Source organism: Pararhizobium polonicum (assembly GCF_001687365.1).
GTDB classification, from domain to species: Bacteria; Pseudomonadota; Alphaproteobacteria; order Rhizobiales; family Rhizobiaceae; genus Pararhizobium; species Pararhizobium polonicum.
The window spans coordinates 341,275-397,059 of sequence record NZ_LGLV01000004.1 but is presented as its reverse complement, the minus strand read 5'-3'; the positions used below and the strand labels follow the sequence as shown (position 1 = coordinate 397,059).

The following is a 55,785-nucleotide window of genomic DNA, read 5'->3' as shown; positions in this document are numbered from 1 at the left end:
ATGGCGTTCCAGCCTTCGAGCGGAAACTTGGCGTCGATCACCAGCACCGGCTGGCCGTTCGGCATGCGGACGGTGCAGTCCGGCCGCGATCCGTTCGAAAGCGTCGTCTGAAAGGCATAGGCCCCCATCGGCAGACCGTCGGCGATGATCGTTTCCATGCGCGACTGGCCGAAGGCGCCGCGCGTCTGCTTGTTGGAGAGGATGCTCTGCAGCCCCGCCATGTCTTTCGCCAGCGACTGGATATTGGTCTGCGCGGTGTCGATCACCGCCAGCCGTTCCTGCAGCCGCCGCAGGTTTTCATGCGTCGCCTTCGTCTGCTCGGTGATCGAGGTGCCGAGCCGGTGCGTCATGCCGTCGATCCGCTGGCTGATCGACTGGTTGAGCTCGGACTGGCGCGCGCCAAAAACGTCCGCCATCGCCGCGATGCGGCCCTGCATTTCGGTCTGGGCCGCCAGCAGTGCCGTCATGCGGCGCTCGGCTTCCTGTGCCGACTGCCGGTCCCGCCGCCGTCCGAGCACGGCCGGAATGCCCGCAAACAGCAGGATCGCGACCGTGATGAACAGGCACATTCCGAGCGTGACCGGATAGGCGCCGAGAATGAAGATGGGGCGATCGAGCGTGAGAATTGCTGGTTCCATCGGCGCAGCCTAAGCGGATTCGCGGTTTGTGGCCAGATCAAAACGGGAACATTGGTAAATCGAATGATACAAATGGCTGCATTGGCTGCAAAAATCTTGAAAACGAGAATTCCATCGGCGCGAAAGATCGGTTATGGGAGCCAGATGACCATCAAGCCGCTCATCATTCTTCCCGATCCCGTGCTGCGCCAGCTTTCCAAGCCGGTCGAGACGGTCGATGCCGATATCCGTCGTCTGGCGGACGATATGCTGGACACCATGTATGACGCGCCGGGCATCGGCCTGGCCGCCATCCAGATCGGCGTGCCGCGCCAGATGCTGGTGATCGACGTGTCGAAGGAGGGCGAAGACAAGCAGCCGCAGGTCTTCATCAACCCACAGATTCTCAGGTCGTCGGATGAGCGCTCGGTCTACGAAGAGGGCTGTCTGTCCATCCCGGACTATTACGCCGAGGTCGAACGCCCGGCGACGATCACCATCCAGTATGTCGACCGCGACGGCAAGCAGCAGACCGTGGAGGCCGATGGCCTGCTGGCAACCTGCCTGCAGCACGAGATCGATCACCTGAACGGCGTGCTGTTCATTGATCATATCTCCAAGCTCAAGCGCGAAATGGTGATCCGCAAATTCACCAAGGCCGCCAAGACCCGCGGTGCCAAGGCGATCTGACGCTTCCATTGAAAATCGGAGCCCCTGCGACTATGATATCACTGATATCATAGTGGAGGTTGCGTATGGGCGATCTGCTGATCAGAAATATTTCCGACGCCTTGAAGCGCGACATCGCAGCGGCGGCCGACCGCACCGGGCGCAGTCTTTCCGATGAAGCCAAGGAGCTTTTGCGCAAAGGGTTGATCGCCGAGAGTGATATCAAGCCTGTGGAAGAGCAGTCGGCTTATGATGTCTTGCGTGCTGTTTTTGGTGCCGGCGATGGTTCGGGCGACGATTTTGCCGCTATCTTGGACGAGGTGGAAGCGGAGCGGAAAAGAGACTTCGGCCGCCCACCGGTGGAATTTGGATGATTGTCCTCGATACGAACATCATTTCGGAACTCGTAAAATCATCCCCGGATCGAAATGTCAGAGCATGGTTTCGCCGTGAGGCTGAATCGAATCTGTATCTGAATTCCATTGTTGTGATGGAGCAATCGTTCGGAGCGGAGCGGTTTTATCTGCGCACGGGTTCGGACCGGTATATTCGGTCACTGGAAAATCTGTTGACCACCCAGTTTCGCGGCCGTGTTCTGGAGTTTACGGAATTGACACCTGTGCTGACCGGCCGCCTGCGTGCCAAGCGTGAAAGCGTTGGCCGTCCGATCTCCGTTCAGGACGCCATGATCGCCGCGATTTGCCTTTCCCACGATGCGACGCTGGCGACGCGCAACACAAAAGACTTCGAGGGGCTTGATTTGAAGCTCGTAAACCCGTTTGAAGAGGCCTGATTCAGAAACGGGAGTCCGCGCACCGTGCCGCTTCGCATCATTTTCATGGGAACACCCGAGTTTTCGGTTCCGACGCTGGCCGCATTGGCGCAGGCCGGGCATACGATCGCTGCGGTCTATACCCAGCCGCCGCGTCCGGGCGGACGCCGTGGTCTCGATCTGCAGAAGTCGCCGGTGCATCAGGCGGCCGAACTGCTCGGCATTCCGGTCCTGACCCCGGTCAATTTCAAGGATGCCGCCGATCGCCAGGTGTTTCGGGATTTCGACGCCGATGTCGCGGTGGTGGTGGCCTATGGTCTGTTGCTGCCGGAGGAGATCCTCAGCGGCACCCGGCTCGGCTGCTACAACGGCCACGCCTCGCTTTTGCCGCGCTGGCGGGGGGCGGCACCCATCCAGCGGGCGATCATGGCGGGCGATCATGAGACCGGCATGATGGTGATGAAGATGGACAAGGGGCTCGACACCGGCGATGTGGCGCTGACCAAGGTCGTCGCGATCGGCAGCGAGACGACGGCGGGCGAGCTGCATGACACGCTGATGCTGGCGGGTGCGGGCCTGATGAAGGACGCCATGGACAAGCTTGATGGTGGTGACCTGCCGTTGACGCCGCAGGCCGGGCACGGGGTGCTTTATGCGGCCAAGATCAGCAAGGCCGAGACGCGCATCGATTTTGGCAAGACCGCCACCGAGGTCCACAATCACATTCGCGGGCTTTCGCCGTTTCCCGGCGCCTGGTTCGAGCTGGAGATCGGCGGCAAGCCGGAGCGGATCAAGGTGCTGTCATCTGTGGTCGAAACCGCCGGCGGCGAAACGGGCACAGCCCTGTTCGACGATCTGACGATTGCCTGCGGCGATGGTTCGGTGCGGCTGACCCGGCTGCAGAAGGCGGGCGGCAAGGCGCTTAATGCCGAGGATTTCCGGCGCGGCACGCCCATTGCCGCCGGCACAAGGCTTGCCTGATGCCGCGGTTCCGCATGACGATCGAATATGACGGCTCCAACTATGTCGGCTGGCAGCGGCAGGACAACGGCCCCTCCGTGCAGGGCGCGGTCGAGAAGGCGATCCTGGCGCTGACCCGAGAGGTCGTGCTGATCCGGGGCGCGGGGCGCACCGATTCCGGCGTGCATGCCAGGGGGCAGGTGGCGCATGCGGATCTGTCCCGGGCCTGGAAGCCGGAGACGCTGCGCAATGCGCTGAACGCCTATCTCGGGCAGGCCGGCGAGCAGGTGTCGATCATCGAGACGGCTGAAGTGCCCGACGATTTCGACGCGCGGTTTTCGGCGCTGAGACGGCATTATCTCTATCGCATCATTTCGCGGCCTTCGCCTTTGGCGCTGGAGGCGAAGCGGGCGTGGTGGGTCTCGAAGAGGATCGACCACGAGGCGATGCACGTGGCGGCGCAGACGCTGGTCGGCTATCACGACTTCACCACCTTCCGCTCCACCCATTGCCAGGCAAACAGCCCATGGCGCACGCTCGACCGGCTCGATGTGACGCGGGACGGAGAGGTGATCGAAATCCGGGCCACGGCGCAGAGCTTCCTGCACAACCAGATCCGTTCCTTTGCCGGCACGCTGAAGATGGTGGGCGACGGCCGCTGGACGCCGGATGACGTGCGCGTGGCGCTGGAGGCGAGAGACCGCAAGGCCTGCGGTCCCGTTGCGCCGCCCGATGGGCTCTATTTCATGCAGGTCGATTACTGAGCGGCGGCGTAGACCGGCACCAGGCCGAACAGCTCCGGCACGACATCGCTCAGCATCAGCGGCAGCAGGATCAAGAGAGCCGATATCGCCGAGGCGAGCAGCAGCTGGCCGTTGGCAATGGTCTTCACCAGCCGGAAGATCGCCGTGAAATTGACGACCAGGAAAATGAAGGAGAGCAGCGAGGACAGCCCCTCGCTGCCGGGCAACACCAGCCGCAGCGCCAGCGGGAAGGCCATGGCATAGCTCATCGGCACGGAGAGCCAGTTTGTCGTGATGACAAGCGGCGCCAGCATTTCCTCATAGCCGAGCGGCTTGGCCAGAACGGCGATGAGGATCAGCGGCAGGACCCAAATCACCACATCGACAAGGAACAGCTTGAGGATGAAGAGGAGACCCGCCTCGGTGCCGCTCGGCATCTGTGCGAGGTAGAACAGCCGCCAGGCACCCCACCCGACGGCCATGGCCGGCAGGCACCACAGGAAGGCGGCAAAGGAGCGCCAGACCCCGGCGGCCGAAATGTCGAGCCAGCCGAAGCCGCTTCTGTCGCCGATGATCAGCAGCCACAGGCCCTTGATGTAGATACCGATTTCCTCAATCTGCGGCATGGCCAAACCAGCGGCTGATGAAGGTTTCATAGATTCCGGTCAGCGTTTCGAGATCGGCGACGGCGACCCGCTCGTCGACCATGTGCATGGTCTGGCCGACAAGGCCGAATTCGACCACCGGGCAATAATCCTTGATGAAGCGCGCATCCGATGTTCCGCCTGTCGTCGACAGCTTCGGCTCGCGGCCGGTGACGGCCTCGACGGCGCCCGACAGCGAGGCGATCAGGGCGTTGTTGCGGGTGAGGAACACGTGGCTCGGGCGCTCGCTCCAGGCGATGTCATATTTGACCGGCTGGCGCCCTGGACGCAGCACGCCATCGGCGGCAGCGCGGTCGAGCCTCGCGATGATCTCCGCCTTCAGGCTGTCGGCGTCCCAGGTGTCGTTGAAGCGGATGTTGAAGCTCGCGGTCGCCTTGGCCGGAATGACGTTGACCGCCTTGTTGCCGACATCGATCGTCGTCACTTCCAGATTGGACGGCTGGAAAGTGTCGGTGCCTGCGTCGAAGGGCGGATCCATCAGCGCCTGCGTCAGGGCGAGAATGCCGCGCACCGGGCTGTCGGCCAGATGCGGATAGGCGGCGTGGCCCTGCACGCCGTGCACGGTGATCGTGCCCGACAGCGAGCCGCGCCGGCCGATCTTGATCATGTCGCCGAGCTGGTCCGGATTGGTCGGCTCGCCGACGAGGCACGCGTCCCAGCGCTCGCCCTTTGCCGCTGCCCATTCCAGCAGCTTGGTGGTGCCGTTGATCGCGGGGCCTTCCTCGTCGCCGGTGATGAGGAACGAGATCGAGCCCTTGGGCGGGCCGTTGTTTTCGATATGGCGGGCGACGGCGGCGACAAAGCATGCAATGCCGCCCTTCATGTCGACGGCGCCGCGGCCGTACATCTGGCCATCGGCGATATCGGCCGAAAAGGGTCCGTGCGTCCAGGCGGCCTCGTCGCCGACCGGCACCACGTCGGTATGGCCGGCAAACATCAGATGCGGGCCGCCGGTGCCGAGCCGGGCATAGAGGTTTTCGATATCCGGCGTGCCGTCCTCGCGCGCCGTCACCCGGTCGACCGAAAAGCCGAGTGGCTTCAACATGGTTTCAAGCGCCGCCAAGGCGCCGCCTTCGGCGGGCGTCACGGAAGGGCAGCGGATCAGGGTGGAGAGATTGGCGACGGGATCGATAGCGGTCATCAAGGAATGCCTGTTGTTTTTCCGGCTTGGTTTAGCCGATCCATGCCGGGCTGTCACGGGGTTAGCCGGCCTTTGCGGAGGGCGCCGGAGACAGCACATCTTCACCCTCCTCTTGAGGGGGATGGTCGGAGCGAAGCTCCGGGGTGGGGTGATCTGCGGCATATGCAATTGCCTCTTGTGTTCGCGGTGGTCACCCCCACCCGCCGCGTTGCGGCGACCTCCCCCCTCGAGGGCGAGGTGGGAGATCCCTCAACGCCTTCAGCCACGCCCGGAAGATCCGCCGTGGTTTTGCCTGATGTTTACTTGGCCGGGGCGCTGGAAAGTGCCGATGACTAAGTAATTTATATGACGCCTTCCAGCGCCCCGTTCAGTGTTGGTCGACGGGCAACTCCGGTTTCTCTGCGGGGATGGCGGCACCTTTTTCCGGTACAGGGTGACGCTCGACGGTTGCCGGATTGCTCCGGCTGCCGCGGCGCCACGAAAGGAATCGCTGTTGCAATCCCTGTCGCCGCTCCTCATGTGTGCCTCACAGGCACGCCCCGCCCTGTTTCAGACGAGAGGGAAACCACTTTCTGCCAATCCACCGGATGAAGGCTTACGTCTGTCCCCCATCCGGCACCGGCCCCGCCTCACTGCCACGCCTGGCAGCGTATCCATTGGCGGAACGAGATCAGGATGACACAGGTTTCAAAGGCGGGGATTTGCGGGGAAGAATTTTTGTGTCGAAAGGACTTTCTTTTGCGCTCGGACTTGCCGGTTGTGGCATCTCAGCCAATGTGCGCCCTATTGACTTCGCGTGATGAAGCGAGCGTGTTCGTCTCTTGTCCTCGTCTGCATGCATCTGGCAAACGTGTCGGCAATCGACCCCAGGCGCCCGCAAGAGCGCACCGCATTGAGACGGAGTTCAAGATTGAGCGTAGCCTTCACCAAGGAAGAAAGTTCCGAAACGGCCGCGGAAATCCTGCTGCCCGACCGCCCGATTTCACCGCACCCGAACCGTGTGACACAAGCCGGATTGAAGGCTCTGGAATTGCAGCTCCAGCAGGCACGCGCGGCCTATGACGCAACGAACGCTATTGAAGATGTCAACGAACGCCGTCGGCAGGCGGCAGCCCCCTTGCGCGATACGCGCTATTTCGCGGCAAGAGTTCATACGGCCGAGCTTGTCCCGGACCCGGTTTCGACCGACCGTGTCGCCTTCGGCAGCACGGTGACCTTCAGCCGCAACGACGGGCGCGTGCAGACCTATCGCATCGTCGGAGAGGACGAGGCGGATCCCAAGGCCGGATCGATTTCCTTCGTCTCGCCGGTGGCACGGCTTCTGATGGGCAAGGCCGCCGGAGATGTCGTGGGCACGGACAGCCAGGAACTCGAGATCATCGCCATCGCATAGATGGCCATATGGCCACCATACGGATGCCTCGGGCATGCGATCGTTTTCCTGCGGGAGACGAGGGACTGCTCCTGCCGCCCGGCGGTCCATCTCTCCTTCCGTGACCTTTCCTACCGCGTGCCAACGATGACGGTCGCGGTCGAGCGAAGCCGGACCTGGCCGTCCTGCATGGACTGTCGCGCCAAGGCCAGAACCTCGGCGCGGATGTGTGCTCGTGCCGTGCTGTCGGCCTTCGCAAGCCCTGCGACCACGGGGGCTGCGATATCGGTCATGAAGTCCCAGTATCGCTCGGGCGATTGGTGGATCATGACGGATGACACCTCCTCCTCGCTGATCTCCGTCAGCCCGGCGTCTTCGAAGGCGGCGCGCATCAATCCGGACGGCGCGCAGCGAAAGAGCCCCGGCGATCCGGGCGGCGGCGCGGGCATTTCCCCATGACGGGCGATCGCCGACATGATCGTCGTTGCCCACGGGTTCTTGTCCGGTCCGCTCCAGACGGCCGCGCAGATCCGCGCGCCGGGCTTCGCCACCCGTGCAAATTCGCCGGCGGCAAGTGCGATATCGGGAAAGAACATGAAGCCGAAGCGGCACAAAACGCTGTCGAAGCGTGCGTCGGGGAAGGGGAGGGCTCCCGCGTCGCATGCCTTGGTTTCGAAATTCGACAGGCCGCGGCGGGCTGCATTCTCAGCCGCGACCGCCAGCATGCGCCCGGAGAGATCGGTGACGGTCACCCGTCCGTGCGGCACCAGTGCCGCTGCGGTAAGGCCGGGTTCGCCGGTGCCGGCGGCAACGTCAAGGACATGCGCGTGCTCACGCAAGCGCGCCCGCTGCAACATTGCATCACCAAACGGAGCCAGCCAGCCGAGAACCAGCTCGTCCCATTTCTGCCAGCCGGTGGAAAAACGGTCCCACGTGTCGCGCTGCTGATCGCGGATCTCATCGAAGTTTCCAGGCATGCCCGTTGTCCTTCCATGAAAGGCCTCCCCGGCCGGCGAGGCCGCACCATTATGGACCGTCTGGAGCGGGGTGCAATCAAATACGAGGGGGCGTCCGGTGTAGCCCCTATCGCTTTAAGCCGCGTCGCGCGCCTTGAGCCAAAGGCCGAATTCCTGAACGACGGCAACTACCTTGTCCAGCCGGCGTCCGTCGCCGGTCAGGGCATATTCGACCTTGACGGGCACGGTTGGATACACCGTTCTCGTCACGAGATTGGCTTCCTCCAGCGCGCGAAGATCGAGCGTCAGCATTCGCTGCGAGATGCCGGGCATCAGGCGGCGCAGTTCGTTGAAGCGTTTGGGGCCATCGACAAGATAGGAAACGATCAGCAGGCGCCAGCGTCCGCCAAGCAGATGCATGGCCTCTTCGACGGAGCAGCCTGTCACTGTCTTTTTCATTCCGGGGTCTTTTTCATTCCGTGTGCCTCATGGAGAGGGGGTATAATTTATGTACCTAGATGTCAAACTTTTGCGTTCTTACGTTTTTATACCGCCTCGACTACATGCGGTGGACGCCGGCTTTCGCGCTGAAGGACGGTCCTGAAATCCACCATGGAGACCGCAGATGAAACTCTATTATATGCCGGCAGCCTGCTCGCTTTCCCCCCACATCGTCATCAACGAACTCGGCCTTGATGTCGAATTGGTGGAGGTCGATCACAGCAAGCACACGACGGAGGCCGGAGAGAGTTACACGGGTGTCAATCCGCACGGCTATGTTCCGGCCCTCGAGCTGGACGACGGAAGCATATTGCGTGAGGGGCCGGTCATTGTGCAATACTTGGCGGACCGGAGGCCGGAGCTGGGTCTGGCGGCTGCAAACGGTACCTTCGAGCGCTACAAGCTCCAGGAAATGCTCAGTTTCCTCTCAACCGAAATCCACAAGGGTTTCATTCCGCTTCTCTATGCGCGGCTGGCTGGACGTTACCTCGAGACCGCCAAGCCGAAACTTGAAAAACGCTATGCGTGGATCAACGCGCATCTTGGCGACAAAGAGTTTCTGATGGGAGACAGGTTCACCGTTGCCGATGCCTACCTGTTTGCTCTCACGAGCTGGGGCCAGGCGCCATGGCTAAAGTCCTATTACATGACCGACATTCATTTCGACGATTTGCTTAATCTCAAGGCCTGGTACGAACGCATGCGGGAACGCGATGCGGTCAAGACGTCCATCGCGCAAGAAGGGTTGGCATTTCACTGACCCGGACCGGGAAGCCCCGCCCGTCGAACCGGCGGGGCTATCTTCGACGCTGAAGCTGTTTGCGGACAGGGGCAATGCAAGGCATCGCCCGTCAGCGGTTCACCACCCGCGCCAGCCGGTCGAGGCCACGCATTCGTTGCGGATGAAGGCGACATCGTCGGAGGCGAGCACCGTACCGGCGCCGGTGAGCCGGCCGCGGCGCAGCGGGGTGAGGCCCGCAGAGCGCCGTGCCGTCTTTTCGCGAACATCCGGTTCGGCAAGGTCTTGCGCGTCGAAATCGGCCGTATCGATCGAGACGACGCGGATGCCGCGTCCGGCGAATTCGCGGGCAAGCCCGAGCGTGAGCAGATCGATGGCGCCTTTGATGGCACTATAAGCGTCCGCGTCCGGTGCCGCCCCCCGGTTTTCCATCGCGCTCATATTGACGATAATGCCACCGTTGTCGCCGAACTGCCGGGCGGCTTCCTGGCACATCAGGAACGTGCCGAAGACATTGACGGCAAAGGCCCGGTGCGCGCTGGCATGCGTTTCCGTTTCCGCCGGTTCGACCCGGAAGATGCCGGCATTGTTGAAGACGATATCCGGACGGCCGAAAATCTCGACGGTGGTGCGGAAGATGCGCTTGACGTCCTGCGGTCTCGAAACGTCGCCCCGGACGGCGACAGCCCGGCCGCCGCGCCGGACGATGTCGGCCGCGATGCGCGAAGCACCCTCGCCATCGGCGGCGTCGTTGATCACCACGGCCGCACCTTCGGCCGCAAGCCGGCTGGCAATGCCCGCCCCCATTCCCCTGGAGGAGCCGGAAACAATCGCGATTTTCCCGTTCAATCTGGTCATGGGCATTCTTCCCTGATTCGCCGGACCTCGTTCGTCCGATGAACCCATCATGCAACGGACAAGTGGCGGAGTGTTACAGCGATCCTCCGAGATTTATATGTGATCCTGCAAATCTCGGTACCGGCGCATTCCCTGGACGGCGATTTGGGGATAGCGTCGAACCCGTCGGAAACCGGAAAGCCCTATCGTTCCATGCACAATCCAGCAGAGAGTTACGCAGAAATTGCTTCTATCATTTCGCGGCACGTGCCGGGAACGGGAATGGTCGAAACGGCCATCGAAAACCTGTTCCTCGGGCGCCAGACCGCGCCGACCAATCCGGTCCATCTGGCCCATCGCCCGGCTTTCGCGCTGATCGCCCAGGGCGAAAAAAGCGTGACGCTCGGGCAGGATGTCTATCATTACGGGGTTGGCGATTGCGTGGTGGTGTCGCTCGATCTGCCGGTGATCTCCCGGGTCAGCGTTGCCAGTCCGCAGGAACCGCATCTGGGGCTTGGTATGGTGATCAATCCCGACCGGCTGCGCGAGGTGTTGCAGCGGATCGCCGTTCCCGCCGTCGCCGCAACGGCCGACGGCATGCGCGGTCTTGCCGTTCACAAGGCTTCGCCAGCTCTTGTGGATGCGACACTGCGCTATCTGAAGCTCCTTGATACTCCGAACGATATTGCCGGGGTAGCGCCGCTCGTCGAGCAGGAAATCCTCTATCGTCTTTTGACCGGGCCCTATGGGCCGCGCCTGATCCAGATCGCCACGGCCGACAGCCCGGGAAACCGGGTCGCCAAGGCGATCGCCTGGCTGCGGGAAAACTATATCAGGCCGCTGCGCATCGAGGACCTGGCCGAGCATGTCGGCATGAGCGTGTCGTCGCTGCACCATCATTTCAAGGCCGTCGCCGCCATGACGCCGATGCAGTATCAGAAGCAGCTGAGGCTCAACGAGGCCAGGCGCCTGATGCTGGTCGACAACATGGACGCGGGAACGGCCGGACACCGGGTCGGCTACCAGAGCCCGTCCCAGTTCGGGCTGGAATATACCCGCCTTTATGGCCAGTCGCCGCTGCGCGACATTGCCACGCTGAGGGTACAGCAGGCGGCCGAATAACGCAGCCGGCCTTGCTGTTCCAATCGGCCCGGTCTGCAAAAAAATAGCCGGCCGACCGCTGGCAAAGCCTGTCGTGCATCTTACATCTGTTCAAGATTCCCGCCCGCACTGCCGGGCGTCCCGCCTTTGACGACCATCGAAAACACGGAGTGATACCCATGCGTTACAATCAGCTTGGCAATACCGGTTTGTTCGTTTCTGAAATCTGCCTGGGAACCATGACCTTCGGCGCGGCAGGGGGCGGGATCTGGGGCGGCATCGCCGATGTCGATCAGGACGCGGCCGACCGCATCGTCGAGCGGTCGCTGGCCGCCGGCGTCAATTTCATCGACACGGCCGATGTCTATTCCTTCGGGGATTCCGAGCGGCTGCTCGGCCAGTCGCTGCACAATCTCGGCATTGCCCGCAAGGACGTGGTGATCGCCACCAAGGTCTATGGCCAGATGGGCGAGGGGCCGAACGACCGCGGCGCCTCGCGCGGGCACATCATGGATTCCGTCGAGGCCAGCCTCGACCGGCTGCAGGTGGACCATATCGATCTCTACCAGATCCACGCGACCGATACGGTCACGCCGATTGACGAGACGCTCAGGGCATTGGACGATCTCGTCTCCGGCGGGCTCGTCCGCTACGTCGGCGTCTCCAACTGGCAGGCTTGGAAGATCGCCAAGGCGCTCGGCGTGTCCGAGCGCAAGGGGTTTGCCCGCTTCGAGACGCTGCAGGCCTATTATTCGATCGCCGGGCGCGATCTGGAGCGCGAGATCGTGCCTCTGCTCAATGAGGAGAAAATGGGGCTGATGGTCTGGTCGCCGCTGGCCGGCGGACTGCTGTCGGGCAAATACGGGCCGGGAGCGCCGGGCAACGGCGAAGGCCGCCGGGCCAATTTCGATTTTCCGCCGGTCGACAAGGACCGGGCCTGGGCGTGCGTCGCCGCCATGCGCGAGGTGGCCGAAAAACACGGTGCCAGCGTCGCCGAAGTGGCGCTTGCCTTCATCCTGTCCAAGCCCTTCGTGACCAGCGTCATCATCGGCGCCAAGCGGGTGGAGCAGCTGGAGGAAAATCTGAAGGCCGTGCAACTCAGGCTGGATGCCGGCGATCTGGAAAAGCTCGATGCCGTCAGCGCGCTGCCGCCGGAATATCCGGGCTGGATGGTCGGCCGGCAAGCCGCAGGCAGACGCCCGCCGCCGTTCGAAGCGAAGGCCTGACACCAGGTAAGTACCCGTTTTGCGTGTATCGCTCGGCGGGCGACTTGCATTTGAAGCCTATTCCGCCGAAAAAGGATACTCTGTTCGCGTCTCTGTAACCTGGAAGCATCGCATTGAACGACAATCCTGCCGCCGCCGTTGACGCCATCGCGCAGATCAGCGCCGTGCCGACCATCCTCGATGTGGTCTGCAGAATGACCGGCATGCGCTTTGCGGCGGTGGCGCGGGTGACGGCGGATCGCTGGATTGCCTGCAGCGTGCGCGACGAGATCGCCTTCGGCCTGCAGCCGGGCGGTGAACTGAAGGTTGAAACGACGATCTGCAACGAGATCCGTGAACACCGCCACGCTGTCATCATCGACAATGTTGCCGAGGATCCGGTCTATGCCAGCCATCATACGCCGGCGTTCTATGGCCTGCAGAGCTATATTTCCGTGCCGATCATGCTGGCCGACGGGTCCTTTTTCGGCACGCTCTGCGCCATCGACACGGTGCCGCGAACATTGAACACGCCGGAAATCGCCGGTGCGTTCCAGCTCTTTGCCAACCTGATCGCCTTCCATCTCGATGCCCAGCAGCGGATCGACCAGGAGCGGCAGGGCAGCGAGCTGCGCGAGCAGTTCATCGCCGTGCTCGGCCACGACCTGCGCAACCCGCTGGCATCGCTCGATGCCGGAACGCGCATGCTGCAGCGCACGGTCGAGGATGAGAAGGGCAAGGTCGTGCTTGCGCTGATGCGCAGCAGCATTTCGCGCATGTCCGGGTTGATCGACAATGTGCTCGATTTCGCGCGCGGCCGGCTCGGCGGCGGCATTGCCGTGGAGCAGGCGGACCGGGTGCCGCTCAAACCGGTGATGGAGCAGGTGATCGCGGAACTGACGATGGCCAATCCGGGACGGCGGATCGAGGCGGAGCTGACCGAGGCGATGGTGCGCTGCGACGAGGGCCGCATCGGGCAGCTGCTGTCCAATCTTTTGGCCAATGCGCTGATGCATGGCGATCCCGAAGCGCCGATCCGGGTGCGCTCGTCAATCGCGGGCGGGCGCTTCGAGCTTTCGGTGACCAATGCGGGCGAGCCGATTCCGCAAGCTGTGATCAAGGACCTGTTCAAGCCCTTCGTGCGCGCCTCGGCCAAGGCAAACCTGCAGGGCCTCGGTCTCGGGCTCTACATCGCCTCGGAAATCGCCAAGGCGCACAAGGGCAGGCTGCTGGTCACCTCGACGCCGGAAGAAACCTGCTTCACCTTCCATATGCCGCAGCAATAGAACCGGCGCGGTATTCTATCCGGCCAGCTTGCCATCGATGCGGCCGGAGGGGCTGAAGAACAGCCTGAGCATGCTCTCCTGTCCCTCCATGAGCGCGATGTCGATCAGTCCCGCAGCAGTTCGTTGATACCGGTCTTCGAGCGGGTCTTCTCGTCGACGCGCTTGACGATGACGGCGCAATAGAGGTTCGGCGCGGGCAGGCCATTCGGCATGACGGCGCCCGAGCCCATCGAGCCGGCAACGACGACGGAATAGGGCGGTACTTCGCCATAGGTGACTTCGCCGGTGGCGCGGTCGACGATCTTGGTCGACTTGCCGATGAACACGCCCATGCCGAGCACGGAACCCTCACGCACGATGCAGCCTTCGACCACTTCCGAGCGGGCGCCGATGAAGCAATTGTCCTCGATGATGGTCGGGCCGGCCTGCATCGGCTCCAGTACGCCGCCGATGCCGACGCCGCCGGACAGGTGCACATGCTTGCCGATCTGGGCGCAGGAGCCGACTGTTGCCCAGGTGTCGACCATCGTGCCCTCGCCGACATAGGCGCCGAGATTGACGAAGGACGGCATCAGGATGGCATTCGGGGCGATATAGGCCGAGCGGCGCACGACAGCGTTGGGCACGGCGCGGAAGCCGGCGTCGCGGAACTGGTTTTCGCCCCAGCCTTCGAACTTGGAGGGAACCTTGTCCCACCAGGTCGACTGGCCGGGACCGCCCTTGACGACCTCCATGTCGTTCAGCCGGAAGGACAGCAGAACGGCCTTTTTCAGCCACTGGTTGACGGTCCAGGTGCCATCTTCGCCGCGCTCGGCCACGCGCACCTTGCCACCGTCGAGCAGATCGAGCGCGGTATCGACCGCATCGCGAATCTCGCCTTTGGTGTTGATGGTCACGGTATCGCGGTTGTCGAAAGCGGTGTCGATGGTCTTCGACAGGGAGGCAAGATCAGGGGCTGTCATCGGAATTCCTTAAACTTCGGCATCTATCGTAACTTGCTCTAGTGCATGATCCCGAAAAATTGAAGTGGTTTTCGGTTGCGGTCGGCGCTGGATGAAGGTGTATGTGGCGCCATGGCGGCGGGTGATTTGATCCGTAGCGCGCGATAGCATGGGAAGGAGCATCCGGCAGCGATGAATGGCTGCCGGTTTGCGGCGGGAAAGTCTGACATGGCAAGAGTGAAGAAATGGCAAGAGTGAAGAAGAAGAATTTGCGGCGCAAGGATGGGGTCTGGGACCCGCTGGTCGACAGCGAGCAGACCCGCCACCGGGCAGAGGGCGTGCCGCAGACGCCGCAATCGATGTCCCCCTCCTACAGGCTTGCCTATACGGACGACGACTTCATGGCGCGCGAGGAGCTGCGCCCGATGCGGCTGCAGCTCGAACTGCTGAAGCCGGAGATGATTCTCAGCGAACGCGGCATCAACTCGACGGTGGTGATGTTCGGTGGCGCCCGCATTCCCGAACCCGGCGGCGATGCCTGGGCGGCGAAGAACGAGATACAGCGCAAGAACCTGACGGCGGCCTCGGTCTATTACGAGGAGGCGCGGAAATTCTCCCGGCTGTGCTCGCTGCATTCGGCCCAGTCCGGCTACACGGAATATGTCGTGACCACCGGCGGCGGACCGGGCGTGATGGAAGCCGGCAATCGCGGTGCTGACGAAATCGGCGCACCCTCGATCGGGCTCAATATCGTGCTGCCGCACGAACAGGCGCCGAACCGCTACGTGACGCCGGAGCTGTCCTTCAACTTCCACTATTTTGCCATCCGCAAGATGCATTTTCTGCTGCGCGCCAAGGCCGTCGTGGTGTTTCCGGGTGGCTTCGGCACGCTGGACGAGCTGTTCGAGACGATCACGCTGATGCAGACCGGCCGCATGGCGCTGGTGCCGCTGATCCTGTTCGGCGAAAAGTTCTGGCGCACGATCATCGATTTCGAGGCGCTGGCCGAATTCGGCACGATCGCCCCGAACGATATCGACCTGCTCCAGTTCGTCGAAACGGCGGATGAAGCCTGGGAGATCATCGCGAAATTCTACGAGACGGTCGATCCGGCCGAGGTGCCGATGGCATCGGGCGCCCGGTAAGAGACGACCGGCCTGCCCGGGCGGCGGAAATTCCGCGCAACCGGCGTTGTGTCGCAGTGACAGGGCGTCGCGGCTGTGGCAATGAGCCGCCATGAAAACCCTGCGGCTTGTCCTGAGAGATAGAGTGTCGGCCGGCGCCATCGCGGTGCTGGTCGGTGCCATGCTTTTCATGCAGGGGCTTTTGGGCGGCGTCGCCCAGGGGACGATGGCAAGCGCTGCCGCCGATCCGTTCAATATCCTGTGCGTGTCGCATGATGGCAGCCTTGAACAGCGGCTGCCCGGCGATGCTCCGGGCACTGCCCATCACGATCTGTGCGCCACGCTCTGTCAGCTGGCGGCAGGCGCCACGCCCGCTTTGCCCGGCGGCTCCGCCGAAATCGCCTATGCGGCCGCAAGCGACACCGCCGAGGCTTATTTCGCCGCGAAAAGGGTTCCCCGCGCCGTTCTGCGCAGCTTCTTTGCCGAAGCCCGAGCCCCGCCATTGTTCTCCGCGTGACCGTGTAAATCAGGCCGTTCGCCCACGCGACGGCCAATATTGCATTCATCTGGAGAACCCCCATGTCCGATTTCACCATCGGACGCGCGAACGCTGCCGTTGCCGTGCGTTCCCCGTCCGACCTTTACCGCGCCGTCTGGCGCTGGCATTTCTATGCGGGCCTGCTTGTCCTGCCCTTTCTGGTCACATTGGCGATAACCGGCGCCCTCTACCTGTTCAGGGACGAGATCGACGGTCTCGTTCACGCCGATCTCAAGCGCGTGGAGATCACGGAGAATGGCGCAAAGGCCACCCCTTCGGCGATGGTCGCGGCGGCACTCGCCGCCTATCCCGGCACGGCCGTCAAATTCACCGATCCGGCATCCTCGGATACCTCCGCCGAGATCACCGTCAACACGCCGGCATCCGGCAAGCTGGCCGTCTATGTAAACCCCTATGACGGCAAGGTGCTGGGATCGCTTCCCGATCGCGGTACCATCATGTGGACCATCCGCACCCTGCACAGTCTGAAATATTTCGGTTCTTTCGCGCGCTCGCTGATCGAGATCGCGGCCGGCTGGTCGATCCTGCTGGTCGCAACCGGCATCTATCTCTGGTGGCCGCGCCGTCAGACCGGCGGTGTGCTGAGCATTCGCGGCACGCCGAAGCGGCGGGTGTTCTGGCGTGACACCCATGCCGTCAGCGGCATCTTCGTCGGTTTCTTCATCGTCTTTCTGGCGGTGACCGGCATGCCCTGGTCCGGTGTCTGGGGCGGCAAGGTCAACGAATGGGCCAATGGCAGCAATTTCGGCTATCCCGCCGGCGTGCGCACCGCCGTGCCGATGTCCGACGAGCATCTCGACCATATTGCCAAGACGTCGTGGTCGCTCGAACAGGCAAGGGTGCCGCAGTCGTCGTCGGGCGATGGCGCAGCGGCGATCGGGCTTGATGGGGCTGTTGCCGTCTTCGACCGGCTCGGCCTGCACCGCGGCTATGCCGTCAACATCCCGGCGACGGCCGATGGGGTCTATACCGGCTCCGTCTATCCGGACGATCTTGCGCAACAGCGGGTGGTGCATCTGGATCAGTACAGCGGCAAGCCGCTGATCGACATGAGCTATGCGGACTACGGTCCGCTCGGCAAGGCGTTGGAATGGGGGATCAACGTCCATCTGGGCCAGCAGTTCGGCCTCGCCAACCAGCTTGTCCTGCTGGCTGCCTGTATTGCCATCGTGCTGCTGGCGGTTTCGGCCGGTATCATGTGGTGGAAACGCCGCCCGAAAGGTTCGCTCGGCGTGCCGCCGATGCCGGTGGACAGACGGGTGTTTCGCGGCCTGATCGCGCTTCTGGCGATCGGCGGAATTCTCTTTCCGCTTGTCGGGGTTTCGCTTGCCGTGATGCTGGCGCTGGACTGGACCTATCCGCGCTTCCGGCAGGCGATCCGCTTTGCGCCACCGGCGGCAGACGTGTGAGGCAAGGACCCGTCGCCTCCCTCGATCCGAGGGAGGCGACCTGGAGGCCTTCTGAGTCCGGGCATCAGGAACTCAGCGGCCGGCCCGGTTCCAGTTCATGTCACCGGCCATGATCGAGCCGAGGGGCATGATGCGCTCGGAGATGTGGGCCAGCTTGTGCTTTTCAATCTGGCTCGCGACCTGCTCGGCATTCTTGTAGGCGCTCGGTAGCTCGGAGATGTCGGGCTTGCCGGTAAAGAACCGGATATCCAGCCCCTTCGTCTCGCGAGCCACGATCTCGGCAATATTGTTTGGGCTGAGCCCGCGAGCATCGGCCTTGAACTCTTCCATCAGCCGCCGCAGATGGGCGGTGCGGGAGAGGTTGCGCCCGGCACCATGCGGGGCGAAACCAAGAGCGTCGGCGCGGTCGGCATGGGATGCAATCAGGATCGGTTGGGCCATGTTCAGCGGGATCAGGGTCAGGCCCGTGTCATCCGGCGAGAAGCCGTTGAAAGACGGTGTCGCTCCCTTGCCGTGATAGAACAGGCCATCGCGAAGGAACACGAAATTGTGCTCGTTCCAGAACTGCCCGGTGATGGCATTGCCAAGCCGCAGTGCGATCTTGCGGTGGATCGCAAAGTGGTTCAGCTTTGTCCATTCGCGGACCAGTTGCAGCGCTTCCCAATATTGTGCACCCACATCGCTGTTGGCGTCGATCCACGAATTGTGCATCGGCACTTTGGGAGCGTGAATGGCGGTGTGCTTCTGAGCGGCGGCGAGCCCGCGCTTGTAGACCTGCGCACCGAGGCCGCGCGAGCCGTGGTGCGTGACGAGGGCGCGTCGGTGATCTGATTCGGTTTCTCCGATATAGAGAAAATGGTTGCCGTCGCCCTGCGTCATGAAATGCTGCTCGGCATGTGCCTCGAGACCTTTTAGAAAAAAGTTCTTCTCGAATTTGCCGATCAACTGCGCGAGCTCTTTATTCTTCCCCACTTCGCTGCCCGACCGTTTGCCGGGGCCGAAATGCGTCGACGCAACCGAGGCATCGAGCATGTCGGCAACCGCGTCGTTGCGCTTGAAGAAGGTTACGGCCATGGAGCAGCAGATGTCGGCCGAGTGAAAACCGGGATGAATCGCATCCTTGGCGGCGACGACACCGCCAACAGGAATGGTGCCCGGGGTGGAGCCGGATGGGCAGGCATCAGGCATGACCGCGGCCTTGCTGATGGTCGGCACACGCAGCAGTACGTCCATGTGCTGGATCACCGCATGGACGTTGATGATTTCGTCGTCGGTTTCCGGCTCGATGAATTGGCCGAACGGCAGGGTATTGGTGCGGAGCGGGGGCCGATCGGTGGCTTGCGGGGCAAACTTGCTGGTGCTCGGATGGCTCATGTCGGGTTCCTGTTCTGGCAAGAGGTCCCGATATTGCCATTACAGGCATGGTCGCGGATGATGTCCTCGTGGTTGCGATAGATGAACACAATACACCACAATACACAAAGACTGGTCAAGTTCACCTCCGGACCCTCATGCCGGTCTTGCCAGGGACTTTGAAGCCACCGGCCTGTCAGAGGGCGCATGATGGGGGAGGTCGAATGGTTCGCAAACCATAGACGGTTTCCGAGAGTCTGGAGCCCCGGCCATTGACGGTCGGGGCGTGACTTGGAGTCAGATCTTCTTGGTGAAATCGGCGGCGTCGATGAAGCCGTCGCCATTGGTATCGCGGCGTTTGAAGATCTTGGCCGCCTGTTCGTTGACTTCGGCAAGGCTGAGCGAACCGTTCTTGTCGGTATCGGCCTGCTTGAAGGCCTTGGGCCGCATGCCGGGCAGCATGGGCGGGCGTATTGCCCCGATCTTCTCCATCACCGCCGTCTTGTCTTCGCCGTTCTTTTTCCCGGCTGTGCGGATCTCCTTGCGGGCCTGGCGGAAGGCCTGGCGCTTGGCTTCGATCTCGCTGCGCGTCACCTGGCCATCGCCGTCGGTATCATAGGCCTTGAAGGCGTCGGCCGCGCCGGCCTGGAATTCGGCCAGCGATACCCTGTTGTCGCCATCCGTGTCGAAGCGCTTGATCATCTGCTCGGTGCGCTGCTCCGGCGCCGCCTTCTGCCGGGCGGCGAATGTGGGGGCCGCAAGGCCGGTCAGAGCGAGGCTGGTGGCGACGACGCCGAGAATGAGGGTGTTCTTCCGCATGTCAAAATCCTTTCAGCGATCCTTGTCCCTGAAAGGAAGATAGACGGGTCCGGCAGGATGACCAGTTAAACTTTGGTAATTTAAGTCTTTGACAGGAAAGAGGTTTTTCCGTGTCGGAACTGTGTTTGATACGCGCCGTCAACGCTCCGATACAAGCCGTGTCAGGAAGCCGGTGAGGTCTTCGGTCACGTAGTCGGCCTGCGCGTCGCCGTCGCCGGTCTTCTCCCAGGCTTCGGCAAATTCGTATTCGAAATTGCGCGGCACCAAAAGCACCGTCTTCATGCCGAGCGCCTTCGGCACCACCAGGTTGCGCGGCAGATCCTCGAACATGGCGGCGCGTCTGGTATCGACCCGGTGCAGGCTCATGAACTTGTCATAGGTGTCGCCGGCCGGTTTGGGCACATAATCGGCCGCGACGATATCGAAGATATCGTCGAAATGATCGAGGATGCCGAGCGCCCGCGCCGTCATCTCGGCATGCTTGACGCTGCCATTGGTAAAGATGAACTTACGCCCCGGCAGCGCGCGGATGGCATCGCCCAGCGCCGGATCGGCAGGCACGACGGAATAGTCGATCGCATGCGCCTTTTCGAGGAAATCGTTGGGGTCGATGCCATGATGGATCATCAGGCCCTGCAGCGTCGTGCCGTGATCGCGATAATATTCCTTCTGCAGCGTCTTGGCCGCTGCCGGATCCAGCGTCAGCAAGGCAGCGACATAGGCCGTCATGTTGCGGTCGATCTGCGAGAACAGATTGACGTGATGCGGATAGAGCGTGTTGTCGAGATCGAACACCCAATCGGTGACATGGGCGAAATCGGCTTTGGTCGGCAGGCGGTCGAGCTGGGTCATGGAGGCCTTATGCCATGGCGGATGTGGCGAGGAAATGGGCTTTGTGAGCGCCGCGCGCATTTCCACCTTGAATTGCCGAGCCGATGTGTCACGGTTCGTGCCGGAGCGGTTTGGCGCAGGGGCTGCGGGTGCCGATGTCGGATGAATTCTTCTATCTGCTGTTTCTGTGCGGCTTCTATGCCGCGTCAGTCGTCACCTACTTCGCCTTCGGTTTTGCCATAACCTGGATGAACGACCGCAATCCCGAGCGGAGGATACAGAAGGGGCGCGGCTCGGGCAAACGCCGCAACGCGGAAATCCGGCAGAGTCTGGCTTCGATGTTCAGCGCCTGCCTGCCGCTGACGATCGGCCTCTACCTCCAGCAAAAGGGCTGGGCGCCAACGCCCTGGGCCTTCAACTGGTGGACGGCCGTGCCGCTCTTCCTTCTCGTCCTGTTCCTGTACGACACCTGGTTCTATTTCATGCACCGGCTGCTGCACACGAAATGGCTCTACCCGCTGCATGCGCTTCACCACAAGAGCGTCGCGCCGACGGTCTGGAGCACCTATTCCGAGGATGTCCTCGACAATTTCCTGCTGCAGGGTTTTTCGGCGGTCATTGTCCTGGTCGTCCCGTTTCCGCCGGCCATTCTGATCGGACAGCGCGTGTTCGAACATTTCAATGGCATGTTCGGCCATTGCGGGTTCGAGTATTTCGCGTCCTCGACTGCGCGTTATCCCTCCCCGATTCTGTGCACGACATTTCACGACCAGCACCACTCCGGGTTTCGCTACAACTACGGCAATTATTTTTCCTTCTGGGACCGTGTTCTCGGCACCGTCTCGCCGGACTACGATCAGCGCGTCAAGAAGACGGAAGAGAACGCGCCGCCGCTGACATTCCGCCAGGCCGCGGCTGTGCCCGATGCTCGGGAAGATTCGGTCTGAAACGTCCTGCGGCCGCTCTGGGGCGCTGACCGAAAGAGGGGCCGGTGCACCGATCGCGCGGCCCTGACGATGAACATTGTTCCGGCGGAAACATCGGCGGCGTTGCGACCGAAAGGCGACAAATCTCTGCCGTCGCGCATACAGATGTGGATTCTGCCGTTGCGCCATGTTAGCGGGCAGGAATGGAAGCTTGGATCGCCATCACCATTACCGCCGCCTTTTTGCAGAACCTGCGTTCCGCGCTGCAAAAGCATCTGCAGGGCTCGCTCGGCACGACAGGCGCGAGCTTCGTTCGCTTCGGCTTCGGCTTTCCGCTGGCGATCGCCTATGTGCTGGGGCTTCACTCTTTCGCGGGCTATGCCTTTCCGGCGCTGAACGGCGCCTTTGCGTTCTGGGCCGTGCTCGGGGGGCTGGCGCAGATCTTTGCGACCATTCTGCTGGTCTATCTCTTCTCGCTACGCAACTTCGCCGTCGGCACCGCCTATTCGAAGACCGAGCCGGTGCAGGCGGCGATCTTCGGGCTGATCCTTCTGGGCGAGCGGCTGACGCCGGGTGCCGTCGCGGCGATCATCGTCGGCGTCATCGGCGTGATGATGATTTCCGTGGCGCGGATGCCGCTGTCCTGGCGCAACCTGATGGTGGCGTTGACCGGGCGCACGGCGCTGATCGGCATCGCCTCGGGGGCGGTGTTCGGCATTTCGGCGGTGGCCTATCGCTCGGCGTCGCTATCGCTCGACGGGCCGAATGCGGTGATGCAGGCGGCGGTGACGCTTGCCTGTGTAACGACGTTCCAGACGGTGTTCATGCTGATCTGGATGATCATCAAGGACAAAAGCGAAATCGGCCGGGTGGCGCGCGCCTGGCGGTCGTCGGCGCTTGTCGGGCTGGCCGGCGTGACGGGATCGGCCTGCTGGTTCACGGCGATGACGTTGCAGCAGGTCGCCTATGTGCGGGCGCTCGGCCAGATCGAACTGGTCTTCACCTTCATGGCCTCGATCTTCCTGTTCCGCGAGCGGATCAACCGCATGGAAACGGCAGGATGCCTGTTGATCGTGACGGGTATCCTGCTGCTGCTGATGTGGACGTAAGCGGATCGCCAGCTCTGGCGCCGGCTGTCCCTGTTGTGGCATGACAGGGGAAGACGTTTTCGGAGGAAAAGCGATGAACCAGACGGACAAGGCAAAGGCGTTCACGGAACTGCACCGCAAGGGCGATCCGCTGGTGCTCTACAACATCTGGGACGCAGGCAGCGCAAGGGCCGTGGCTGAATCCGGCGCCAGGGCGCTGGCGACCGGAAGCTGGTCTGTCGCCGCTGCCAAGGGCTATGGCGACGGTCAGGACATTCCGCTGCTGCAACTCGTCGATATCGCCCGCGCCATCGTGGCGGCGACCGATCTGCCGGTGTCGATCGATTTCGAGGGCGGTTATGCCGAAGATGCGGAAGGCGCGGCGCTGAATGCCGGGCGGCTGATCGACGTAGGCGCTGTCGGCATCAATTTCGAGGACCAGGTGGTCGGCGGCAGCGGGCTGCATACGCTCGAGGCGCAGGCGGCGCGGATCAAGGCGATCCGAGCGACGGCCGACGAGAAGGATATCCCGTTCTTCATCAACGCCCGCACCGACCTGTTCCTGAAGGTCTCCGACCCGGTGCGCCATGCGCCGCTGGTGGACGAGGCGATCGAGCGGGCAGCGGCCTATGCCGAGGCTGGCGCCAGCGGTTTCTTCGTGCCGGGCTTGTCGAATCCGGATTTGATCGCAAGGGTCTGCGAATCCGTCGCGCTGCCGGTCAACATCATGATGCGGCAGGGTGTGCCGGATGTGAAGGTGCTTGCCGGACTTGGCGTCGGGCGCGTCAGCTACGGGCCGGGGCCGTACCGGGCGATGATCGAGTGGCTGAAGGGGCAGGCGAGCGGGGTTTATCAGCGCGGTTGATGAGCTTGCGAGGGGTGCAGGCGCCTTGCTGAATTGGTTGCAGGAGCGGCGAACCTCACTCTCCCGTCATCCTCTCCTCGGGTTTAACCCGAGGAGAGGATGACGGGAGAGTGAGGTCGGTGATGCGTCATTTCGACAGCACCTGCCGAACTATCTGCCATCCCTCACGGAACGATCAGCGTTCCCGCACCATGCTCCGTGAAGATCTCCAGCAGCACCGAATGGGCCGTCTTGCCGTTGAGGATGACGACGCCTTCGACGCCGCGGGCGAGTGCCTCGATGCAGGTTTCGACCTTGGGGATCATGCCGCCGGAAATCGTGCCGTCCTTGATCAGCGCATGCGCCTCGGCGACCGAAAGTTCCTTGATCAGTTCGCCCTTCTTGTCGAGTACGCCGGGAACGTCGGTGAGGAACAGCAGGCGGGTGGCGTGGAGCGCACCGGCAATGGCGCCGGCAAAGGTATCGGCGTTGATATTGTAGGTCGCTCCATCGCGGCCGGGGGCCACGGGGGCAATCACCGGGATCATTTCCGATTTGGCGAGAAGATCGAGCAGGGTGCGGTCAACCTCCGTCACTTCGCCGACGAAGCCGAGGTCGAGAACGCGCTCGATATTGCTATCCGGATCGATCACGGTCTTGCGCGCCTTCTGGGCAAAGACCATGTTGCCGTCCTTGCCGCAAAGGCCGATCGCCCATTCGCCGGTCTGGTTGATCAGCGCGACGATTTCCTTGTTGATCGAACCGGCCAGCACCATCTCGACGATCTCGACCGTCTTGGCATCGGTGACGCGCAGGCCGCCTTCGAATTTCGATTCGATGCCCATCTTGGTCAGCATGGCGCCGATCTGCGGGCCGCCGCCATGCACGACGATCGGATTGACGCCGGACTGCTTCAACAGCGCGATATCGGCGGCAAAAGCCTTGCCAAGCTCGGGATTGCCCATGGCGTGGCCGCCATATTTGACGACGATCGTCTTGTTCTCGTAGCGCTGCATGTAGGGCAGCGCCTTGGCGAGAAGATTTGCCTGGATTTCGCTTTCGGATGCGGACATGGGAATACCTCGAAATTAGCCGGGTGCTGTTTAGCGCAAGTTTCCGGTGGAGGGAATGATCAGCCGTAAAGATAAAGCCGGTGTGACATCGGCGGCGGTCGCCGGCTTTATCTGTCGTGCGTCCCTTCTTATCCCCGGGCTTGTGCCCTATGTTCGCCGCTGACGGGGCGAGGACCGGAAGCATCGATGGCCATAGACGACATTTCAATGCTGATCGGCAGGGTCTCGCTGAGGGACCGCGCCGCGTTCTCCGCGCTCTACCGGCAGACCAGCCCGAAACTTTTTGCCATTTGTGTCCGTATCTTGCGGGACCGGCCGCAAGCGGAAGAGGCGTTGCAGGAAATCTACATCAAGATCTGGCAGCGGGCCGACCGGTATGCGAGCGGCGACACCAATCCGATGTCCTGGCTTTCGGCGATCGCGCGCAATCATGCGATCGATACGCTGCGGGCGCGAAAGCCTGTGGCAAACACCATTGACGAGGCATATGATCTCGCCGATTCTGCTCCCGATCCGGAAAAAACCGCCATCAACACGGCGGAGGGCCGCCGGATCGATGCTTGCATGAACGAACTCGAACCCGACCGCGCCGATGCCGTGCGCAAGGCCTATGTCGAGGGACTGAGCTACCAGGAGCTGGCCGGACTTTTCGGCGTTCCGCTGAACACGATGCGAACATGGCTGCGCCGCAGCCTGTTGAAACTGAGAGAGTGCATGGAGCGATGACCACACAGAAGCCCGAAAGCGGAGATTCCCGTCGCGACCAGGTGATCGCGGGCGAATATGTGCTGGGTGTTCTATCCGCCGACGACCGCCGCAAGGTCGAGGCGCGCATGGTTCTCGACGGTGCTTTCGCGGCCATGGTCAATCACTGGCAGAGCAATCTTTCCTCTTTCGAGGATGACTATGAGCCGATCGAGCCGCCGCCGCAGGTGCTGGTCGCCGTCGAGCGCCGCCTGTTCGCCGAGCAGGCAAAGCCGGCCGTGGCTGCGGGCGGCTTCTGGAATTCGCTGGCGGTCTGGCGTGTGCTGACGCTGGCATCGGTTGCCGGTATGGTGACCGTTGCGACGTTCTCGTCCGGCATGCTGACGCCTGTCAGCCAGACACGGCCGCTGGTGGCCGAACTGACCGGCGATGCCAGCACCACGATCAATCTTCTGGCGCAATACGATGCCGGCAGCGGCGCACTGAAAATCACGCCCGTGGCGGCAAAACAGGCGCAGGCCAAATCGCTGGAACTCTGGCTGATCGAGGGCGACAATCCCGCCAGATCGCTCGGCATCCTGCCGCAGGCCGGCGAGGGCGAGATCGTCATTCCACAGGAGCTGCGCTCCAAGCTGGGTGAAGGTGTGACGCTTGCTGTCAGCATCGAGCCCTTCGGCGGCTCGCCGACCGGGACCGCGACCGGCCCCGTGGTCGCTGTCGGTAAGACGCGCCTGCCATAGGTCGCCGGTATTAAAGTTAGTCTTTCGTTACAAAATGCTGCGCTCGAAAGGGCGTGGCATTTTTTACGCAGATCCATGGCCAGTCATAAAAACATAAAAAATCAGATATTTGGATAATTCTTCTCTTTCCTGAAACTCTTTCGCCAAGCCTCCCGTTCATCGCTGTGTCCTCTGCAGGGAACATGAATTCCAGAAAAGAATCGGGAGAGGCCCGCGTCGCGGGTCGTCGAGATCAACAGGAAGGAATAGAAATGTTCAAGTCCATGCTGCGCACGGTCACCGTCGCATCGATACTGGCCGCCGGTACATTTGCAGCGCATGCTGAAAATCCGATGGTCGGCGGTGCGCCGATGTATGCAAACAAGAACATCGTCGAAAACGCCGTCAATTCCAAGGATCACACCACCCTTGTTGCCGCCGTCAAGGCGGCCGGACTGGTCAAGACGCTGGAAGGCAAGGGCCCGTTCACGGTTTTCGCCCCGACCAACGAGGCTTTCGCCGCCCTGCCGGCCGGCACTGTCGATACCCTGCTGAAGCCTGAAAACAAGGCGACGCTGACCAAGGTTCTGACCTGCCATGTCGTTGCCGCCGATGCGCTGTCGGCGACCATTGCCAAGATGGTCAAGGACGATGGCGGCACACATGATGTCAAGACGGTCGGCGGCTGCATTCTCAAGGCCAAGGACGACGGCGGAAAGATCACGCTCACCGACGAAAACGGCGGTGTCGCCCATGTCACGATCGCCGACGTCAAGCAGTCGAACGGCGTCATCCATGTGATCGACAAGGTTCTGCTGCCGAAGTCCTGATCGGCCCGAAGGCCGCACGGATTGGGGGCCGGATGTGTTCTCGGACACATTTTCGGCTCCGGGGCCGGGGAGCAATCCTCTCCGGCCTCAAGGCCACCGGCTGTTATGCGCCGGTGGCCTTTTTATATCGTATTCAAGTAACGTCTCACGCGGGATTGATCGCTATTTGTTTTGCCGCGGGGCGGGCGGCGCGATAGTTTGGCCAAGGATTGCCGAGGCCATTCGGCATAAGGGAGACCATCATGACAAGCCGGCGCTTTTTCCTTCTTTCCGGAGTTGCCATTGCCGCTGCGGCGGCGTTTCGTGGCTTTACCCAGCACAGCATTGCCGCCGAAACCTTCGAGGTGACGAAGACCGACGCGGAATGGAAAGCGATCCTCAATGACGCGCAGTACCGGATCCTGCGCCACGAGGATACCGAACAGCCCTTCACCAGCGCCCTCAATACCGAGAAGCGCAAGGGCATATTCCATTGCGCCGGCTGCGACCTGCCGGTCTATTCGTCCGACGTGAAATATGACAGCGGCACCGGCTGGCCGAGTTTCTGGGAAGCGCTGCCGAACGCGATCGGTACCCGCGAGGATACCTCGCTGCTGATGACCCGCACCGAATGTCACTGCCGCCGCTGCGGCGGCCATATGGGGCATATCTTTAACGACGGCCCGCAGCCGACCGGCATGCGCCACTGCATCAACGGCATGGCAATGACGTTCAAGCCGGCATCGGCGGCCTGAACGTCTATGCGATAGCGGCGATCAGGTTGAAATGGCGACGCGGATGGCGTCGCGCAGTTCTTCCATGCCGACGCCCTTCTCGGACGACGTCGCCAGCACTTCCGGGAAAGCCGCCGGCCTTTTCTTGATCTTTTCCAGCGTCTCGGAAATCAGCCGGGGAACGGCCGGTTCCTTGATCTTGTCGGTCTTGGTCAGGATGATCTGATAGGACACGGCCGCCTTGTCGAGCAGGTTCAGCACGTCGTCGTCATTCTTCTTGATGCCGTGGCGGCTGTCGATCAGCACATAGACACGCTTCAGTGTCGAGCGGCCGCGCAGATAGTCGAACACCAGCTTGGTCCAGGCATCGACATGTTCCTTCGGCGCCTGCGCATAGCCGTAGCCGGGCATGTCGACCAGCGCCATCGGCGGCAGGTCGCCGGGGTCGCCGGAAAAACCGTCCGGAACGAAATAGTTGAGCTCCTGGGTGCGGCCCGGCGTGTTGGATGTGCGGGCGAGACCCTTCTGCCCGACCAGCCCATTGATCAGCGACGACTTGCCGACATTGGAGCGGCCGGCAAAGGCGATTTCCAGCGGACCTTCCGGCGGCAGGAATTTCATCGACGGCACGCCGCGGATAAAGATCCACGGCCGCCCGAAAAGGGGCTTGTCGTCCTGCGGCTTAACGTCTGTCATGGCGGTCCTGTCCTTGGCTTTGGGACAGGACTTCAAGGTTTTGCGCCCTCATGTCAAGAAAAGTTGCGATTTTAGCAACTTTCGCTCAGGCGCGGACACGCCGCTGGCGCAACAATTCGACGCTGAGATAGGAAAGCAGCGCGACCAGCACGACCGTTCCGCCGAGGACGGTGTTGGTGCTGGGAATCTCGCCATGGATCAGTGCGACCCAGAGAGGCCCGAGCACCGTTTCCGCCGTGCCGAGAAGGGCCGCGAGTGCCGAGGGGACGAGACGGGCGCCGGTGACGAACAGCGCCAGTCCCAGACCGAAATTGAGAGCGCCGAAGGTCACGAGAATGCCGAGTTCGGGTGGTGTGACGGAGAGGCCGGAGGCCATGATGGCCGCCAGCGCGCCGGCGGCGACGGTGCCGAAGCAGACGGCCGGCGTCATGCGCACATGGGCGTAGCGGCGGGTAATCACGGTGGCCAGCGCAAAGACGAAGGCGATCAGGATGGCCAGCGCATCGCCGATCGGCGAAACCGCGCCGCTCATGGAATCCGACACCATGATGGCGACGCCGGCGATGACGGCGGCGATGGCAAGCCAGGTCAGCAGCGAAACGCGCTCGCGGAAGACGATCCAGCTGATCAGCGCTGCGATCAGCGGCACGCCGGCCTGGATGAGAACGACATTGGCGACCGTGGTATAGGCGAGCGCCAGGATGAACGAGGTCGAGGCGATGGCAAAGCACAGCCCGACCGCAATGCCCGGCAGGCCCATGTTGCGAAACAGCGTGACGGTGCCGCGCGGGCCGTCACGCCACAGCATGAAGCCGGTCAGGAACAGTGCGGCAAACAGCGAACGCCAGAAGACGACGGTCCAGCCGTCCTCGATCGACAGGAAGCGGGCGAGCGTGCCGCCGAAACTCCAGACGATGGCGGAACCCAGCACGAGCGTGACGCCCTGGAGCTGGCTGTGCTGGCTGGCGGCTGCGGATTGCGGCAGGGCGGTCGGCTGCGACATGACGGATGTCCGGTTGACGGTAAGCGCAGTTTAAAAGCGAATGGGGCGATGGGCATCGGTATCCGCGACAGGGCCCTGTCGCAAATTCCACCTGTCATCGATCCTCGGCATGGGCGGCGTCCGGCTCGGGCTTGATAATGGCAAGCACGATCCCGCCGATGGCGATGATGACCGATCCCGCCAACACGCCCGCGGTCGGGATTTCGTTGAAAAACAGAAAGCCGATGAGCGCGGCAAACACCAGCCATGCATAATCGACCGGCCCGACGATTGCGAGCGACGCCAGCCGGTAGCCGCGCACCACGCAATATTGCGCCGCAACGGCAATGGGCCCGAGCAGGAGAAACGGCACCATGGCGGACAGCGACATGGTCTTCCAGGCGAGCGCCGCCGGCAGAGCCAGGAAGAGGATGCCGAAACCGTTGACATAGAGCAGCACCGTCAGCGGCCGGTCGGCATGCGAGAGGACACGGATCATCAGGCCTTCGATGGCCAGCAGGGCGGCGCCGAGAACGGCGATTGCTGCCGGGATGAGATAGGCCGGTTCGAACTGGGTGAAGGCGCCACGCGACACCATGATGAAGCCCGCGCCGGCGAAACTGAGGGTAATGCCGACCATATGCTGTTTCGTCACGGTCTCCTTCAGGACGAGAACGGCGAGCGGAATGATGAAAACCACATAGAGAAGTCCAAGGGCTGTCGCATCGACGATCGGCATCGCCGCCGAGGAATAGATCAGCGCGAAACCGCCGGACACACCGAAAGCCGCGCGCATGGCATGCGAAAACGGCCGGTCGCTGCGGTAGGCGCGCAGGCTTTCGCCCTTGCAGGCGACGACGCAAAGCAGCGTGGCAAAGCCGCTGACATAGCGCAGAAACTGGATCTGGACGACGGATACGCTTTCTCCGCCGAACTTTGCCGATGCGAAGATCAAGGAAAATAACGCCGTACCGAGCACGACCCAGATCATCGCCTCGGCATTCGAATTCAACAGGGTTTTCCGCAAGGCCTTATCTTTCAACGGTTTCCATCGCATGTCTTGCCAAATCGGCTGCCTGTATTGCAAATTCGATTTTTGAACCCTGGATGAGTATTTTCGATGCAGAACAAGCGGAACGTCTCGCTCAATGCGGTGCGGATATTCGTCCTGACCGCCCGGCATCTGAGCATTTCGCAGGCGGCGGGGGAGGCCGGCGTGACGCCGAGCGCCGTCAGCCATCAGATCAAGAAGCTGGAAGGCGAGCTGGGCGTGGCGCTTTTCAAGCGGAGCCATAATTTCCTGGTGCTGACGGATGCGGGACGCCGTTTCTACGACGATGCCGCCGCCGCGATCGCCGCGATCGACCGTTCGGCGGAGGCGCTCAGCCGCGACCAGAACGAAATCGTCGTCCGCGTCTCGATCTCGCTCGCCGTTCGCTGGCTGATCCCGGCGCTGGAACGGTTCAAGGCCGTCCACCCGGCGGCCCGCGTTCGTGTCGAGACGAAGACCGGCTCCAACATATCCCTTGGCTCCGGCGATCTTGCCATCTCCTACTATCGGGCCGGTTCGGAGGCTGCGGAGGGGGAGTGGCTTGCCGCCGACATGAGCCGCCCCGTGGCATCGCCGGCGCTTCTGGCTGCGGTCCGGTATGAAGGCACCGGCGACCTCGGGAAGGTTCCGGCCCTTCAATGTTCGCAGGACAATTGGGACTGGGCGCTGTGGACCCGCACGCTGGGCCTCGATCGTAATGCCATCCAGATCCAGCATGTGTTCGATACCGACGATGCGGCCCTGCATGCCGCGACCGCCGGTTTGGGGATGGTGCTTGCGCCGGCATTCCTGACGGAGCGCGAAATCCGCTCCGGCGGGCTTGTGGTCTTGCCCGGTTTCGGCCCGGTGGATCTCGGCCATTACCGCGTCGTCTTTCAGCGCCACGAAAACCGCATGACACGGCAATTCCGCAAGTGGCTCGGCGAGGAAATGCAGCGGATGCTGTAGCGGCGGCGGAACGGCCGTTTGAATGGGGCAGGTTTCGGGCAAGAAAAAGCCCCGGTTCATGTGTGAACCGGGGCTTTTTATATGGTGAATTCCGTTTGCGGCCTATTCGGCCGGTTTCGGTTTTCGCGAGAACAATCCTTTCAGATTGTCGAACAGTTCGATCTTGGCGCCGTGGCGTTTCATGATGAACGCCTGCTGGGTGATCGACAGCGTGTTGTTCCAGGCCCAGTAGATGACGAGGCCGGCCGGGAAGCTGGAGAGCATGAAGGTGAAGACAACAGGCATCCAGGTGAACAGCATCGCCTGGGTCGGATCCGGCGGCGTCGGGTTCATGCGCATCTGCAGGAACATGGTGACACCCATGATCAACGGCCAGACACCGATCATCAGCGCATGCGGCACGGCGTAGGGCAACAGGCCGAACAGGTTGAACAGCGAGGTCGGATCGGGCGCCGAGAGGTCCTGGATCCAGCCGAAGAATGGCGCGTGACGCATTTCGATGGTGACGTAGATCACCTTGTAGAGCGCGAAGAACACCGGAATCTGCAACAGGATCGGCCAGCAGCCGGCGATCGGGTTGATCTTCTCTTCCTTGTACAGCTGCATCATGCCCTGCTGCAGCGCCATGCGGTCGTCGCCGTGCTTCTTCTTCAGTTCCTCCATCTTCGGCTGAACCTTCTTCATGTTCGCCATCGAAGCGTATTGCTTGCTGGCGAGCGGGAAGAACAGCGCCTTGACGACGATGGTGGTCAGAAGGATGGCGACGCCGAAGTTGCCAAAATAACGGAAGAAGAAATCCATCAGTTTGAACATCGGCTTGGTGATGAAGTAGAACCAGCCCCAGTCGATCAAGAGGTCGAACTGCGGGATCGAGTAGGACTTCTCATAGCCGTCGACCAGCGGAACCTGCTTGGCGCCGGCGAAAAGCAGCGTCTTCAGGTCGGTGGACTGGCCGGGCGCGATCGTGACGGCATCCTGCTTGTAGTCAGCCTGGAAGCGCGGCCGGCCATCGGTGAAGTGCTCGTACTTGGATTCGTAAGCCAGGTTCTGCGGCGGCACGATGGTTGCGGCCCAGTATTTGTCGGTGATGCCGAGCCAGCCGGTCGTTGCCTTCTCATGCTTGGCGGGAACGTCGTTTTCCACCTTGCCATAGGCCACTTCGTTGAGGCCATGCTGGCCAATCACGCCGATGAAGCCTTCATGCAGGACGTAGACGCTCGGCGTCGTCGGCTTGTTGAAGCGGGTGACGCGGCCATAGGTGGAGACCGATACCGGTACGCCGCTGCCGTTGTTGATCGTGTCGGCGATCTGGAACATGAAATGTTCGTCGATCGAGATTGTGCGGGTGAAAACCACGCCCTTCTCGTTGGTAAAGGTCAGGACCACCGGTGTTGCGGTCGTCAGCTTGTCGCCGCTCTTGACCGTCCAGATGGTGGCCGGGCCCGGAACGGTGCCGCTGGCCTCGTTGCCGATATAGCCGAGCTCGGTAAAGTAGCCGTCCGGCGTATCGGAGGGGCTGAACAGCGTGATCAGCGGGCTCTTGTCGTCGACGGTCTCGTGGTATTCCTTGAGCTTCAGGTCGTCGAAGCGCGCGCCGGTCAGGTTGATCGAGCCGCTGAGTGCAGCCGTGTCGATGGTGACACGGGCCGACTTGGCGATCGCCTGGTCGCGGGTTTCGACGGAGCCGGGTACCGCGCCCTGTGCCGGTTGAGCCTGACCGGTAGCCGCCGGGGTGCCCGCGGCCTGCGTCTGGCTCTTCTGGGCTTCCGCCACGATCCGTTCTCTCTCCATCTTCGGATTGACGTAGAGAAACTGCCAGGCAATCAGAATGAGTACCGACAGGCCGATCGCCACGAAGTAGTTGCGGTTTTTTTCCATCATTCTTTCCTGGAGCCGGCCGGCGGCCGTGAATATTTTTGCTTGCTTTCGATCCGCTCGCAGAGGGTCTTGCCGATCCGCTCGAAGGGCGCGTTCAAAAGGTCGCGTCTGGCGACAATCACATAGTCAAGTCCGGGCTTCATTGCAAATCCGGCGGAGAGCCGCACGGCTTCCTTGAGGCGCCGGCGCATCCGGTTGCGTTCGACGGCATTGCCATGCTTCTTGGTGACGGTGAAACCGACGCGTGGCGCGGTGTCAGGCTCGTTGCGATCAAGAACTTCGAGAAGGAACAACGGACCTTTCCGCTGCTCTCCCTTGCGAACGGCAAGAAACTGCGGCCGGCTTTTCAGCCGCCCGGCAGTTGATTTAGGCTTGGGTGATGTCATTCGCCCGCGCTCCTTCCGGGAACAGGAGCATCCATCGTCCAGACGGACGTTTGCAGGATGCTCCGGCGCCATGAAGCCGCGCATGCAGGTTTCGCGAAGGTCAGTGCGCGAAGACGCGGCACGCGCCAGACGGCCTTAAGCCGACAGACGCTTACGGCCACGTGCCCGGCGGGCAACGATAACCTTGCGGCCACCCTTGGTGGCGATACGTGCACGGAAGCCGTGACGGCGCTTGCGAACAAGCTTGGACGGTTGATAGGTACGCTTCGTCATTTATTTTAATACCGCGGTGTGCGGCCCTTCTTGGGTTTGCTTCTTAGCAAGGGAGCGTTACGTTCCGGACATGGCACTGCACTGGGCAAGGGGACTTGTCCGGACGTGGGCGGCTTATAAGAGGAAAGGCCCGCAAAAGTCAATTGCCGGGGCACAAAAGCTGGGAACGGCGTGTTTTCGGCCGTCCCGGCCGCTTGCGATGCTTTGCCGCGAATATCTGTAAGATTCAACTCACAATTGAAAATTAGAAGATGTTAATGTAATTATATAAACAAAAGCCTAAAGTGGTAACCCTAGAATTGTTCAAGTCCCCGAAGAGTTTCGTTAACCCTCCGGGCCGTAGTGTCCCTGCCAATATACGCGCCTGTAAACCACCACTTTCAGGCCTGTTACCGGTTTGGAGGAGACATATTTCATGAAAATTCGAGGCAAGATTTATCTCATTGTCGGCGTGATGAGCCTGATCGCTCTGGCCGTGACGGGCATGGCCCTGACGGTGATCACACAATATAATGCAAGGCTCGTCCAGTTCGACAATGCCTCGGACCGTGCCTTCAACGGCGAACGGCTGAACCGCCTCGTCACCGGGGTGGTGATGGAAGCGCGCGGCATCTATGCGGCGCCCACGGCCGAGAAGTCGAAAGCCTTCGCCGATGGGCTGATGACCAACCTCGACAAGATCGATACCCTGTTGACCGCGTGGCGTCCGCTGGTCCCTGCCGAGCAGCTGCCGGCGTTCGATGCTGTCGTCAAGCGTGCCGCCGAATTCCGTGCGTTCCGCACGGAGACGGCCCGCCTCAGCCAGCAGGTTTCGCCGCAGGCCGCCAACGAGCAGGGCAACAACGAGCTCAACCGCGCCAACCGCAAAGCCTTCCAGGCCGAGATCGACGCCGTCGTGGAAACCGACCGTGCCGCGCTGGATGTCATCCAGGCGGAGGTAAGCGCCATCCAGCAGAAGATGATCCTGATCGTTCTTCTGACTGCCGGCTTCGGTCTTGTCATCGGCATCGGTACGGCCTTCTATATCGGCACGAAGGAACTGAGCCAGCCGATCCTCAAGCTGACCGGAACGATGAAGCAGCTTGCCGATGGCGACCTCGACGCCGAGGTGCCCTTCTCCGGCCGCAAGGATGAAATCGGCGAGATGGCGAGCGCCGTCGAAGTCTTCAAGCGCAACGGCCTGGCCGTGCGCGAACTGAACGCGCAGGAAACCGTGCTGCGGGAAAAGAGCGCCGATCTCCAGTCGAGCATTGCCGTCGTCGTCTCGGCCGCTGCCGCCGGCGATTTCACCCAGCGGATCAGCAAGGACTATGGCAATGCCGACCTCAACCGGTTCGCGGCCAGCGTCAACGAACTGGTGGATGGTGTCGATAGCGGTGTCAACGAGACCCGCCGGGTCATCGCCAGCCTTGCGGTCGGCGATCTCACACAGAATATGAACGGCAAATTCCAGGGCGCCTTTGCCGAACTGCAGCAGAACGTCAACGATTCGCTGTCCACCCTGCAGAACACCCTGCGCGAAGTGCGCTCCACGACGGACTCCATCAACGGCAATTCGACCGAACTGCGCTCCGCTGCCGACGACCTGTCCAAGCGCACCGAGCAGCAGGCGGCGGCACTCGAGGAAACCTCGGCGGCGCTGGAGGAGATCACCGCCGCCGTCCGCAATTCGACCGACCGGGCCCAGGAAGCCAGCGTCATGGTCACCGAGGCCAAGCAGAGTGCTGCGCAATCGGGCGAAGTCGTGCGCAAGGCCGTCGATGCCATGGGCCGGATCGAGCAGGCCTCCAGCGAGATCGGCCAGATCACCAACGTGATCGACGAGATCGCCTTCCAGACCAATCTTCTGGCGCTCAATGCCGGTGTCGAAGCGGCCCGTGCCGGCGATGCCGGCAAGGGGTTTGCCGTGGTGGCACAGGAAGTGCGCGAGCTTGCCCAGCGCGCGGCAAGCGCCGCCAAGGACATCAAGGTCCTGATTGCGAAATCGGGCTCGGAAGTCGCAACCGGGGTGAAGCTGGTGCAGGAGACCGGCCAGGTTCTCGGCCAGATCGAAACGCGGGTGTTGAGCATCAACGATCACATCCACTCGATCGCCACCGCCGCCCGCGAACAGTCGACCGGGCTCGGCGAAGTCAGCACCGCCGTCAACCAGATGGACCATGTGACGCAGCAGAACGCTGCCATGGTCGAGGAGGCCAATGCCGCGACCCACAAGCTTTCGGCTGAAGCCGACAGCCTTGCGCGGCTGATCTCGCACTTCAAGCTCGACGAGGCAGCCCCGTTGCGTGTCGCCGCCGCTCCGGTGCGCGAACAGACCCGCCCGGTCGCGTCACCCGCCCGCAAGATGATGGGCACCGTCGCCCGCGCCTTTGGCGGCGGGTCGGCCAGTGCGGCGGTATCGAAGGACAATTGGGAAGAATTCTGATCCTTCGCAAGCGTTAGCGCATGAATATCAATCCCGCGGCGATCGGGTATCGCCGCGGGATTTTTCGTTTCGATCGCCGTTCCGATCACGGGGACGTTTTTTGCCGCGATCATTCGTTATTGGTTCCGGCGGTGCTTTCCTTCTAATGCTGCTGCGATGAAACGGGACGATCAGGAAAGGCGGCATCCGGACGTGGGGAGCCATCGGGGAGCGACACCGGCGAAGGACGAGCCTGCGGGGCATGCGCCGCCGCTCGCCCTGCGCATCATGCCGCTTGTCCTGTTCGCGCTCGGCCTGGCCGTGGCCTACGGATTGGGGTGGCATCGTTATCTGACGCTGACCTGGCTGGCCGATCAGCGCGAAGTCTTGCTGGATATGGTTGCGCGCTATCCCCTGAAGTCGGCGGCGCTGTTCTTCATCGTCTATGTCGCCGTCGTGGCGCTGTCGGTTCCGGCAGCGACGGTGCTGACGATCTTTGCCGGCTTCCTGTTCGGCTGGCTGACGGGCGGTATCATCGTCCTTGCCGCTGCCACGGCCGGATCCTGCATTCTGTTTGCCGGCGCACGCACGGTCTTCGGCGATATCCTGCGGCGCCGGGCCGGGCCGTTCCTCTGCCGGTTTTCCGAAGGGTTTAACCGGAATGCCTTCAGCTACCTGCTGGTTCTGCGCCTGGCGCCGGTCTTTCCGTTCTTCGTGGTCAACATCGCCCCGGCCTTCTTTGGTGTCAGCATGCGGACGTTTGTGCTCGCCACCGTCATCGGCATCATCCCCGCCACGTTTGTCTACAGCTGGCTTGGTTGCGGCTTCGAGCAGGTCATCGGCGATGTGGCGAAGGAGGGGCGGCCGCTGCGCCTGGCCGACTGTCTGACGCCGGAGCTGACGCTCGCCTTCACGGCGCTTGCGGTCATTGCCGCGCTGCCGCTTCTCGTGCAGTTTGTCCGCGAAAAGAGGCAGGCGGCGGGCGATGGTGGAAAAGACTGACGGCGTGACAACGGTTCTGCATCCCGACATCTGCGTCATCGGCGGCGGCTCGGCGGGCCTTTCGCTCGCCGCCGGCGCCGCCGCCTTCGGGGTGCCGGTCGTGCTGATCGAGCGCGGCCGCATGGGCGGCGATTGCCTCAACACCGGCTGCGTTCCCTCCAAGGCGCTGATCGCCGCTGCACGGCACGCGCATGCGGTGCGCAAGGCGGCCGAATTCGGCGTCAGCGCCGGTGAACCTGTGATCGATTTCGAAAAGGTGCACGCGCATGTCCGCTCGGTGATCGCGGCGATCGCGCCGAACGATTCGGTCGAGCGCTTTACGGCAATGGGGGTGAGGGTAATCGAGGCGGAGGCCCGGTTTGTCGACCGCGATACCGTTATGGCCGGCGGTTTGACCATCCGGGCTCGCCGGTTCGTGATTGCCACGGGATCCTCGACCATTGTCCCGCCGATCCCCGGCCTTGCGGATGCCGGCTACCTCACCAACGAAACCCTGTTCGACCTGACGCGCCCGCCGGAACATCTGCTGGTGATCGGCGCCGGCCCGGCCGGGTTGGAGATGGCCCAGGCGCACCGGCGGCTGGGAGCGAAGGTCACGGTCATCGACGCGGGCAGGGCGCTTTCTGGGGAAGACCCGGAGCTGGCGCGCATCGTGCTCGACCGGCTGCGCGGCGAAGGCATCGTCATTTGGGAGCATGCCCTTGTTCTCGCCGCTGAAAAGACCGCCGGCGGCGTGCGGCTGCAGTGCGAGACGGAGACGGGCTCTGTCACCATAGACGGCAGCGCCCTGCTTCTTACCACCGGCCGCAGGGGCAATACGGCCGGACTTGGCCTCGAGGCGGCTGATGTAGGCGTTACGGCAAACGGCATCGCCGTCGATGCCAGCCTGCGCACCGGCAATCGCCGTGTCTATGCGATCGGCGATGCGGCGGGCGGGCTGCAATTCACCCATGCCGCCAACTATCACGCATCGCTCGTGCTGCGCGAAATCCTGTTCCGGCTGCCGGCGCGGGAAAACCGCGACATCGTGCCGCGTGCGACCTTCACCGATCCGGAAATCGCCGCTGTTGGCCTGGGCGAGGACGAGGCGCGCAGACGCTATCGGCAGGTCAATATCCTGCGCTGGCCCTATGCCGAAAACGACCGGGCCCAGGCGGAGCGCGCCACCGGCGGCCTGATCAAGATCGTCGCCGGCCGGCGCGGCAGGATTCTGGGCGTCACGATCGCCGGTGCCGGCGCGGCGGAGATGATCAACATGTGGTCGATGGCGATCGCCAACGGTCAGGGGCTCCGGCATGTGCGCGGTGCTGTCGCGCCCTATCCGACCATGACGGAGATTGGAAAACGGGCCGTCATCGCCTATTATACACCTCTGACACGCAAGCCGGCCGTCCGCGCCATCATCCGGCTTTTGCGGCGCTTCGGCTAAGATGACGGAAATGCAGGACATGACGGTAGGCACTACAGACACCACGGTCGTTCGAAAGCAGCCGGCGCGGGCCGGTTTCTTTCGTGGGCTCTCGGGCAAGCTGCTGTTTTTGACCGTTGTCTTCGTCATGCTGGCCGAAGTGCTGATCTTCGTGCCCTCCGTTGCCAACATGCGCATCCGCTGGCTGGAAGACAGGCTGAATACCGCGGCCGCAGCCGGTGTCGTGGTCGATGGCCTGCAGGATGTCCAGCTGTCGCGCCCGCTGCAGGAGGAAACCCTGATGGCGACCGGCACCAAGGCGATCGTGCTCCGGCGCAAGGACGAATCGCGGCTGATCGCGGCCGAAGACATGCCGCCGCAGGTCGACGCGCAATACGACGTCGCGGCGATGACGCCGTTTTCTGCCATCTGCGATGCCTTCGACACGCTGCTGTTCGGCGGCGACAAGGTTGTGCGGATCTATGGGCCGGTTGGCGATAGCGATGCGATCATCGAGGTGGTGATGGAGGATGCCAGCCTGCGCAAGGCGATGCTGATCTATTCGCGCAACGTGTTCTTCCTGTCGATCGCCATCTCGCTGTTTACCGCGGCGCTGATCTTCCTGGCGATCAACCGGCTGATGATCGTGCCGATCCGCCGGATGACCGCCAACATGCAGGACTTTGCCGTCGAACCGTCCGATCCCGCCCGCGTGCTGGAGCCGGCGCTGGGCCGCGACGAACTCGCCGTCGCCGGTCAGCATCTCTCGGCCATGCAGCAGCAGCTGCAGAAGACGCTGAAGCAGCAGAAGAACCTTGCCGATCTCGGCCTTGCCGTCTCCAAGATCAATCACGACATGCGCAATATCCTGGCGTCCGCACAGCTGATCTCGGACCGTCTTGCCGATGTCGATGATCCCATCGTCAAGCGCTTTGCACCGACGCTTCTGCGCACCATCGACCGTGCCGTCGGCTATACCACCGAGGTCCTCTCCTACGGCCGCACCACCGAGCCGGAGCCACACCGCCGCTTCGTCCGTCTGCGGCCGCTGGTGAGCGACGTCGGCGAGATGCTGGCGATCGATCCGGGCGCCGGCATCGAGTTTCATATCCAGATCCCCGACGACCTGCAGATCGATGCCGACAGCGAGCAGCTGTTCCGTGTCGTCCACAATATCTGCCGCAACGCCGTGCAGGCGCTGATGAACGACCATGCCGAGAGCGGCTCTCCCCGCACGATCAGCGTCTCGGCGCTGCGCACCGGCAGCGTCGTCAGCATCTCCGTCGATGACACCGGCCCCGGCATGCCGCCCAAGGCGCGCGAAAACCTGTTTGCCGCCTTCCGCGGCTCGGCCCGCTCGGGCGGCACGGGTCTGGGGCTCGCCATCGCCCGCGAACTCGTGCTTGCCCATGGCGGCACGATCGCGCTGGTGGAGAAGGCGACCCCCGGCACGCTGTTCCGCATCGAACTGCCCGACCGGCCCGTGCCCCTCGACGCCTTCCGCTCCAAGGCCCGGCACTGATCGGAAGATTTTTGAAAACCCCCGTGATCACCGGCGAAGCCTTGCTGTAGAGGGGTTTGGTGCAGGAATCTATCCACAGTTTCAAAGGTATAAGAACCTTCTTCGATCAAAAAAGAATCTTTTTGCGCAAATTCGCTTGCATTCCCCGGGCGGACGTTTTAGAGGATCGCCACGCAAGCGGTTAACGCCGCAGCGACACGCACCCGTAGCTCAGCTGGATAGAGCATCAGACTACGAATCTGAGGGTCGGACGTTCGAATCGTTCCGGGTGCGCCAAAAACCTTCAATGTATTCAGGCTGCTGAAAGACCGTTCATCCGGGCATGTCTCTACAGGTCCGTTTCTTGTGGCTGGCGTGATGGCGCAGGTGTTCGAGATCGGCGCCGGAATCACTGCCTTCGGTCACGCCACCGGCGTGGCTGTCTCTATTCCAGATTTTGACCGGAACACCGACTTCCGTGGTGATCTTCCGCCACACGCTGGAGAAATGCCGGCCTTCGAGGTGCGGAGCATGTCACGCGTTGGGCTTCACGATATCTCCGCTTGCCTCGCCGACCAGCCAGTCAACGAAGCCGGCAACCAGATTTCCGGCATCTGGCTGGCGCGGGAAGACCGCGACATACCCCGTCCGCGGAACCCGGATGCCCGGCAGCGGCGTCGTCAGCCTGCCGCTGGCAATATCGATCTCCAGCATCGGCAGCGGGCCGATTCCGATTCCAAGCCCATCTTCCACCGCCTGGCGTGCGACGAAGAAGTGATCGAACGTCTGGCGCGGAGACCCGGCAAGGTGGTGCAACCCCGCCGCGTCGAGCCAGCTTGCCCATTCGCCGGCGCGTGTTTCGGCAGCAAGCAGCGTATGCCCTTCAATATCGGCTGGCTTGAGGATCGGCCGCTGCGCAAACAGTGCGGGGCTCATGATCAGGGTGTCGACATCATCCAGCACCGGTACGATGCGATGCTGGGCCCACACATCGTCCCGGGCGACACCCCGTCGGATCGAAACGTCGACCCCACCGCGCAAATCCTCGACGACACACGAAACCGTGGTGACCGCGACTTCGATATGCGGATGATCGGCGTGGAAACGATTGAGCCGTGGGATCAGCCAGCGCATCGCGAGGCTGGTCGGGGCGCTTACACGCAGGATGCGGCGCGCGCCGGGCCGTCCGCATGCCTCCGCTGCGACAGCAAGGCGATCGAACGAAAGACCGACCTCCGCGGCGAATATCCGCGCCGTCGGCGTGGCGATCATACGCCGGCCATCCTTCATGAACAGCTTTTGCCCCAACCATCCTTCGAGCGCTGCAATCTGTCGGCTCACCGCACCATGGGTCAAACCGAGTTCGACGCCGGCCTCGGCATAACTGCCTGTCCGGGCGGCTACCTCGAAAATGCGCAGGGCGTTTAGCGGAGGAAGGCGGCGCATTGGATAAACCTGTGAGAAAAACGAGCGGTATCGGTGATCAAAAGCATACTAGTCCATGAAATATCACACGTATATTGTGGGATTCAACGCCACTCACTCACATCATGTGAATTACGTCTCCGACACCTTCCCGAATATGAAACCAGAAAATCGATGGACCACCCAAAAGCGTAACCTTGCCGGTGCCAGCCTCACGCACGCGCTTCATGATGGTTACACGGACGCCCTCTATGCCTTCATGCCGGTATGGCAGGCGCAGTTCGGTCTTTCCTATGCTGCGCTCGCCGTCATCCGCGCCCTCTATTACGCGACGATGGGTGGCCTCCAGATCCCCGCCGACCGGGTTCTGCGTGGCTGGTCGCCACAAGCGGCGCTAATTCTGTCGACCGTCGTGGCGGCGGCGGGATTGTTGATCATGGCGCTGCCGCTCGGCTTTACGGGTCTTTGTATCGGCCTCGTCGTGGCGGGCATCGGATCGAGCATCCAGCATCCGCGGGGTTCGATGCTCGTCACCCACAGTTATGGCAAGGCTGCGCGGGGCCCCCTTGGCATCTACAATTTCGCGGGCGACCTCGGCAAGGCCGTCCTGCCGGCGCTTGTCGCTGTCCTGCTGACGGTGCTTGCCTGGCGCCCCCTGCTGGGCCTGATGGCGCTGCTTGGCGTGGCTCTGTGTTTTGCCCTGATGGCACTGGCGCCTGCCGTGCCCCTTTCCGGGAATGACACGGAAGAGAAGCCGGCTGGTCGTGGCCGTGGCGGCTTTCGCGTTCTGGCGATGATCGGCGGGCTCGATACGGCGACCCGCATGGGATATCTGCTGTTTCTGCCTTTTCTCATCCAGGGCCGTGGCGGGAGCCTGCCGACGGTCGGCATCGCGCTCGCCCTGCTGTTCATCGGCGGTGCGTTCGGAAAGATGACATTCGGCTGGCTTGGAGAGCGGCTGGGCGTTGTCATGACCGTCATGATGGCCGAAACCACAACAGCCTTGCTGATCACGGCGACACTGTTCACGCCACTGACGTTGACACTCATCCTGCTGCCACTGCTCGGTATCGTGCTCAACGGCATCTCATCCGTGCTTTATGGCACTGTGCCGGAACTGTCCGATGGCGACACGGGCCGGGCCTTCGCGATCTTCTACACGAGCGTGATTGGCTCTGGCGGCATCGCGCCGATCCTCTATGGCGCGATTGCCGATCACAGCAGTCAGACGATTGGCCTGCTGGCCACGGCGGCCACCGCCGCGCTGATCGTCCCGCTTATCCTGATACTGCGGCCCCATCTGCGCAGCCAGCCCATGGCTCGTGATGGCGTTGCCCGGTCCAGACCCCGTATATCATCGACCACAAGCGAAAGGATTGCTCAATGAAGACCGTCTCCGAAGCACCCCTCATTCTGATCACGGGAGGAGGTCGCGGCGTCGGCGCGGCGACTGCGCGGCTTGCTGCCGCGCAAGGTTACGATGTCGCGATCAGCTTCATGTCCAACGAAGCTGCCGCCCTCGAAGTCACGGCTGATGTAGAAGCTGCCGGCCGGCGGGCCTTGCCCGTGCGCGCAGATAGCGCGGATCCTGAACAGGTCTTACAATTGTTCGCCGCAATCGACCGGGAGTTCGGCCGGATCGATGTGCTGGTGAACAACGCCGCGATCATTGCCCAACAGTCGCGGCTGGAGGATATCGGGTTCGAGCGGATGCAGCGGATGTTCGCGGTCAACGCGATCGGCCCGATCCTCTGCGCACAGCAAGCCGTCAAGCGGATGTCGCATCGACACGGCGGGCATGGCGGCTCGATCGTCAACATCTCGTCGGCATCGGCCCGGCTCGGCAGTCCGAACGAATATGTCGATTATGCCGCTTCAAAGGGCGCTCTTGAGACATTCACGATCGGTCTTGCCAAAGAGGTCGGGCGGGAGGGGATACGGGTCAATTGCATTCGCCCCGGGCACATTTACACCGAGATGCATGCCAGCGGCGGAGAGCCGGGACGGGTGGACCGCGTCAGGGACTCGATTCCGATGGGAAGAGGCGGTCAGCCTGACGAGGTTGCGCGGGCGATCCTGTGGCTGGCAAGCACCGATGCTTCCTTTACCACCGGTACGTTCCTCGATGTTACCGGCGGCAAGTGAGCAGCAGTGGGCTGTGCCGGGCCTTACCGCAAGCTTCGGATTATGGCGTAGATGTCGTTCTCATCATCACCCGGCACGGTGCGCCATTTTTTCTCTCTGAAATCAGCAATATATGCAGGTCGGCGCACCGGAAGCGCCTTAAAGGCGCATCAGGTTTCTCCGTTCAAGCTGCGCGACGGTCGCTTCGATTTCCGCAGTGGTGCGCTCCGGGCCCCAGCCAAGCGCGCGGTCGGCAACGGTTGCGATCTGCCTGATGTCGGCGATCGTCAGCGAGCCGGTGACGGCCAGCGTCGTGCGGCGCATGACGATGTCGGACAGATGTGCGACGCATTCGTTGCGGGCGATATAGTCGATTTCCGGCAGGCTGTAGCCGGAGGAGTCGGGCAGATGCTCGGTGTCGCTCCACTCACCCCCATGTGATGCGATCGGCAGGGCCTGTGTGCCGTAGCGCGACAGGAGCGTGTCGAGGCGCTGCCTGTCGACGCCGGATGCTGCGGATGCGTCCGTCAGCCATTGCGCACGCCTTGCCGGACCCGCCGGGAAATCGCGGCCGCCGCCGATGGGCATCGAGCGGGTGCTGGCGGTGCGGCTGCGTCCAAGGCGCTGGAGCACGGTATCGGCGACCTCTTCGGCAAAGCCGCGAAAGGTCGTCCATTTGCCGCCGATCAGCGAGATGATCGAAAAGGGGCGGGTTTCGTTGGGTTCGGCGACCGGGGCAGAATGATCGCGGCTGATGAGGCCGGCGACGGAGGCATCGGAGGCGGGCAGGGGCCTGATACCGCTATAGGCATAGACGATCTGGTCGCGTTCGATGGGAACGCCGGGCATGAGCGTGCGCACGCTGGCCAGCAGATAATCGATTTCCTCCGGTTCGCAGCGCACGGTGTCGGGGTTGTTGGCCTTGGTGTCGGTCGATCCGACGAGGGCGCGGCCGAGATAGTCGAAGACAAGGCAGATGCGGCCATCGTCGGCCTCGAAATAGACCATCCGGCCGGCAAGGCTGCGCACAAGCGCGTCGTTCTTCAAAAGAATATGCGAGCCCTTGGTGCCGCCGATCATTCTGGAGGGCGCCCCGAGCTGGGCGTTGACGTGGTCGATCCAGGGGCCTGCGCCATTGACGACCAGTTTCGGCCGCACCGACAGCGTGTCGCCCTTTTCCGTCTGGAACGTCAGAAGGCCGTTCGTAGCCGAAATCGTCGTCGTATAATTGGTGGCGGCCGAGGCGGGGCTGGCAGTCAGGCCGTCCTGGATCAGTTCGAGAACCAGCCGTTCGGGATGGCTGATCTTCGCATCGTAATAGGTTCCGGCGGCCACGATGGATGGGGTCAGGACAGGCATTTCGCGCAGGGCGCGGCGGCGCCCGACCAGCCGGTGGCGCGGCATCACCCGGTCGCGCGATCCGTAGAAATCGTAGATCGCCAGCCCGATCTTGATCAGGACGGCGCCGCGGCTGCGCGGTGCGCTGGTCGAGCCGAACAGTGTGCGGAGCGCCGCCGTTATGCCGTTGAACCAGGAAAAGATCGGAATGACCGTCGGCAGTGGACTGACATAGTGCGGGGCGTTTTTCAGGAGCAGATTGCGCTCCAGCGTCGATTGTGCGACGAGGCCGAATTCACCCGTCTCAAGATATTTCAGGCCGCCATGGATCAGCCGCGAGGGGGCGGCGCTGGTGCCGGAGCCGAAATCACCCTTATCGACGATGAGGCATGTCAGGCCCTGTGCGCACAGATCGCGAAACAGGCCGGCGCCATTGATGCCCGCGCCCAGAATGACGACGTCGACATCCTGTCCATTGGCGAGAGCCGCCAGGCGATCGGCCGGGCGTGGGGATGTTTCCTGTGTCTGCTGGGTCATTACGAAGCTGTCCTGATCACGCGCAGGCGTACGCCCGCCTGTTCGAGTTTTTGTGCCTGGGCATCGCCGATCCCGTCGGTGACCAGAACGGTGTCGAAGGCGGTCAGTTCGTCCAGGGCGTGGAGGGCGACATTGTTGAACTTGAAGTGATCGACCAGCAGGATGCGCTGGTTGGAGGCCGCCATCATTGCCTGCTTGACCCGCACGACCTGCGGATCCTGGATATAGGTGGTGGTGCCGGTGATGGCCGAGGCCGAACAGAAGAGCACGTTGGCGCGCAGCCGGGAAACGGCGTTTTCGCAGACGATGCCGATATAGGCGTTGTAGGTCCGGTGATACTGGCCGCCAAGGCAGATGAAGTCGATGTCGTCGGCAGCGGTCAGGAGGGCGGCGGTCGACAGGCTGTTGCTGATGACGGTCAGCGGCTTGATCTCGAGCAGCAGCGGCGCGATGGCGCAGCTCGTGGTCGAATCGTCGAGCATCACCACCTGGCCGGCTTCGACGTAATCCATCGCCGCGCGTGCCAGGGCGTTCTTTTCAGCGGTGCCCACCGTCATGCGGTAGCGGAACGTGCTCTCGTAGACCCCGGACGGCTGCGCCGTCACCGCGCCGTGCAGCTTGCGCAAAACCCCCTGATGCGCCAGCTGGTCGATATGGCGGTGGATGGTCATGCGCGAGACGCCGAAATGCTCGGCCAGATCGTCCAGGCGGACCTGACCGAGCTTGATGACGTAGTTGGCGATTTCCTCGCGCCGTTCGTCTGCCTTGATCATGCGGTGTCCCTCTTGTGTGTTGTCGCCAGCTGCTCGATATCGGGCCAGAGTGGTGCCAGCGTTTCGGCAATGCGGGAATAGAGAGAAAACCGCTGGTCGAATTCGGCGCTGCGCACCGGGTCGGGGTGATAGGTGTGGCCGATCTTGCTCAAGGGGCGCGGATCGTCGTGCACGGAGGCAAACAGGCCAACGGCCGCGCCGGCGCACAAGGCCGCACCGAATGCCGCCGCCTCGTCGGTCGATGTCACGGTCACCGGCATGTTGAGGATATCGGAAAACATCTGCGCAAAGGCTGGATTGCGGGACGCGCCGCCTGTCAGCCGGACCTCGCGGAAGGCAAAACCGTCGCGCAGGGCATCGACATGGGTACGATGGTTGAAGGCGATCCCTTCAAGCACGGCCTTCAGCATGTCGCCGCGGTCGTGCCAGCCGTGCAGCCCGAGGAAACTGCCGCTGGCAAGCGGGCCGTGCGGCGAGCCGAACAGGTAGGGATGAAACAGGATCGTCGAGGGCCTTTGCAGGGCGGCATCGATCTCCTTCGCCAGCGTTGTGTGGATCGAGATGCCGCTGGCGATGGCCTCGTCCTGCTCCTTGCGGCACAGCGTATCGAGGAACCAGTCGTAATTGGCGGCCGAGGCCGGCGAGATAGCCATGTTGTTCCAGCGCCCGGCATCGATAGCATTGCGGCAGAACCAGCGCGGATCGACATGGACGTCGCTGGAGACGACCTGGTTGATCGAATAGGTGCCGGCGACGATGCTGACGATGCCATCCGCATGGCCGCCGATGCCGAGCGCTGAGGCCGTGACGTCATGCAGTCCGCAGGCGACCGGGGTGCCGATGGCAAGCCCGGTCAGCGCAGCGGCATCGGCCGTGACATGGCCGGCGATGTCGGCGGAATGCGCCATGGGCGGCAGCGCTTCGAACAGCTCCTCCAGTCCGAACAGGCGCAGGGCCTCCGGTGCATAGGTCTGGCGGCGAACATCGGTGAAGGATGTGCTGGCCTCGGTCCGGTCCGTGCCGATCGTGCCCGAAAGGCAGAACCGTAGCCAGTCCTTGCAGCCGAGCACATGCCGGATGCGTTTGTAGCGGTCCGGTTCGTGGGCCTTGATCCAGGCCAAAAGGGCCGATGGCGCGGAGACGTGCGGAACCTGCCCCGTCAGGGCGAGCGCCTCCGTGAACACGGTACTGCCAGACCATTCGTCGATGATATCGCTGGCGCGGCTGTCGAGGGAGAGGATGCCGGGACCCAAAGGCTGCCTGGCCTCGTCGAGCAGGTATAGCCCGTCGCCATGGGCGGTGGCCGCGACGGCCTTGATGTCCTCTGCCGGCCTGCCGCTGAGCGTGATCGCCTCGCGGATCGCTTCGGCCGTCGCCTGCCAGAGCCCCAGCATGTCGCGTTCGACAAAATGCGCGTGAGGCATGGATTGCGGTACCCGCCGCCGCGCGACGGCAAGCTGCGTGCCATCGGCATCGAAGATCACGGCCTTCGTCACGGTCAGTCCGTTGTCGATTCCCAGCAGGCTGGTCATGCGTTCCCTCATTGCTATGCATTCGGTCGTCGTATTCCGATAACGGAGGCGATCCATTTTATGGTATATGTATCGTATTTCAGTGTGAAATTAACGTCAAGTTTTGTTATGTTTTATGGGGAGATTTTGAACGAGGCGGGTGGTGGCGCCATCGCTTGCGTGCGCCGGAGGGGCGTGTGCAAGCACGATAACGTGCGGCCAAATGGCATTCCGCGGCATCCGGCCCTATGACCGCTGCGTCTTGCGCCGGATCCGCTTTCCGACGTGGCAAGTCGGGTCTTTCGGGGGGCTTAACATCCGCCGTGCGGATGTGGATGAGGGCGCCCGTAGGGCGCCCTCATGTCTTGATTATTGCGACAGCGTGAACGGCGCAGTGTACTTGTCGACATTGTCCTTGGTGATCAGCAGGCAATCGAACAGCTGCTTTTCGGTTGCGACGCCGGTCTTGCCCGTCTTGATGAAGGAATCGGCCTGCTTGACGGCCTCGGCCGAGAACACGGCCACGGGCTGAAGCACGGTATATTCCAGCTCTCCGGCCTTGATGGCCGCGACCGCGTCCGGAGATCCGTCGAAACCGCCGACCTTGATATTGGCGAGCTTGCCGGCTTCCTTCAGCGCTGCGATGGCGCCCAGCGCCATCTCGTCATTGCCGCTGATCAGGCCGATGACATCGGGATTGGCCTGAAGCAGGCTCTGCATCTTGTCATGACCCTGGGTCCGGTCCCAGTTGGCAACCTGCGAGCCGACCTTTTCGAGGTCCGGATACTGGCTGAGGACCGTCTCGTAGCCGTTTGAGCGGGTTGCGGCGTTGTTGTCGGAGGGCGCGCCGAGAAGTTCGACATATTTGCCCGTTTCACCGATGCTCTCCACCCACTGCTGGGCACCGAGGGCGGCGCCCTGCGCGTTGTTGGAAACGAGCTGTGCCTTGGCGAGGCCCTCCTGGTTGATCTCGGCATTGACGAGGAAAACCGGGATATTGGCGGCAATGGCCTTCTTCACCGCGCCGATCGAGCCGTCGGCATTGGCGGGATCGAGGATGATCGCCACGGACTTGTTGGTGATCGCGGTGTCGATCAGGTTGCTCTCGGTGTTGGTGTCGCCCTTCGATGCGCCGACCGTGGCGGTATAGCCGAGCTGCTTGGCAGTGGCCGCGGCCACTTCGCCTTCGGTGAACCAGTATGGGTTCGACGGATCGTTGACGATGATCGAAATCAGGCCTTCGGCGGAGGCGGCGGTCGCCGACAGCGCCATCATCGGCGCAGCCAGGACGAAGCTGGCCAGCAGCAGCCTCTTTGTCATTTTCAGCATTGTACTCTCTCCCGTTGTTGGTTGGTCATGTGCCAGTCAGCTGGCGGTCTTCCCGTGAGCGGCTTCGGCGCCCTGGCCGTTGCCCTTCGGTTGCAGAGAAGCGGATGGGCCGTCGGTCTCGGTCGTTCTCTTGACGCGGCGGCGATATTGGACGGCGTTGAGCAGCACCGCGAGCACGATGACCGCGCCGGTGAACACTGTCTGCCAGTAGGATGAAATGCCGATGATCACCAATCCATCGGACAGGAAGCCGATGACGAAGGCGCCGAGCAGGGTTCCGCGGATATTGCCGCGGCCACCTGTCAGGGCGGCGCCCCCGATCACCACGGCGGCGATGGCCGTGAGCTCGTAGGAGGTGCCGGCCGTCGGCCCGGCGGAGGTCAGCTGGGACGACAGGATCAGTCCGGCGATGGCGGCGCAAACGCCCGACAGCATGTAGACGGCGATCTGCACCGTCTTGACCGGAACGCCGCTGAGTTCGGCCGCACGTTCGTTGCCGCCCGAAGCGTAAAGCCAGCGGCCGAAGGCCGAGCGGTTGAGCACGAGGCTGCCGATGAGCGCGATGACCACCAGCACGACAACGCCGATCGGAATGCCGGCGAGGCGATTGAAACCCAGCCAGTCGAAGCCGGTATTGCCCAGTTCCGGTCTGCCGCCGAGATTGTTGTAGGTCAGGCCATTGGTCATCAAGAGCGCGAAGCCGCGCGCCACATACATGACGCCGAGGGTGGCGACGAAGGCCGGCACCTTGAACCGCGCGATGAGGATGCCGTTGATCAGGCCGACGAAGGCGCCGAGCGCACAGACCAGCACCACCACGACCCAGATCGGCGGATAGAGCACGACGCCCAGCGCATTGAGCGTAACGCCCTGCATCAGGAAGCCGGCGACGACGCCTGCCAGCCCAAGCGTCGAGCCCACCGACAGATCGATACCGCCGTTCAGGATGACCAGCAGCATGCCCACGGCAAGAATGCCGTAGATCGCCACATGCGACGACATGATGAGGAAGTTGCTGACCGAGAGATAATAGGGCGACAGGATCGAGAAGACGACGATGATGACGATCAGCGCGAAAAATGCCCGGCCTTCAAGCAACAGCCTGCCTAAATCAAAGCCGTCGCCGAAGAGACCCGAACGCGGTGGGGTGGTGACTGAACTGCTCATGGACAGGGCTCCGTTAAACTCGATCGTCAGACATGCACGGCTTCGCCCGAGGCGGCCATGATCTCTTCTTTTGAAACATCCGCGCCGAACTGCGCTGAAATCTTGCCGCGGCGCATCACCACGATCCGGTGCGCGATGCTGAGGCACTCGGCGACTTCGGAGGTGGAAAAGACCACCGCGAGCCCGCGAGCCGCTCTTTCGCTGAGCAGCCGGAACACCTCGGCCTTGGCGCCGATGTCGATACCGCGGCTTGGCTCGTCCAGCAGGATCACCCTTGGATTGGTCGCCAGCATCTTGCCGATGACGACTTTCTGCTGGTTGCCGCCGGACAGGGAGCCGATCGCGGCGTGGCCGCCATCGGTCTTGATGTGAACCTTGCTGATCGCGTCATCGATGACGGCCTGTTCGCCGGAGCGCGACATCAGCATGCGCCGGGTAAAGTTGGCGATGCTGGCAAGCGACAGGTTCTGGCCGACCGACATGGTCTGGACCAGGCCGTCGCGCTGGCGATCCTCGGGAACGAGGACAAGTCCTCTGTCGATGCGCTCGGAAATGCTGAGGCGCGAGATGTCGTCGCCCTCGACGATGACCCGGCCGCTGCTCATCGGCATCCGTCCGGCGACGGCTTCGAGCAGTTCGGTGCGCCCGGCCCCCATCAGTCCGTAGATGCAGACGATTTCGCCGGCCTTGACGTCGAGCGACAGGTGGTCGACGACCGAATAGCCCGACCCCGAGGCATCGGCGACGCTCACATCCTCGATGGACAGCGCGGTTTCGCCGAAGTCATAGCCCGTTGGCGGGGAGCCGAGGTCGAAGTTCTCGCCGACCATGTTGCGGACGATCCATTCGAGATCGATGTCTTTCGCTTCGGCATTGGCGGTCATGGCGCCATCGCGCAGCACGACGGCATAGTCGGTGATCTGCAGCGCTTCTTCCAGGTGGTGGGAAATGTAGACGATCGAGACCCCGCGGCCGGTCAGGTCCCGGATCACCTTGAACAGCACCTCGACTTCGGTCGCGCTCAGCGCTGATGTCGGCTCGTCCATGATCAGAATACGGGAATCGACCGACAGGGCGCGGGCGATCTCGACGATCTGCTGCTGGCCCAGGCGCAGATCCTCGACGAGCGTCATCGGATCGATGTCCTCCTCGAGGTCGGCCATCAGGGCCCGGGCCTGCCGGGCTTCCTCGGCAAAGTCGACGCCGGTCGCCGTGCGCAGTTCGCGGCCCATGAAGATGTTGTCGCGCACGCTCAGGTTCGGCGCGAGGCTGAGCTCCTGATGGATGATCGAGATGCCGCGATCCCGGGCGTCGGAGGCGGACGAGAAATTCACGACGTTTCCATCGAGCACGATGTCGCCCGAGGTCGGCGTGACGACGCCGGACAGGATCTTCATCAGCGTCGACTTGCCGGCGCCATTCTCCCCGAACAGGGTGGTCACCTTGCCGCGGTGGATGTCGAAGTTGACACCCTTCAGCGCATGCACGTTGCCGTAGGATTTTGCGATGTTGCGCGCGGAAAGCACAGCGTCGTCGGACGCCGTTATCGTGACGGATTGTGGTGTCATTGAACGTCCAGCCTCACGGGGGTGATGAGCCAGCTCTTCGGATTGATCAGCTTGAATGCACCGGTGAGCGATACCGTCTTGCCGGTCAGCTGGCTTGTATCCAGTGCCGACAGGACATCCTTCTTCAGCTGGTTGTTGAGGGCAGAACCTGCATCCTGATATTCGATCTGGTTGGTGAACTGGCCAAAGGCGATGGTGCCCGTCGCGTCGCGCAGTTCCGTTCCGTTGATCGCAGGGCCCGTTTGCACGCGAACGCGCAGCGTATCGGGCAGGCCCTCGACCTTGACATCGTAGATGCCCGACTTCGCCTCGCCGAAGACGCCGGTCAGCTTGACGGACATGACCGGGCCGGTGCCCGCCGCAACGCCATATTTGGCTTCAGCGGCCGGGCGATCCTCTGCGATGGCAGTCGCCAGCGTTACGGCGTCGACCGCGCGTCCTTCGATATCGGCCTTGACCTTGGGGAATTCCGACGCGCCGTAGCTTTCGGCGGAAAAGACGTCGGCCTTCACGTCTTCGGTCGAGCCGATCCGGACGACCTTGGTATCGAACGCCATGGCGCCAATCAGGATCAGCACGGCAGCCGACGCCGTTACCAGGCCGAGGCTGGACTGCGTGCGTCCCTTCTTTGCGGTGTAAGACTGTGAACTCATCGAGGGGCGACCTGTAGCTTGGGTTTGTGGGGCGGTGACGGGCTTTCCCGTCAGGGTGTAGCGTTGGGAATTGGCGACATTCTGGCGCCGGGGCGATTTCGGCCCGTCATTGCACGGTTTGCCGAATCTGCGGTCTCCGGGGTCTGTCAGGTTCAGACGTCACGTCCTGCATGCCGTATTCCTCCCATCGCGTCCTGAACGTGGCGACATCCCCCCACCCGTACAGGCCGCTTTCAATTCTGTTTCGTACCGTTCACTGCCGCAGCAGTGTTACAGATTATCTGTAAGTTATCTTAAGAATGTGATACGTTCGGCGTTATGTCAACGTTACTTTTGTTAAGATCGACTCGTGTTCGGATAGGGCTCCTTCGTCGCGCTCTGCAGCCGTCACCGTGATACTCGCGGGATGCGACGCGTAAGGACCGGGGTTATCGCCAGGGTTTTTCCTTTCAACCAGTTGATTTTGATTGATAATAGAAAATCCTGCCGCATTTTTCCCAAGCACAATCGCTTTGAGACTCAGACGTCTATCCTTCCGGTCTGGGCATCGATCCTCTTGAAATCGATGATGGTTGAGGGCGGTCTCCTTCGCATCATGTCTCGAAATCCGCATGTGATATTCAAGGGCCTGCCTGTGATCTTTGTTGACAGATGGTACGCTGTATGTAAAAAAATTCAATAGGTGAAAATAATTACATTTGCAACAGCCAAACCTGGGAGGGAGATATGGTACGAACCGCCACAGGCCGTGACCGTGACGACAGTCTCGCGGTCCGTGCGGCATGGCTGCATTATGTCGGAGGGCTGACGCAGGCGGAGGTTGCCGCGCGGCTGGGCATTCCCAATGTGAAGGCGCACCGGCTCATCATGTGGGCCAACCAGAACGGTGTCGTGAAATTTTCCATCGACGGTGACGTGGCGGAATGCGTGATGCTCGAAACGCGGATGACCGCGCTTTTCGGGCTGGATTATTGCGAGGTCTTGCCGAACCTCTACGACAAGAGCCTGCTCATCCGCTCACTCGGTGTCGCCGGGGCGGAATTTCTGCAGCGTGAAATCAGGGGCCTGCAAGGACAGGTGATCGGCATCGGCAACGGCCGCACGCTCGCCGCCTCTATTGCCGCCATGCCGCACACCGACGCCGGAGACGTGCGCTTCGTCTCACTCCTTGGCGGGCTGACGCGAAACTATGCGGCAAATCCGCATGACGTGATGCACCGTTTGGCCGAAAAGACCGGGGCCGTATCCTATGTCATGCCGGTGCCGTTCTTTGCCAATTCGGCCGAGGATCGCGAAGTGCTGCTGTCGCAGCGCGGCGTGCGATATGTGTTCGATCTTGCTGCGCGCGCCGATCTGATGCTTGTCGGCATCGGCACGGCGGAACTGGATTCGCAGCTGGTCGTCTCGCAGATGATCGAGGTTCCGGAGATGCAGGACGTACGCGATCATGGCGGCGTCGGCGAAATACTCGGGCATTTCTTCGATGCGCAAGGCAGGCCGATCGAGACGTTTCTGGCGGAGCGTACCCTGTCGCCGAGTCTGGAGAGCATGAAAACGCGCCGGATCGTCGCGATCGCAGGCGGCTTGAGCAAGGCGCGCGCCATCCGGTCCGCCCTGCTGAGCGGCTGTCTCAGCGGGTTGATCATCGATGAACAGACGGCGCATGCCCTTGTCAACGACGACCCGTCGTAACCGATTTGTTGTGAAGGAAGGCAGTTTCGTGTCCACAGAGAAACACCCTGCCGGGCTGAACCGGTCCCACGCCGCGCTGGCATCGTATCCAGACGGGAGCCTTTTCTGATGGGCAATGCCGGGAAAGACATCCTGATCGGGATCGATGCCGGAACGTCGGTGATCAAGGCCGTCGCCTTCGACCTGTCCGGGCGGCAAATCGCTGCGGCCTCCGTGCCGAACGCCTATGCGACGGCGGCGGACGGCGCGGCATTTCAGCCATTGGACAGGACATGGGCCGATTGCGCGCAGACGATCCGCGCTCTCGCTGCCAAGGTCGAGGGCCTCGCCCGGCGAACTGCCGCGCTGGCCGTGACCGGGCAGGGGGATGGTACATGGCTGGTGGGCAGGGACGATGCGCCGGTGGCGGACGCCTGGCTGTGGCTGGATGCCCGGGCAGCGCCGACCGTGCGCCGGTTGCGGGCTTCGCCCGGCGATCGCGCCCGGTTCGAAGCGACCGGAACCGGGCTGAACACCTGTCAGCAGGGCGCGCAGATCGCGCATATGGCCGCCCATCATCCCGAACTTTTCGATCGGGCCGACGTGGCGCTGCACTGCAAGGACTGGCTCTATCTGAACCTGACCGGCGTGCGCGCAACCGATCCCTCCGAGGCAAGCTTTACATTCGGCGATTTTCGCACGCGCCGGTATGACGACACCGTCATTGCGGCACTCGGCCTGTCCGGCAAGCGTGGATTGCTGCCCGAGATCATCGACGGAACACAGGTCACCCATCCGCTCTCGTTCGCGGCAGCGGCACAGACGGGCCTGCTTGAAGGCACGCCGGTCAGCCTCGGTTATGTCGATTTCGCCTGCACCGCGCTTGGCGCGGGGATCTTTGCCGATGGCACGCCGGCAGCCTGCTCGACGATCGGCTCCACCGGCATGCATATGCGCGCGGCTGCGGTCGGTGACGTCGTGCTGAATGCCGATAATACGGGCTATATGGTCGTCCTGCCGATGCCGGATATCGTGGCGTCGGCGCAATCCAACATGGCGGCGACGCTCAATATAGACTGGGCATTGCGGCTGGCGGGCGACCTGATGGGGGAGCTGGGACAACAGGTCACCCAGGCCGATTTGGTCGGGCGGGTCGAGGGCTGGCTTTCGGCCAGTCATCCGGGAGCTCTGCTCTATCATCCCTATATCTCCGAGGCCGGAGAGCGTGGACCGTTTGTCAACGCCAATGCGCGGGCCGGGTTCATTGGCCTGAACAGCGGCCACCGGTTTGCCGATCTCCTGCGCGCGGTGGTCGAGGGTCTGGGAATGGGGACGCGGGATTGTTATGCGGCGATGGGCGACATGCCCGCCGAGCTGCGGCTGACCGGTGGCGCTGCGCGCTCGAAGGCCTTGCGCTCTGTCATTGCCGCCGCGGTCGGCGCGCCGATACGCGTCTCGTTGCGGGAAGAGGCGGGTGCTGCGGGCGCCGCGATGATCGCCGCCGTCGCGATCGGGGTCTATGACGGCATGGATGCCTGTATCGCCGAGTGGGTGACACCGCTTCTGGCCCCTGCAGAAGTGCCGGATGCCGCGCTGGTGGAAACCTATGCGCGAATGTTTCCGGTCTATCGCGATGCCCGGCTCGTGCTGGAGCCGGTCTGG

At 62.5% G+C, this 55,785-nt stretch carries 54 protein-coding genes and 1 tRNA gene (2 of these 55 cut by a window edge); 30 read left to right on the top strand and 25 right to left on the bottom strand.

Going from position 1 to position 55,785, the window contains the following annotated elements; all coding sequences use genetic code 11:
- On the bottom strand, positions 1-638 hold the 5' portion of the coding sequence (locus ADU59_RS03605) for a DNA recombination protein RmuC (protein WP_068951747.1). The gene continues 562 nt to the left of window position 1, outside the view; the window shows 638 of its 1,200 coding nt (coding positions 1-638); it begins with the start codon at positions 636-638; its stop codon lies beyond the left edge, outside the window.
- A 144-nt stretch (positions 639-782) separates the two neighbouring features.
- On the opposite strand from ADU59_RS03605, the gene def reads away from it, so the two are divergent.
- The 5 genes from def to truA all read left to right on the top strand — a co-directional run bounded on the left by def (position 783) and on the right by truA (position 3,782).
- Positions 783-1,307 carry a peptide deformylase gene (gene def, locus ADU59_RS03600; protein ID WP_068952547.1) on the top strand — a complete coding sequence of 175 codons (525 nt, stop codon included), beginning with the start codon at positions 783-785 and terminating at the stop codon, positions 1,305-1,307.
- 65 nt (positions 1,308-1,372) lie between these two features.
- Positions 1,373-1,660: a FitA-like ribbon-helix-helix domain-containing protein gene (locus ADU59_RS03595; RefSeq protein ID WP_068951745.1), complete on the top strand. Its 288-nt coding sequence runs from the start codon at positions 1,373-1,375 to the stop codon at positions 1,658-1,660.
- Entirely contained in the window at positions 1,657-2,079 is a 423-nt protein-coding gene (locus tag ADU59_RS03590; protein WP_068951742.1) for a type II toxin-antitoxin system VapC family toxin, read from the top strand. Before ADU59_RS03595 ends, ADU59_RS03590 begins: the two co-directional genes overlap by 4 nt.
- Positions 2,080-2,103: 24 nt before the next feature.
- Positions 2,104-3,039, top strand: coding sequence for a methionyl-tRNA formyltransferase (fmt, locus tag ADU59_RS03585; protein WP_068951740.1), 936 nt, complete (start codon positions 2,104-2,106; stop codon positions 3,037-3,039).
- Positions 3,039-3,782: a tRNA pseudouridine(38-40) synthase TruA gene (truA, locus tag ADU59_RS03580; RefSeq protein ID WP_068951738.1), complete on the top strand. Its 744-nt coding sequence runs from the start codon at positions 3,039-3,041 to the stop codon at positions 3,780-3,782. Before fmt ends, truA begins: the two co-directional genes overlap by 1 nt.
- Here truA and ADU59_RS03575 read toward each other — a convergent pair.
- Both ADU59_RS03575 and dapE read right to left on the bottom strand, forming a co-directional pair.
- Positions 3,776-4,387, bottom strand: a complete 612-nt coding sequence (locus ADU59_RS03575) for a hypothetical protein (protein WP_068951736.1) — start codon at positions 4,385-4,387, stop codon at positions 3,776-3,778. The two genes, truA and ADU59_RS03575, sit on opposite strands and share 7 nt — an antisense overlap.
- Positions 4,374-5,567, bottom strand: a complete 1,194-nt coding sequence (gene dapE, locus ADU59_RS03570; protein ID WP_068951734.1) for a succinyl-diaminopimelate desuccinylase — start codon at positions 5,565-5,567, stop codon at positions 4,374-4,376. The genes ADU59_RS03575 and dapE overlap by 14 nt, the downstream gene beginning before the upstream one ends.
- Before the next feature lie 910 nt (positions 5,568-6,477).
- Here dapE and greA point away from each other — a divergent pair.
- Positions 6,478-6,960 carry a transcription elongation factor GreA gene (gene greA, locus ADU59_RS03565; protein ID WP_068951732.1) on the top strand — a complete coding sequence of 161 codons (483 nt, stop codon included), beginning with the start codon at positions 6,478-6,480 and terminating at the stop codon, positions 6,958-6,960.
- 110 nt (positions 6,961-7,070) lie between these two features.
- On the opposite strand, the gene ADU59_RS03560 is transcribed toward greA, so the two are convergent.
- Positions 7,071-7,916: a class I SAM-dependent methyltransferase gene (locus tag ADU59_RS03560; protein ID WP_068951730.1), complete on the bottom strand. Its 846-nt coding sequence runs from the start codon at positions 7,914-7,916 to the stop codon at positions 7,071-7,073.
- Between the two features lie 114 nt (positions 7,917-8,030).
- The gene (locus tag ADU59_RS03555) at positions 8,031-8,354 is read right to left on the bottom strand and encodes a winged helix-turn-helix transcriptional regulator (RefSeq protein WP_068951727.1); all 324 of its coding nucleotides are present in this window, start codon (positions 8,352-8,354) and stop codon (positions 8,031-8,033) included.
- 166 nt (positions 8,355-8,520) lie between these two features.
- Here ADU59_RS03555 and gstA point away from each other — a divergent pair, with 166 nt between their 5' ends.
- The gene (gstA, locus tag ADU59_RS03550; RefSeq protein ID WP_068951725.1) at positions 8,521-9,156 is read left to right on the top strand and encodes a glutathione transferase GstA; all 636 of its coding nucleotides are present in this window, start codon (positions 8,521-8,523) and stop codon (positions 9,154-9,156) included.
- 99 nt (positions 9,157-9,255) lie between these two features.
- Here gstA and ADU59_RS03545 read toward each other — a convergent pair whose 3' ends face one another.
- On the bottom strand, positions 9,256-9,993 hold the full coding sequence (locus ADU59_RS03545) for an SDR family NAD(P)-dependent oxidoreductase (RefSeq protein WP_068951723.1): 738 nt from the start codon (positions 9,991-9,993) through the stop codon (positions 9,256-9,258).
- A 192-nt stretch (positions 9,994-10,185) separates the two neighbouring features.
- Between ADU59_RS03545 and ADU59_RS03540 the strand changes: the two genes are divergently transcribed.
- From ADU59_RS03540 to ADU59_RS03530, 3 genes are all read left to right on the top strand, one after another.
- Positions 10,186-11,094 carry an AraC family transcriptional regulator gene (locus ADU59_RS03540; protein WP_068951721.1) on the top strand — a complete coding sequence of 303 codons (909 nt, stop codon included), beginning with the start codon at positions 10,186-10,188 and terminating at the stop codon, positions 11,092-11,094.
- A 158-nt stretch (positions 11,095-11,252) separates the two neighbouring features.
- Complete coding sequence (locus ADU59_RS03535) at positions 11,253-12,299, top strand: aldo/keto reductase (protein ID WP_068951719.1); 1,047 nt, start codon at positions 11,253-11,255, stop codon at positions 12,297-12,299.
- A gap of 113 nt (positions 12,300-12,412) precedes the next feature.
- Entirely contained in the window at positions 12,413-13,564 is a 1,152-nt protein-coding gene (locus tag ADU59_RS03530; RefSeq protein ID WP_068951717.1) for a GAF domain-containing sensor histidine kinase, read from the top strand.
- A gap of 104 nt (positions 13,565-13,668) precedes the next feature.
- Here the strand turns inward: ADU59_RS03530 and dapD are convergent, their stop codons facing one another.
- Complete coding sequence (gene dapD, locus ADU59_RS03525) at positions 13,669-14,526, bottom strand: 2,3,4,5-tetrahydropyridine-2,6-dicarboxylate N-succinyltransferase (protein ID WP_068951715.1); 858 nt, start codon at positions 14,524-14,526, stop codon at positions 13,669-13,671.
- 224 nt (positions 14,527-14,750) lie between these two features.
- On the opposite strand from dapD, the gene ADU59_RS03520 reads away from it, so the two are divergent.
- From ADU59_RS03520 to ADU59_RS03510, 3 genes are all read left to right on the top strand, one after another.
- Positions 14,751-15,650, top strand: a complete 900-nt coding sequence (locus ADU59_RS03520) for an LOG family protein (RefSeq protein WP_068951713.1) — start codon at positions 14,751-14,753, stop codon at positions 15,648-15,650.
- 91 nt (positions 15,651-15,741) lie between these two features.
- Entirely contained in the window at positions 15,742-16,146 is a 405-nt protein-coding gene (locus ADU59_RS03515) for a DUF2946 family protein (RefSeq protein WP_068951710.1), read from the top strand.
- A gap of 62 nt (positions 16,147-16,208) precedes the next feature.
- Complete coding sequence (locus ADU59_RS03510) at positions 16,209-17,597, top strand: PepSY-associated TM helix domain-containing protein (RefSeq protein ID WP_068951708.1); 1,389 nt, start codon at positions 16,209-16,211, stop codon at positions 17,595-17,597.
- 72 nt (positions 17,598-17,669) lie between these two features.
- On the opposite strand, the gene ADU59_RS03505 is transcribed toward ADU59_RS03510, so the two are convergent.
- The 3 genes from ADU59_RS03505 to ADU59_RS03495 all read right to left on the bottom strand — a co-directional run bounded on the left by ADU59_RS03505 (position 17,670) and on the right by ADU59_RS03495 (position 20,621).
- A complete protein-coding gene (locus ADU59_RS03505; RefSeq protein WP_068951706.1) occupies positions 17,670-18,971 on the bottom strand; it encodes an RtcB family protein in 1,302 nt (433 codons plus the stop codon).
- Between the two features lie 276 nt (positions 18,972-19,247).
- Positions 19,248-19,769 (bottom strand): EF-hand domain-containing protein, encoded by a 522-nt coding sequence (locus tag ADU59_RS03500; RefSeq protein WP_068951704.1) that lies wholly within the window; start codon positions 19,767-19,769, stop codon positions 19,248-19,250.
- 138 nt (positions 19,770-19,907) lie between these two features.
- Positions 19,908-20,621: a pyrimidine 5'-nucleotidase gene (locus ADU59_RS03495; RefSeq protein WP_099050753.1), complete on the bottom strand. Its 714-nt coding sequence runs from the start codon at positions 20,619-20,621 to the stop codon at positions 19,908-19,910.
- A gap of 134 nt (positions 20,622-20,755) precedes the next feature.
- Between ADU59_RS03495 and ADU59_RS03490 the strand changes: the two genes are divergently transcribed.
- The 3 genes from ADU59_RS03490 (at position 20,756) to ADU59_RS03480 (ending at position 23,479) form a co-directional block, all read left to right on the top strand.
- Entirely contained in the window at positions 20,756-21,547 is a 792-nt protein-coding gene (locus tag ADU59_RS03490) for a sterol desaturase family protein (RefSeq protein ID WP_068951700.1), read from the top strand.
- A 182-nt stretch (positions 21,548-21,729) separates the two neighbouring features.
- Complete coding sequence (locus ADU59_RS03485; protein ID WP_068951698.1) at positions 21,730-22,635, top strand: DMT family transporter; 906 nt, start codon at positions 21,730-21,732, stop codon at positions 22,633-22,635.
- A gap of 73 nt (positions 22,636-22,708) precedes the next feature.
- Positions 22,709-23,479: an isocitrate lyase/PEP mutase family protein gene (locus tag ADU59_RS03480; RefSeq protein ID WP_068951696.1), complete on the top strand. Its 771-nt coding sequence runs from the start codon at positions 22,709-22,711 to the stop codon at positions 23,477-23,479.
- A 164-nt stretch (positions 23,480-23,643) separates the two neighbouring features.
- Here the strand turns inward: ADU59_RS03480 and argB are convergent, their stop codons facing one another.
- On the bottom strand, positions 23,644-24,531 hold the full coding sequence (gene argB / locus ADU59_RS03475) for an acetylglutamate kinase (protein ID WP_068951694.1): 888 nt from the start codon (positions 24,529-24,531) through the stop codon (positions 23,644-23,646).
- 186 nt (positions 24,532-24,717) lie between these two features.
- Between argB and ADU59_RS03470 the strand changes: the two genes are divergently transcribed.
- The 4 genes from ADU59_RS03470 to msrB all read left to right on the top strand — a co-directional run bounded on the left by ADU59_RS03470 (position 24,718) and on the right by msrB (position 27,519).
- Positions 24,718-25,257: a sigma-70 family RNA polymerase sigma factor gene (locus ADU59_RS03470; RefSeq protein ID WP_068951692.1), complete on the top strand. Its 540-nt coding sequence runs from the start codon at positions 24,718-24,720 to the stop codon at positions 25,255-25,257.
- Positions 25,254-25,976: an anti-sigma factor gene (locus ADU59_RS03465; protein WP_068951690.1), complete on the top strand. Its 723-nt coding sequence runs from the start codon at positions 25,254-25,256 to the stop codon at positions 25,974-25,976. Before ADU59_RS03470 ends, ADU59_RS03465 begins: the two co-directional genes overlap by 4 nt.
- A gap of 251 nt (positions 25,977-26,227) precedes the next feature.
- The gene (locus ADU59_RS03460; RefSeq protein ID WP_068951688.1) at positions 26,228-26,785 is read left to right on the top strand and encodes a fasciclin domain-containing protein; all 558 of its coding nucleotides are present in this window, start codon (positions 26,228-26,230) and stop codon (positions 26,783-26,785) included.
- A 242-nt stretch (positions 26,786-27,027) separates the two neighbouring features.
- Positions 27,028-27,519, top strand: a complete 492-nt coding sequence (gene msrB, locus ADU59_RS03455) for a peptide-methionine (R)-S-oxide reductase MsrB (RefSeq protein WP_068951686.1) — start codon at positions 27,028-27,030, stop codon at positions 27,517-27,519.
- Positions 27,520-27,540: 21 nt separating this feature from the next.
- On the opposite strand, the gene yihA is transcribed toward msrB, so the two are convergent.
- From yihA to ADU59_RS03440, 3 genes are all read right to left on the bottom strand, one after another.
- Positions 27,541-28,194 carry a ribosome biogenesis GTP-binding protein YihA/YsxC gene (yihA, locus tag ADU59_RS03450; protein ID WP_068951684.1) on the bottom strand — a complete coding sequence of 218 codons (654 nt, stop codon included), beginning with the start codon at positions 28,192-28,194 and terminating at the stop codon, positions 27,541-27,543.
- Between the two features lie 85 nt (positions 28,195-28,279).
- The gene (locus ADU59_RS03445) at positions 28,280-29,197 is read right to left on the bottom strand and encodes a DMT family transporter (protein WP_068951682.1); all 918 of its coding nucleotides are present in this window, start codon (positions 29,195-29,197) and stop codon (positions 28,280-28,282) included.
- Positions 29,198-29,291: 94 nt separating this feature from the next.
- Positions 29,292-30,188 (bottom strand): DMT family transporter, encoded by an 897-nt coding sequence (locus tag ADU59_RS03440; protein ID WP_158515694.1) that lies wholly within the window; start codon positions 30,186-30,188, stop codon positions 29,292-29,294.
- A gap of 108 nt (positions 30,189-30,296) precedes the next feature.
- On the opposite strand from ADU59_RS03440, the gene ADU59_RS03435 reads away from it, so the two are divergent.
- Positions 30,297-31,175, top strand: a complete 879-nt coding sequence (locus ADU59_RS03435) for a LysR substrate-binding domain-containing protein (RefSeq protein ID WP_068951677.1) — start codon at positions 30,297-30,299, stop codon at positions 31,173-31,175.
- Positions 31,176-31,277: 102 nt separating this feature from the next.
- Here ADU59_RS03435 and yidC read toward each other — a convergent pair whose 3' ends face one another.
- The 3 genes from yidC to rpmH all read right to left on the bottom strand — a co-directional run bounded on the left by yidC (position 31,278) and on the right by rpmH (position 33,712).
- Positions 31,278-33,053 (bottom strand): membrane protein insertase YidC, encoded by a 1,776-nt coding sequence (gene yidC / locus ADU59_RS03430; RefSeq protein ID WP_068951675.1) that lies wholly within the window; start codon positions 33,051-33,053, stop codon positions 31,278-31,280.
- On the bottom strand, positions 33,053-33,439 hold the full coding sequence (gene rnpA / locus ADU59_RS03425; RefSeq protein WP_068951673.1) for a ribonuclease P protein component: 387 nt from the start codon (positions 33,437-33,439) through the stop codon (positions 33,053-33,055). The genes yidC and rnpA overlap by 1 nt, the downstream gene beginning before the upstream one ends.
- A 135-nt stretch (positions 33,440-33,574) precedes the next feature.
- A complete protein-coding gene (gene rpmH, locus ADU59_RS03420) occupies positions 33,575-33,712 on the bottom strand; it encodes a 50S ribosomal protein L34 (RefSeq protein WP_037104763.1) in 138 nt (45 codons plus the stop codon).
- Positions 33,713-34,127: 415 nt separating this feature from the next.
- On the opposite strand from rpmH, the gene ADU59_RS03415 reads away from it, so the two are divergent.
- The 5 genes from ADU59_RS03415 to ADU59_RS03395 all read left to right on the top strand — a co-directional run bounded on the left by ADU59_RS03415 (position 34,128) and on the right by ADU59_RS03395 (position 40,324).
- On the top strand, positions 34,128-36,137 hold the full coding sequence (locus tag ADU59_RS03415) for a methyl-accepting chemotaxis protein (protein WP_068951671.1): 2,010 nt from the start codon (positions 34,128-34,130) through the stop codon (positions 36,135-36,137).
- A 156-nt stretch (positions 36,138-36,293) separates the two neighbouring features.
- Positions 36,294-37,118 carry a TVP38/TMEM64 family protein gene (locus ADU59_RS03410; protein ID WP_099050736.1) on the top strand — a complete coding sequence of 275 codons (825 nt, stop codon included), beginning with the start codon at positions 36,294-36,296 and terminating at the stop codon, positions 37,116-37,118.
- 4 nt (positions 37,119-37,122) lie between these two features.
- Positions 37,123-38,547: a dihydrolipoyl dehydrogenase family protein gene (locus ADU59_RS03405; protein ID WP_099050752.1), complete on the top strand. Its 1,425-nt coding sequence runs from the start codon at positions 37,123-37,125 to the stop codon at positions 38,545-38,547.
- Positions 38,548-38,566: 19 nt separating this feature from the next.
- Positions 38,567-40,048 carry a sensor histidine kinase gene (locus ADU59_RS03400; protein WP_099050751.1) on the top strand — a complete coding sequence of 494 codons (1,482 nt, stop codon included), beginning with the start codon at positions 38,567-38,569 and terminating at the stop codon, positions 40,046-40,048.
- Between the two features lie 199 nt (positions 40,049-40,247).
- Positions 40,248-40,324 (top strand) — tRNA-Arg (locus tag ADU59_RS03395).
- A gap of 237 nt (positions 40,325-40,561) precedes the next feature.
- On the opposite strand, the gene ADU59_RS03390 is transcribed toward ADU59_RS03395, so the two are convergent.
- Positions 40,562-41,473 carry a LysR substrate-binding domain-containing protein gene (locus ADU59_RS03390; RefSeq protein ID WP_068951663.1) on the bottom strand — a complete coding sequence of 304 codons (912 nt, stop codon included), beginning with the start codon at positions 41,471-41,473 and terminating at the stop codon, positions 40,562-40,564.
- A 136-nt stretch (positions 41,474-41,609) separates the two neighbouring features.
- Between ADU59_RS03390 and ADU59_RS03385 the strand changes: the two genes are divergently transcribed.
- Together ADU59_RS03385 and ADU59_RS03380 are read left to right on the top strand one after the other, a co-directional pair.
- On the top strand, positions 41,610-42,839 hold the full coding sequence (locus ADU59_RS03385) for an MFS transporter (RefSeq protein WP_068952544.1): 1,230 nt from the start codon (positions 41,610-41,612) through the stop codon (positions 42,837-42,839).
- The gene (locus tag ADU59_RS03380) at positions 42,836-43,597 is read left to right on the top strand and encodes an SDR family oxidoreductase (RefSeq protein ID WP_068951661.1); all 762 of its coding nucleotides are present in this window, start codon (positions 42,836-42,838) and stop codon (positions 43,595-43,597) included. Before ADU59_RS03385 ends, ADU59_RS03380 begins: the two co-directional genes overlap by 4 nt.
- Before the next feature lie 138 nt (positions 43,598-43,735).
- Here the strand turns inward: ADU59_RS03380 and ADU59_RS03375 are convergent, their stop codons facing one another.
- The 7 genes from ADU59_RS03375 to ADU59_RS03345 form a co-directional block, all read right to left on the bottom strand.
- Positions 43,736-45,451 (bottom strand): glycerol-3-phosphate dehydrogenase/oxidase, encoded by a 1,716-nt coding sequence (locus tag ADU59_RS03375; protein WP_068951659.1) that lies wholly within the window; start codon positions 45,449-45,451, stop codon positions 43,736-43,738.
- On the bottom strand, positions 45,451-46,224 hold the full coding sequence (locus ADU59_RS03370; RefSeq protein WP_068951656.1) for a DeoR/GlpR family DNA-binding transcription regulator: 774 nt from the start codon (positions 46,222-46,224) through the stop codon (positions 45,451-45,453). The genes ADU59_RS03375 and ADU59_RS03370 overlap by 1 nt, the downstream gene beginning before the upstream one ends.
- A complete protein-coding gene (locus tag ADU59_RS03365) occupies positions 46,221-47,756 on the bottom strand; it encodes an FGGY-family carbohydrate kinase (RefSeq protein ID WP_068951654.1) in 1,536 nt (511 codons plus the stop codon). Before ADU59_RS03365 ends, ADU59_RS03370 begins: the two co-directional genes overlap by 4 nt.
- 348 nt (positions 47,757-48,104) lie before the next feature.
- On the bottom strand, positions 48,105-49,064 hold the full coding sequence (locus tag ADU59_RS03360; protein WP_068951652.1) for a D-ribose ABC transporter substrate-binding protein: 960 nt from the start codon (positions 49,062-49,064) through the stop codon (positions 48,105-48,107).
- A 36-nt stretch (positions 49,065-49,100) separates the two neighbouring features.
- Complete coding sequence (locus ADU59_RS03355) at positions 49,101-50,231, bottom strand: ABC transporter permease (protein WP_068951650.1); 1,131 nt, start codon at positions 50,229-50,231, stop codon at positions 49,101-49,103.
- Positions 50,232-50,257: 26 nt separating this feature from the next.
- Positions 50,258-51,799 (bottom strand): sugar ABC transporter ATP-binding protein, encoded by a 1,542-nt coding sequence (locus tag ADU59_RS03350; protein ID WP_068951648.1) that lies wholly within the window; start codon positions 51,797-51,799, stop codon positions 50,258-50,260.
- Positions 51,796-52,452 carry a DUF2291 family protein gene (locus ADU59_RS03345; protein ID WP_068951646.1) on the bottom strand — a complete coding sequence of 219 codons (657 nt, stop codon included), beginning with the start codon at positions 52,450-52,452 and terminating at the stop codon, positions 51,796-51,798. Before ADU59_RS03345 ends, ADU59_RS03350 begins: the two co-directional genes overlap by 4 nt.
- 726 nt (positions 52,453-53,178) lie before the next feature.
- On the opposite strand from ADU59_RS03345, the gene ADU59_RS03335 reads away from it, so the two are divergent.
- Together ADU59_RS03335 and ADU59_RS03330 are read left to right on the top strand one after the other, a co-directional pair.
- Positions 53,179-54,144 (top strand): sugar-binding transcriptional regulator, encoded by a 966-nt coding sequence (locus ADU59_RS03335; RefSeq protein WP_068951643.1) that lies wholly within the window; start codon positions 53,179-53,181, stop codon positions 54,142-54,144.
- Between the two features lie 108 nt (positions 54,145-54,252).
- Positions 54,253-55,785, top strand: partial view of an FGGY-family carbohydrate kinase gene (locus ADU59_RS03330; RefSeq protein WP_068951641.1) — the 5' portion only. 39 nt of this gene lie beyond the right edge of the window; only the first 1,533 of its 1,572 coding nucleotides appear in the window; it begins with the start codon at positions 54,253-54,255; its stop codon lies beyond the right edge, outside the window.

Excerpts from the sequence above, each read along its gene's own strand:
- ADU59_RS03365 (WP_068951654.1), bottom strand. The coding sequence starts at position 47,756 with ATGACCAGCCTGCTGGGAATCGACAACGGACTGACCGTGACGAAGGCC.
- ADU59_RS03335 (WP_068951643.1), top strand. The coding sequence starts at position 53,179 with ATGGTACGAACCGCCACAGGCCGTGACCGTGACGACAGTCTCGCGGTC.
- ADU59_RS03410 (WP_099050736.1), top strand. The coding sequence starts at position 36,294 with ATGAAACGGGACGATCAGGAAAGGCGGCATCCGGACGTGGGGAGCCAT.
- ADU59_RS03560 (WP_068951730.1), bottom strand. The coding sequence starts at position 7,916 with ATGCCTGGAAACTTCGATGAGATCCGCGATCAGCAGCGCGACACGTGG.
- ADU59_RS03360 (WP_068951652.1), bottom strand. The coding sequence starts at position 49,064 with ATGCTGAAAATGACAAAGAGGCTGCTGCTGGCCAGCTTCGTCCTGGCT.
- ADU59_RS03485 (WP_068951698.1), top strand. The coding sequence starts at position 21,730 with ATGGAAGCTTGGATCGCCATCACCATTACCGCCGCCTTTTTGCAGAAC.
- ADU59_RS03435 (WP_068951677.1), top strand. The coding sequence starts at position 30,297 with ATGCAGAACAAGCGGAACGTCTCGCTCAATGCGGTGCGGATATTCGTC.
- ADU59_RS03575 (WP_068951736.1), bottom strand. The coding sequence starts at position 4,387 with ATGCCGCAGATTGAGGAAATCGGTATCTACATCAAGGGCCTGTGGCTG.
- gstA (WP_068951725.1), top strand. The coding sequence starts at position 8,521 with ATGAAACTCTATTATATGCCGGCAGCCTGCTCGCTTTCCCCCCACATC.
- ADU59_RS03595 (WP_068951745.1), top strand. The coding sequence starts at position 1,373 with ATGGGCGATCTGCTGATCAGAAATATTTCCGACGCCTTGAAGCGCGAC.
- truA (WP_068951738.1), top strand. The coding sequence starts at position 3,039 with ATGCCGCGGTTCCGCATGACGATCGAATATGACGGCTCCAACTATGTC.
- def (WP_068952547.1), top strand. The coding sequence starts at position 783 with ATGACCATCAAGCCGCTCATCATTCTTCCCGATCCCGTGCTGCGCCAG.
- ADU59_RS03470 (WP_068951692.1), top strand. The coding sequence starts at position 24,718 with ATGGCCATAGACGACATTTCAATGCTGATCGGCAGGGTCTCGCTGAGG.
- ADU59_RS03495 (WP_099050753.1), bottom strand. The coding sequence starts at position 20,621 with ATGACCCAGCTCGACCGCCTGCCGACCAAAGCCGATTTCGCCCATGTC.
- ADU59_RS03390 (WP_068951663.1), bottom strand. The coding sequence starts at position 41,473 with ATGCGCCGCCTTCCTCCGCTAAACGCCCTGCGCATTTTCGAGGTAGCC.
- ADU59_RS03385 (WP_068952544.1), top strand. The coding sequence starts at position 41,610 with ATGAAACCAGAAAATCGATGGACCACCCAAAAGCGTAACCTTGCCGGT.
- ADU59_RS03535 (WP_068951719.1), top strand. The coding sequence starts at position 11,253 with ATGCGTTACAATCAGCTTGGCAATACCGGTTTGTTCGTTTCTGAAATC.
- ADU59_RS03460 (WP_068951688.1), top strand. The coding sequence starts at position 26,228 with ATGTTCAAGTCCATGCTGCGCACGGTCACCGTCGCATCGATACTGGCC.
- ADU59_RS03465 (WP_068951690.1), top strand. The coding sequence starts at position 25,254 with ATGACCACACAGAAGCCCGAAAGCGGAGATTCCCGTCGCGACCAGGTG.
- ADU59_RS03345 (WP_068951646.1), bottom strand. The coding sequence starts at position 52,452 with ATGAGTTCACAGTCTTACACCGCAAAGAAGGGACGCACGCAGTCCAGC.
- yidC (WP_068951675.1), bottom strand. The coding sequence starts at position 33,053 with ATGGAAAAAAACCGCAACTACTTCGTGGCGATCGGCCTGTCGGTACTC.
- rnpA (WP_068951673.1), bottom strand. The coding sequence starts at position 33,439 with ATGACATCACCCAAGCCTAAATCAACTGCCGGGCGGCTGAAAAGCCGG.
- ADU59_RS03590 (WP_068951742.1), top strand. The coding sequence starts at position 1,657 with ATGATTGTCCTCGATACGAACATCATTTCGGAACTCGTAAAATCATCC.
- ADU59_RS03515 (WP_068951710.1), top strand. The coding sequence starts at position 15,742 with ATGAAAACCCTGCGGCTTGTCCTGAGAGATAGAGTGTCGGCCGGCGCC.
- ADU59_RS03500 (WP_068951704.1), bottom strand. The coding sequence starts at position 19,769 with ATGCGGAAGAACACCCTCATTCTCGGCGTCGTCGCCACCAGCCTCGCT.
- ADU59_RS03355 (WP_068951650.1), bottom strand. The coding sequence starts at position 50,231 with ATGAGCAGTTCAGTCACCACCCCACCGCGTTCGGGTCTCTTCGGCGAC.
- ADU59_RS03380 (WP_068951661.1), top strand. The coding sequence starts at position 42,836 with ATGAAGACCGTCTCCGAAGCACCCCTCATTCTGATCACGGGAGGAGGT.
- ADU59_RS03505 (WP_068951706.1), bottom strand. The coding sequence starts at position 18,971 with ATGAGCCATCCGAGCACCAGCAAGTTTGCCCCGCAAGCCACCGATCGG.
- ADU59_RS03520 (WP_068951713.1), top strand. The coding sequence starts at position 14,751 with ATGGCAAGAGTGAAGAAGAAGAATTTGCGGCGCAAGGATGGGGTCTGG.
- ADU59_RS03510 (WP_068951708.1), top strand. The coding sequence starts at position 16,209 with ATGTCCGATTTCACCATCGGACGCGCGAACGCTGCCGTTGCCGTGCGT.
- ADU59_RS03415 (WP_068951671.1), top strand. The coding sequence starts at position 34,128 with ATGAAAATTCGAGGCAAGATTTATCTCATTGTCGGCGTGATGAGCCTG.
- argB (WP_068951694.1), bottom strand. The coding sequence starts at position 24,531 with ATGTCCGCATCCGAAAGCGAAATCCAGGCAAATCTTCTCGCCAAGGCG.
- ADU59_RS03480 (WP_068951696.1), top strand. The coding sequence starts at position 22,709 with ATGAACCAGACGGACAAGGCAAAGGCGTTCACGGAACTGCACCGCAAG.
- ADU59_RS03370 (WP_068951656.1), bottom strand. The coding sequence starts at position 46,224 with ATGATCAAGGCAGACGAACGGCGCGAGGAAATCGCCAACTACGTCATC.
- ADU59_RS03445 (WP_068951682.1), bottom strand. The coding sequence starts at position 29,197 with ATGTCGCAGCCGACCGCCCTGCCGCAATCCGCAGCCGCCAGCCAGCAC.
- ADU59_RS03350 (WP_068951648.1), bottom strand. The coding sequence starts at position 51,799 with ATGACACCACAATCCGTCACGATAACGGCGTCCGACGACGCTGTGCTT.
- ADU59_RS03400 (WP_099050751.1), top strand. The coding sequence starts at position 38,567 with ATGACGGTAGGCACTACAGACACCACGGTCGTTCGAAAGCAGCCGGCG.
- dapD (WP_068951715.1), bottom strand. The coding sequence starts at position 14,526 with ATGACAGCCCCTGATCTTGCCTCCCTGTCGAAGACCATCGACACCGCT.
- rpmH (WP_037104763.1), bottom strand. The coding sequence starts at position 33,712 with ATGACGAAGCGTACCTATCAACCGTCCAAGCTTGTTCGCAAGCGCCGT.
- msrB (WP_068951686.1), top strand. The coding sequence starts at position 27,028 with ATGACAAGCCGGCGCTTTTTCCTTCTTTCCGGAGTTGCCATTGCCGCT.
- ADU59_RS03555 (WP_068951727.1), bottom strand. The coding sequence starts at position 8,354 with ATGAAAAAGACAGTGACAGGCTGCTCCGTCGAAGAGGCCATGCATCTG.
- yihA (WP_068951684.1), bottom strand. The coding sequence starts at position 28,194 with ATGACAGACGTTAAGCCGCAGGACGACAAGCCCCTTTTCGGGCGGCCG.
- ADU59_RS03540 (WP_068951721.1), top strand. The coding sequence starts at position 10,186 with ATGCACAATCCAGCAGAGAGTTACGCAGAAATTGCTTCTATCATTTCG.
- dapE (WP_068951734.1), bottom strand. The coding sequence starts at position 5,567 with ATGACCGCTATCGATCCCGTCGCCAATCTCTCCACCCTGATCCGCTGC.
- ADU59_RS03490 (WP_068951700.1), top strand. The coding sequence starts at position 20,756 with ATGTCGGATGAATTCTTCTATCTGCTGTTTCTGTGCGGCTTCTATGCC.
- ADU59_RS03545 (WP_068951723.1), bottom strand. The coding sequence starts at position 9,993 with ATGACCAGATTGAACGGGAAAATCGCGATTGTTTCCGGCTCCTCCAGG.
- ADU59_RS03375 (WP_068951659.1), bottom strand. The coding sequence starts at position 45,451 with ATGACCCAGCAGACACAGGAAACATCCCCACGCCCGGCCGATCGCCTG.